The sequence below is a fragment of the Streptomyces malaysiense genome, from assembly GCF_000980885.2.
Classification (GTDB): domain Bacteria; phylum Actinomycetota; class Actinomycetes; order Streptomycetales; family Streptomycetaceae; genus Streptomyces; species Streptomyces malaysiense.
The window spans coordinates 1-57,671 of sequence record NZ_LBDA02000004.1 but is presented as its reverse complement, the minus strand read 5'-3'; the positions used below and the strand labels follow the sequence as shown (position 1 = coordinate 57,671).

The following is a 57,671-nucleotide window of genomic DNA, read 5'->3' as shown; positions in this document are numbered from 1 at the left end:
TGGAGGTCTCGCCGTTCGGCTCATGGATTGCCTCGTTCGCGCGTCGTGCTCACGCGGCGCACCCGACGAGGCCGTCGTCACGGAGCCGGCCGGCCAGGCGGTGCAGGCCGCGGCGGGCGTGGCTCTTGACCGTGCCCAGGGGCCAGCCGGTGAGTTCGGCGATCTGGGTCTGGGTGAGGTCGTCGTAGAAGGCGAGGTTGAGCACCCGGCGCTGGGGTGCCGGGAGCTGCGACATCTCGTCGGCGAGCAGGACGCGGTCGATCGCGGACTCCGGAAGGACGGCCTCGTCGGTGGCCCTCAGCAGCAGTTGGGCGCCGGCGGCGGCGACCAGTTCGGTGCGCCGGGTGCGGGCCGCGAGCGCGTCCGCGATCTTGCGGCGGGCGATGCCCGTGAGCCAGCCGGGCAGGGTGCCGCGGTCCGGGGCGAACCCGGCGCGGCCGCGCCACGCGGCGAGGAAGACCAACTGGGTGATGTCCTCGGCCTCCCTCGCGTCCCCCAGCGAACGCCTGGCGAGGGTGTACACGAGCGGGCCCCAGCGCCGGTGGACGGCCGCGAGGCAGCTCTCGTCACCGCTGAGGAATCCTTCCACGAGCACGCTCTCGTCGATGTCGGTGCCGGTTTGCCGTGCGGTCGTCATGGTTACTCCTCCGCTGTGCCCCGCGGTCGCCGGGAGCGACCGTGCACCTCCACCGTGCGAATCCGACGCAGGACGGACAACTCGCATCGTCTCTGCATCGAATTGCCGGACAGGGTCGCGGCGACCGGGGCGCACCAGGTCCCACCAGGTCCTCGGGCAGGGCGGAGGAGGAGATCGACGGTTCCGGGTGCCGAGCGGCGCGAGCGGCCACGGCGGCGGGACGCGCGGGGAGCGGGACGCGGCAGCGCGCCGGACGGAATGCGCGCCTCCCCCGCACTTTCCGCCCCGCACCGCATCCGTCCCCGCACTCCGCGACGAAGCGCTCACGACGACGCAAGCTCTGATCACGAGGATCTCGATGAGGCGAACCGGCATGGGCTCCACCGTGACGAAGGATCACCGCGCGGACCGGCGTCCGCGCGAGCATCCGGCCGCCGAGGGCGCCTCCGCTCCGGCGCCCCGGCCCGCCGGAGGACAGGACGGCGGCCGGGGCGGGCATCCGTGCGACGCACCGCCGCCGGCGCTCACGGCGTACGGCGACGACCCGGGTGCCGTGGACGCGGACGTGACCGGAGCCGTGCGCGCGGTGCTCGGCGAGCTGCTGGCCCGCGACATGGCCGCGGCCAGGGCCGTGGACCCGCTGTTCGCCGAGGACGTGGCGGCGCGCGTCGCCCGGTTCACGCAGGGCGGCGGCAAGTTCGGCCGCTCCCGCCTCCTGTGGTGGGCGCTGCGCGCCTGCGGGGGCGGCGAGCCCTGGCGGACCGGGGCGGCACTGCGGCTCGGCGCCGCCCTGGAGCTGATCCAGACCTGTGCTCTGGTCCACGACGACGTGATGGACGGCGCGCGGCTGCGCCGGGGCCGGCCGGCACTGCACGTCGAGGTGGCCGGGCAGTACGCCGGCGCGGGCGACCCGGAGCGGGGCGCGCGGCTCGGGGAGGCCTCGGCGATCCTCGCCGGCGACCTGGCCCTGGCCTGGGCGGACGACATGGTGGCGGACACCGAGCTGCCCCGGGACACCGCACGGCGGGTGCGGGGCCTGTGGCGGGCCATGCGGACGGAGATGGTGGCCGGGCAGTACCTGGACGTGCGGGGCGAGGCCCTCTCGGCGCGTTCCCCGGCCCAGGCGATCCGCGCCGCCTGCCTCAAGAGCGCGCTGTACTCCGTGGAACGCCCGCTCGCGCTGGGGGCGGCCCTGGGGGACGCCGGTCCCGCCGTCACCCGGGCGCTGTGCTCGGCGGGCCGCTGCGTCGGCCTGGCCTTCCAGCTGCGCGACGACCTCCTCGACGCCTTCGGCGACCCGCGCGAGACCGGCAAGCCCGTCGGCGGTGACATCCGCAGCGGCAAGTCCACCTACCTCGCCGCCGTCGCCCAGGCGCGGGCCGAGTCCGCGGGCGACCGCCGGGCCGTTGGCGTGCTGCGCGGCACGCTGGGCCGCGACGACGCCTCGGACGCGGAACTGGACGACGTGCGGGCCGTGTTCGTGGCCACCGGCGCCCGCGACGCCGTGGCGGAGAAGATCCGCGGGCTGACCGCCCAGGGGCTGCGTCACCTGGACACCGCCCCGCTGGAACCGCTCGCGGCGGCGCGGCTGCGGACGCTGCTGCGCCGCGCGGCCGGCGCCCCCGACGGCGCGGCCGGCGAGGCGGTCCCGCTCTCCCTGATCCCGGCGACGAAGGACGAGGGGGCCGGCCGATGACCCGCACCGTGTCCGGGCGCACCGACCATGTCGTGGTCGTCGGCGCCGGGCTGTCCGGCCTGGCGGCCGCCCTGCACCTGCTGGGCGCGGGACGCCGGGTGACCGTGGTCGAGCGCGACACCTCCCCCGGCGGCCGGGCCGGCCGCGTGGAGCGCAACGGCTACCTGATCGACACCGGCCCCACCGTCCTGACGATGCCTCATCTCGCGGACGAGGCGTTCGCCGCCGTGGGCGACAGTCTGCGCGCACGCGTCGACCTCGTACCGCTGCACCCCGCCTACCGGGCCGGGTTCGCCGACGGCAGCACCCTGGACGTCCACACCGGGGCCGAGGCGATGGAGGCGGAGATCGAGCGCTTCGCCGGGGCGCGCGAGGCCGCCGGGTACCGGCGGCTGCGGGCCTGGCTGGAGAGGCTCTACCGGGTGCAGATGCGGCGGTTCATCGACGCCGACTTCGACTCGCCGCTGCAACTCCTGCACCCCGACCTGGCGCGGCTCGCCGCCCTCGGTGGCTTCGGGCGCCTCGACGCGCGCATCGGACGGTTCCTGCACGACGAGCGGCTGCGACGGGTCTTCTCCTTCCAGTCCCTGTACGCGGGCGTGGCGCCGGAACGCGCCCTGGCCGCGTACGGCGTCATCGCGTACATGGACACGGTCGCGGGCGTCTACTTCCCGCGCGGTGGCATGCACGCCCTGCCCCGGGCGATGGCGGACGCCGCCGGGGACGCGGGGGCCGAACTGCGGTTCGGGGAGACGGTGACCCGGCTGGAACGCTCCGGGGAGCGGATCACGGGCGTCGTCACGGACGCCGGCCGGATCGCCTGCGACGCCGTCGTCCTCACCCCCGACCTGCCCGTCACGTACCGGCTGCTGGGCCGCGCCCCCAGACGCGCGATGGGCCTGCGGTTCTCGCCGTCCGCCGTGATCCTGCACGCCGGCACCGACCGCACCTGGCCGGCGCTGGCCCACCACACCATCTCCTTCGGCGCGGCCTGGAAGCGGACCTTCACCGAACTCACCGAGACCGGCGACCTGATGAGCGATCCGTCCCTGCTCATCACCCGCCCGACCGCCACCGACCCCGGTCTCGCCCCGCCCGGACGGCACCTGCACTACATCCTCGCCCCCTGCCCGAACACCGCCATCGGGCCCGGCGCGGCCGACTGGCACGACCTGGCGCCGCGCTACCGCGACCGCCTGCTCGGCGAGCTGGAGCGGCGCGGCCTGGACGGCATCGCCTCCGCCGTCGAGGAGGAGTGCCTGGTCACTCCGGCCGACTGGCAGGCGCAGGGCCACGCGGCCGGCTCACCCTTCTCCGCCGCCCACACCTTCGCGCAGACCGGGCCGTTCCGGCCCCGGAACCTGGTGCGCGGGACGGCCAACGCGGTCCTCGCCGGCTGCGGCACCACCCCCGGCGTGGGGGTGCCGACGGTCCTGCTGTCGGGAAAACTCGCCGCCGCGCGGATCACCGGCGGTACCCGTCCCGCGAGCACCGCGGGCCGACGGCGCGCCGCGGCGCGCACATCCCGGGAACGGAGGCCGGTATGACGGACCGTGAACTCGACGCGGCCGGTGTCACCGATCCGGAGCTGCGGCAGGCGTACACCCACTGCAGACGGCTCAACGCCCGGCACGGCAAGACGTACTTCCTCGCCACCCGTCTGCTGCCGGTGGACCGCCGACCCGCCGTGCACGCGCTGTACGGGTTCGCGCGCTGGGCGGACGACATCGTCGACGCGCTCGACGCCACGACCACCACCGCCGAGCGCGCGCACCGGCTGACGCTGCTCCAGCACGAGCTGGAGAGGGGACTGCGCACGGGCGACAGCGACGAGCCGGTCGTGCGCGCGCTGGCGGACACCGCGCGGCGCCACGACATCGACCACCGGCACTTCGCCGACTTCATGACCGCGATGCGCGCCGACCTCGACATCACGGACTACGCCACGTACGCCGACCTGCGCACCTACACCTACGGATCGGCCGAGGTGATCGGTCTGCAGATGCTGCCGGTGCTCGGCACGGTCGTGCCGCGCGAGGAGGCGGCACCGCACGCGGCGGCCCTCGGCGTGGCGTTCCAGCTGACCAATTTCCTGCGGGACGTGGGCGAGGACCTCGACCGGGGCCGTGTCTACCTGCCCGCCGACCTGCTGGCCGCGCACGGTGTCGACCGGCGGCTGCTGCGCTGGAGCCGGGACACCGGGCGGCCGGACCGCCGCATCACCGCCGCCCTGCGGGAGTTCGAGCGGCTGACACGCGGGGTCTACGGCGAAGCCGCGCCCGGACTGGCCATGCTCGACCGGTCCTCCCGCCCGTGCATCCGCACCGCGTTCGTGCTGTACGGCGGCATCCTGGACGCGGTCGCCGCGGACGGCTACCGCTCGGTGCGGCACCGGGCCGTGGTGCCGAGGCGCCGGCGTGCCGTCGTGGCCCTCGACGGTCTGGTCCGGGTGGGCGCGGCGAGGCTGCGGCACCGGGCCGCCGTTCCCCGGGCGACCGCCCTGCCGCCCCCGGCCACGGACACTCCGCCCTCGCCCCGGACCCGGCCCGCGCGGAGGATCGCATGACGTCCCGGCATCCCGCGGGACGCGCCCGCCTGCCGCTGTCCCTGCGGCGCCGGCCGGTGCGGTGGGAGAGGCAGCGGCCGACCTGGCGGCAGGCCCGCCCCGGCCTGATCGCCGAGGCGCTGGAACGGGCCCAGGCCCGCCCGTCCGGCAACTGGTACGTGGTCGGCGCCGCCCGGGACGTACGCGGCACCCGGCCGCTGTCCGCGACGGTGGCCGGGCAGGAGATCGTGGTGTGGCGCACCGCCGGCGGACGGCTGGCGGCCGGTCCCGGCATCTGCCCGCATCTCGGAGCGCCGCTCGCCGACAGCCCGGTGCGCTGCGGGACCCTCGTCTGCCACTGGCACGGACTGGCCCTGGACGGCGGCCCGTTCGCCGGCTGGGAGCCACTGCCCGTGCACGACGACGGGGTGCTGGTGTGGGTGCGCCTGGACGCGGTGGGCGGCGAACCGCCGGCGCCGGCTCCCGTGGTCCCGCCGCGCCCGCAGCTGTCGCGCTCCGTCGCCGCCGTCTACCGCGGGGTGGGGGTCTGCGAGCCGGAGGACGTGGTGGCGAACCGGCTGGACCCCTGGCACGGGGCCTGGTTCCACCCGTACTCCTTCGTCGACCTGACCGTGGCCGGCACGCCCGGCTCCGAGGGGGCGGGCGAGGACGGGTTCACCGTGGACGTGTCCTTCAGGGTGGCCGGGCGGCTGGTCGTGCCGGTGCGGGCGGTCTTCACGACGCCCGAGCCGCGGACGGTCGTCATGCGCATCACGGAGGGCGAGGGCACCGGCTCGGTGGTCGAGACGCACGCCACCCCGCTCGGACCCGACGACCGGGGCCGGCCTCGCACCGTCGTCGTCGAGGCGGTCGTGGCGTCCTCCGGGCGTCCGGGCTTCGCCGCGGCCCGCTGGGCGGCACCTCTGCTGCGGCGGGTGATGACGGCGGGAGCGGGGCGGCTGTGGCGGGACGATCTGGCGTACGCCGAGCGTCGCTGGCTGTTGCGGTCGACGGGGCGTTTTCCCGGCTGACGCCGTTCGGCCGCCACCCGGCCGGGGGGGCGGCCGGAGATACGGCGGCGGTGCGGCGGCGGGTCAGGCGAAGGGCCTTCCGGAGGCGGCCAGGCGCATGGGCGGCCCGAAGCACACCGGGAGGCCCGGGGCGTACAGGACGCTGACGGGATCTCCCGCCGGCTTCGGCAGTCCGGCCGCCGGGATCAGACCGTCGTCCCAGCCCAGCAGGGTGCAGGTGCGGAAGGTCCAGGCGGGGTGGGCGTCGGGGAGGTAGTACGTCCGGCCGAGGATGCGCTCGTGCAGTCCCCACCGGCGGGTGAGGAACTCCTCCAGCGGGCCCTGGGGCGCGGGCGTGTCCTCCACCTCGATCCACGCCCGTGCCCCGGTGCGGACGCCGCCGCGCCGGGCGGTCGTGTACAGCAGGCGGTTGTCGAACCACCAGGTGCTGATGCGGGACCACTGGTAGGGCAGGGGCGGGGACCGGCCGAATGCCAGGTTCTCCATGCGGAAGAAGACCAGGCCCACGTAGGTGCGCCCCTTGCACAGGTCGGGGACCTCCCGTGGCGACGGTGACCGGTTGCCACGCCCCTGGTCCGGCGGACGGTCGCCCCTCGGACGCGGGGGGCGGGCAGGTCGGGGAGGGGGAGCCGCCGCGGCGGGGGCGGCGCGTGCCCCTGTCCGGTGCGGTGTGCGCCGCCGCGGCCCGGACATGGTTCCGCGCCCTCTCCATACTCGCTCGTACGCGGGCCCGGCTCACCCCGTGTGCGGCGTGTCGGTCACGGCGAGCGGCTGCCGGGGAGCCGGGCCACCGGCCGGGGACAGTTCCCCGCGGCGCTCCCGGCGACGGGCCGCGAGGGACTCCCGGGCCGCCTCACGGGCATGCCGGCGGCGCCAGTACGGGTTGTCGTGCGGCAGCTTGCCCGATACGCGTCCGTACATGCCGAAGGTGAGGACGACCAGCCCCATGACGAAGCTGAACATCACGTTCGCCATGCCGAATCCGAGGAAATTCGACGGCCGGTCGAGGATGAACACGTGCGCGAAACCGCTCAGCAGGAACAGGGTTCCCACCGTCATGTTGAGCGTCGAGGCGAAATTTCCCCCGACGACTCCTCCGGCGACGAGAGCCAGACCCACGAGGACCGAGACGAGGCTCAGTACGCCGTTGGTCGACATTCCCGCGATCCTCCCCCCGTCGGTGCTGAACGGGCTCAGTTCGTCGGCGAATCCGAGGGCACCGAAGACCAGGAGGGTCAGCCCGCAGAAAGCGGCGCCGAACCGGTAGACCGTGGCCAGTCCGTGGTCCACGGGGAGCACGTCGCTCGATCTCATGGCGAATCCTTTCCCGAAACGCGAACACGTCGCGGCAGTCCGCTCGGCGGCCCCGGACACCGGCCACTCACCACACCGTTCGCCGGAAGACCGCCGCACGGTTGCACCCGGGCCGGGAATTCACCCCCGCGCCGATGACGGGGGCTCGGTTCAGCAGCCAAAGTCGGCGAGGACGAAGTAGCCCGCGGAGGTCTCCTTCAGGGTGTGGGTGACGGCGACGTTGTACAGGCCCATGTTCTGGTCGGAGCCGTCGGCGTAGGTGTAGCCGCCGCTCTGGTGGGCGCGTCCGGCCTGTACCTGGTTGTAGTTGTTGTCGGTGTAGCACTTGGGCGCGGAGCCCGTCGTCGTCGCGGTGACCGAGGCGGAGGACGCGCCGGCCGCGCCCGAGGAGTCGACCGCGGCGACGGTGTAGCGGTAGGCGGTGGCGGCGGACAGGCCGGTGTCGGTGTACGCGGTACCCGTCGTGGTGCCGGCCTTCGTGCCGTCGCGGTAGACGTCGTACGACGCGGCGCCGCTGACGGGGTTCCAGGACAGCGAGGCGCCGGTGTCGGTGGTGCCGGTCACCGTCAGGCCGGTCGGCGCGGGCAGCGAACCGGTGCCGCCGCCCTGCCCGGCGCCGCCGTCCAGGCCCCAGAACCTGGCGGTGTAGTAGCTGGAGCAGATGTGGTCGAGGTAGTAGGACCCCGTGCTGCCGCACTGGTCGGCGCCGGAGCCGGGGTCCACGGCGAGGCCGTGGGTCATGCCGGAGACGGAGAACAGGACGACCGCGGGGTCACCGGAGCCGTCGTCGTAGAGGCTCTCGGTGGTGCCCCCGGGCAGGCTCTGGGTGCTGGAGGCGGTCTGGCCGATACCCCAGACGTCGGTCCACTGGTCGCGCAGCTCGGTACCGTTGACGGGGGTGACGGTGGTGTCGGAGGTCCCCTGCCAGACGGCGACCCGCGGCCAGGGCCCCGAGTAACCCGGGTAGGAGTCGCGGACCTTGTCACCCCACTGCTTCGGGGTGAGGTTCTGGCTCCCGTACTGGCAGCCGGAGGCGGCGGTCAGGGTGGTGGCGCACTGCGCGGGGAGGCCGGAGTCCACGGACCCGCCCGCGAACACGTCCGGGTAGTCGGCGAGCAGGTCCGCGGTCATGCCGCCGCCCGCGGACAGGCCGGTGACGAAGACGCGGCCGCGGTCCGAACCGTACTGTGCCGCGGCGGTGTCGACCATCTGGACGATCGAGGCCGCCTCGCCCTCGCCCCGGGTGTCCTTGGTCGAGTCGAACCAGTTGAAGCAGGACAGGCTGTTGTTGGCGGAGCTGGTCTGCGGGTAGACCACGGCGAACCCCCACTGGTCGGCGAACTTCTGCCAGCCGGAGTGCGTGTGGTAGTCGCTCGCCGACTGGCTGCACCCGTGCAGGGCCACGACCAGGGGCGCCCCCGCGGGCAGGTTGGCCGGCGCGTACTCGTACATCGCCAGGTTTCCGGGGTTCGAGCCGAAACCGGTGACCTGCTGGAGGGTGCCGGCAGCCGCCGCGCTCGTGGCGAGCGGGGCGACGGCGGTGAGGCCCGCGGCGAGCAGGCCCAGCACGGCGGCCTGTGCGGTGCGCCGGAGGAATCCGCGCAAGGTGGTGTGTGGCATGGTGCGACTCCGATGGGTGGTGGGGAGGGAAGCGGAGGCGCTGGACGCGGCGCGCCGCCCGGCGGTCCCACCTCGCCCGGCGTGCCCCGCGCCCGTGCCTTCGGCCGGCCGGGCGCGGGCCGGGCCCGCGTCCGGCGCTTCGTCGTACCGGACTGCTGGAAGCGGAACGTACGACCACCGCTCCCGCCGCGCCATGTGAGGGGCAGCCAGGACGGCGGCGCGCGGCGTGGTCGGCGCGCCCATGGTGCCGGCGCGGCCGCTGTGACATACGACGGGCCGCGCGGTCCCGGCGCGGCCGCGCCCGGGTGTGCCGGGCGGGGCCGCGGGCCGGCCGCCCTCGGCGTCGTGCGGCCGCCGTCCGGCCGTCGTCGCATGGTGGCGGCGCCCATCCCCTGGTGCGCAAATGTGTCGGTGATCCACGTGTCTCACCTGGGGCTTCCTACCTACGGTGTTCGACCATGGACAGTGCCAACACGCCCCAGCATCCCGGGACCGGTGCCGCCGCGGCCGGACCGGCCGCCACCCGGTTCCTCGCCGGCCGCAAGGCCCTGGTCACCGGTGCGGCCGGCGGGATCGGCCGGGCCTGCGCGGAGCGCTTCGCCGCGGCCGGTGCCGAGGTCTATGTGGTGGACCGGGCCGCCGAGGCCGCCAAGGAGGTGGCCGGGGCGATCGGCGGCATCGCCGTGGTGGCCGACCTCTCCGAGGCCGAGGCCGTCGACGCGTTGCCGGACGACGCGGACATCGTGGTCAACAACGCGGGTCTGCAACACGTCGCGCCGCTCCACGAGTTCCCCCCGGATCGCTTCACGCTGATCCAGCGGGTCATGGTGGAGGCGCCGTTCCGCATCCTGCGGCGCACCCTGCCCCACATGTACGCGGGGGCGTGGGGCCGGGTGGTCAACATCTCCTCGGTGCACGGCCTGCGGGCCAGCCCCTACAAGTCCGCGTACGTCGCGGCGAAGCACGCCCTGGAGGGGCTGAGCAAGGTGGTCGCCCTGGAGGGCGCCGAGCACGGTGTCACCAGCAACTGCCTCAACCCCGGCTACGTCCGTACCCCCCTGGTGGAGAAGCAGATCGCCGACCAGGCGCGCGCCCACGGCATCCCGGCGGCGGACGTGATGGACCAGGTGTTCCTGGAGCGCACCGCGATCAAGCGGCTGATCGAGCCGGTGGAGGTCGCCGAGGCCGCCCTGTGGCTGTGCACGCGGCACAGCGCCGGTCTGACCGGCAGCTCGATCCCCCTGGACGGCGGCTGGACCGCGCACTGACGCCCCGTCGACGGGGCGTGTCCGACGTCACCGGTTCGGGCCGTCGGCCGGTTCCGGCCGTGGGAAGCGGACTTGTGCGGGTATCCGAGGCCGGTGACCGGGACGCGGCGCCGCCGGCGTCCCGTCGGCGAGAGGAGAGACGGCGCATGGCGACCGACGCGCACTCCGCGAGGATCACGGGGAGGGTCCAGGGGCGGGACATCACCCTGGAAGGGGGCTTGTCGAAGGACGAGATCAGGAGCCGGGTGTGGTGGTGGCGGACGTCCCGCTCCGGGGCCGCCGGGGAACGGGGCGGCCGTGCCCACGAGTACGACGACTCCCACGCGGACGTGATCGCCACCCTGGGCGGCTACTACCGGGTCTGCGGCGATCCGCGTACGCACGAGGCCGAGGAACTGGTGGAGTTGGTGTACTGGGAGCTCAACCCGGCCGACTGACCCCGCCGACCGACCTGCCCGGTCACCGCCGGACGGCTCGGACGCATGGCCCGCGGCGGCGCGGGCAACCGGTGATCACGTCTCGACCAGCGAGAAGGAGATCACCGTGAGCAAGGGACAGTGGATCACAGGCGGCGCCCGCGAGGAACTGGCCGGGGAATTCGCCGGGGAGTACCGGGACGGGCGGTCGATCCGCGCCATAGCCGAGGCGCACGGCCGGTCGTACGGCTTCGTGCACCGCCTGCTCGGTGAGGCGGGCGTGCCGCTGCGGGCCCGGGGCGGCGACGTGCGCACGGGCGCCGGACGGGCGGCACGTTGACGTGCGGGAAGCCGCGGGAGCGGGGCATGTGGCGACACGGCCGGGGCAGACGGGATGGCGGGGGACGTCGTTCCCCCTTCCGGCCGTCATGTCAGGGAGGACTTCGCCGTGTTGCTGCCCGCCGAGAAGGAAGTGCGCGCGCTGCCGGCCCCGGTTCGCCGAGGCCCGCTTCCGCCATGACCTCCAGCCCACCGGCCGTTCGAGCCGTGAGCTGGAGGACACCTCCTGCACGCTGTGCGTGATGACCGGCACCCGGACGGTGGAGGAAGCACTCGCCGCGGCGGACGCGCTCCTGGAACAGCTCCGGGCGAACCGCCGTGCGGCCGCCGGGGCCACCCGGGTACTGGCCGCCTGAAAGAGCCCGGGAATCGCGGAGTTGCCGGCGATCTCGGGCATCCGTACGTCCTGGGTCCCCGTTCCCTGCCCGAAAGAGAGCCAGATGACCATACCGGTGCGCCCGCTGCGGCCTGTGCGCCGAGACCGGCGGTTCGATCTGCGGAAGACCACCTGGTTCTTCGTACTGCTCGCGATCGCCGTCTGCCTCCTGGCGACCGTGGTGCGCCTCGCGGCGGGCGTCGTCGAGCGTCGTCCGCTGTGGGCCGCCGTCCTGGCCGTGCTCGCCGTCGCCGGGGTGCTGCTCTGGCAGCCGGGACGGGGGAGGCTGTCCGCCAGGAGGTGTGCCCGGCGGGCCGCCCGCGCGTTGGAGGCGGGGGCCGAGGCGGCGTCGGACAGCCTGCAGCTCACGGCGGTGGGCCAGGCCGCCGTGCCGGACGCCGGACACGCCGAGGACCGCCTCCCCGCGCAGGTGCCGTCGGCCACGGTCGCCGCGTCCGGCGGCGGCGAGGAGCCCACGATCCTCCTCGACTCCCATGACCCCTACACCGAGTTGGACCCCGACGGATTCGAGCAGGCCATCGCCGAGTTGTGCGTCCGGGAGGGCTGCGGCGAGGTGGAGGTGGTGGGGGGCGCCGGCGATCTGGGGGCGGACGTCGTGGCGGTCACGGCGGAGGGACTGCGCGTGGTCATCCAGTGCAAGCAGTACGGCGACACCAACAAGGTGGGCTCGCAGGACATGCAGCGCTTCGGCGGCACCTGTTTCACCATCCACGAGGCCGACGTCGCGGCGCTCGTCACCACCAGCGAGTTCACCACGCCCGCGCTCGACTACGCGCGGCAGTGCGGCATCGTCTGCGTGGACCGGGACGGCCTGGAGGCGTGGCGCGAGGGGACGGGCCCGAGCCCCTGGGACCCGCGTTAGCCGGGCGGGAGTCACGGCCGGACGGGCTCCGACAGGTCAGCCGCTCAGGTGCCGTTGCAGCCAGTCCGCGGCGGCACGGCGGAACAGCCGGCGGTTGTCGGCGCGGAGGAAATCGTGCCCCTCCTCGCGCAGGGTGAGGAGCTCGGCGGGCACACCGCGCTCGCGGGCCGCCCGTACGAACTGCTCCGACTCCCCCGGCGGCACATTGGTGTCGTGCTCCCCGTGCACCGCGAACACCGGTGCCCGCAGCGCGTCGATGCGGGTCATCGGCGACAGTTCCCGCAGCAGTTCGCGGTCGTGCTCGGGATGGCCGTACTTGTGGGCCGCCGACTGGGCGATCCAGGGTTCGGTGCCCTCGAAGAACGTCGCGAGGTCCGACATCCCGCACACCGCGACGCCGGTGCGGAAGAGGTCCGGATGCCAGACCAGGGAGGCGAAGGTGAGGTAGCCGCCGTACGAACGGCCCATCACCGCGATCCGGGACGGGTCGGCCGGACCGGCCAGTACGGCGTGGGCGGTGCAGTCCGCCACGTCGTCGAGGGCGGCGAACCGGCCCCGCCCCAGGTCCGCGTCGACGAACGACCGGCCGTAGCCGGAGGAGCCGCGCACGTCGGGCGCGAAGATGTCCAGTCCCCGGCCGAGGATCTCGTGGTACAGCGGGTCGAGGACGGGGCGTTCCTGGTCCTCGGGACCGCCGTGCAGATGGATGACGCAGGGCGCCGGTTCGCCGGGCGCGCGCCCCGGCGCGCGGTAGTACCAGCCGTTCAGCGGCAGCCCGTCCCGGGCGGTGGGACGCAGCGGGACCGGTCGGACCGGCGGGCGGCCAGGGGGGACGGCGTCCTCGTCCCGGGAGGACCACGGGGTGCGGACGGGGGTCGCCCCGTCGGGCAGCCACCAGATGCCGGGGCGACGACGGGACCCCGAAAGGGCCAGCGCGAGGCGGGAGCCGGCGTCCGCGACGCGGGTGACGACCTCGTGGGGCAGGGAGACGTGCCGGGACAGGGAGACGTGCCGGGACGACGGACCGGTCCCCCCTTCCGGGCGGGCGTCCGCGTCCGTGCCCGATCCCGTGCCCGTGCCCGCGTCCGTGCCCGTGCCCGTGCCCGTGCCCGCGTCCAGGATCTCCACGTCGCTCATGCCCCGGACGTTCCAGGCGAGCACGGCGGTGGCGCCGTCGCGGGTGTACCGCAGCAGTTCCAGGTCGCTGCCCTCGCGTGCGGCGACCGTCGACCAGCCGAGCGGCCGGCCGTCCGGGTCGAGTTCGGCGGCGAGCAGGACCGCGAACTCCCGGTGGGCGTTGCTGCGCAGCCTGAGGGTGTCCGCTCGGGGGGAGAAGCTGCCGATCCAGGGGTCCCCGTCGGCCACCGGCATCACACAGGTCGTCACATGGTCGGCGGTGCGCAGCACGACCGCCTCGCGCCGGCCGCGCGGTCCCCGGCGCAGCAGCGCGAGCGTGCCGTCGCGGCTGAGGTCGCACACGCGCAGCGTCGCCGCGTCCTTCACGGCGGCGATCAGGACGGGGGCGGTGAGTGCGTCGGGGTCGACGAGGTACGCCGAGAGTCCGTCGCCGAAGCCGGTGGCCGGGAGGGTCCCGCCCGGAGGGCCGATCTGCGTCGTCCGCACCGTGACGGCGGGTGACGGCAGGGCCGGGCCGAGGTCCGTGTGGGGGGCCGGGCCGAGAAGTTCCGTCTCGCCCGCGCGGCCCTGCCAGTGGTCCGGCAGCCGCCCGTCGGAGAGGCCGAGGCCGGTGCCGGGGCCGGAGGGGCCCTCGCCGGCCGTGGCGTCCGAACCGGCGGACGAGGGCGCGGCGGGCGGGCCGGTGGGGACCGCGACGGTGACCGTGACCGCCGAACCGTCGTGCGCCCAGCAGCCCAGGTGGGCGGAGCTGCCCGGTTCGGCGCCGGCCAGGATCTGCCGGTCGCTGCCGTCGGGGCGGACGCACAGCACCCGGGTGTGCTCACCGCCGCCGGGCGCCGTGGTGTAGGCGATCCAGCGGCCGTCGGGCGACCAGGACACCTCCCGTACCGGGTCCGGGCCGTCGTCCAGGAGCCGTACCGGCTCGCCGTCGGCGGGGCCCGTCCAAAGCTGCGGTACGCCGCCCCGGTCGCAGATGAAGGCGAGTCGGGTGCCGGCCGGATCGGCCGAGGGGTACCAGCAGCCGTGCGCGATGAGCCGCGTCACCACGTCGCGGGGCCCGGAGGCGTCCGGCAGCGGGATGCGGGCGGGCGCGGCGAAGGCGGCGGTCAGGCCGTCGGAGGCCGCCGGGGGCGGGTCGGCGGTCCCGTCCGCGATCCCGTCCGTGCGCACGGCCGGGCTCAAGGTGGAGGGCCGTCCGGCACCGGCCGTGCCGGCGTCGGGCGGGCCGTCCGCGGCGGGCTCCGCGACCGGATTCCGGGCGGCCGTGTTCCCGGCGGTCAGATTCCGTGCGTCTGCAGCCATATCTCCAGCAAAGCCACCTGCCAGAGCGCGTTGGCTCCGCGCCTGGTGCGGTGTCGGTCGGGGGCCGCGAGGAGCGCGGCGACGTAGGAGTCCTGGAAGACGCCGCGCCGCTTCGCCTCGGGGGCGTTCAGCGCATCGCGCACCTTTTCCAGCACGGGTCCGGCCATGTGGGTGATGGCCGGGACGGGGAAGTAGCCCTTGGGACGGTCGACCACCTCGGGCGGCAGGAGTTTGCGGCCGGCCTCCTTCAGGACGCCCTTGCCGCCGTCGGCCAGCTTCAGCTCCGGCGGGCACGCGGCCGCGAGTTCCACCAGCTCGTGATCGAGGAACGGCACGCGGGCCTCCAGGCCCCAGTCCATGGTCATGTTGTCGACCCGCTTGACCGGGTCGTCCGCCAGCATGACGTGGGTGTCCAGGCGCAGGGCGGCGTCGAGCGCCGTCTCGGCCCCGGGCACGGCCATGTGCTCCCGCACGAACCGGCCGGAGACGTCTTCCCCGGGCAGCACGTCCGGGCGCAGGATGGCGGCGAGGTCCCCGTGCGGCCGGTCGAAGTAGGTCTCGGCGTACCTCTCCGGCTCCTGCTCGCGGGTGGCGTCGGCCAGGCGCGGGTACCAGTGGTAGCCGGCGAAGACCTCGTCGGCGCCCTGTCCGCTCTGGACGACCTTCACGTTCCGTGAGACCTGCTCGGACAGCAGATGGAAGGCGACCACGTCGTGGCTCATCATGGGCTCGCTCATGGCCGCGACCGCCCCGTCCAGGGCCGCCGGCACACTCCGCGAGGGGACCAGCAGCTGATGGTGATCGGTGGCGAACTCCCGGGCCACCAGGTCGGAGTACCAGAACTCGTCCCCTTCGTCACCGGCCTCCGCCTCGAACCCCACGCTGAACGTCGCCAGGTCCCGCTGCCCCTCCTCGGCCAGCATGGCCACGATCAGACTGGAGTCCAGTCCCCCGGACAGCAGGACCCCGACCGGGACGTCGGCGACCATGCGCCGCTGCACGGCGGTGCGCAGCGCGTCCAGCACCGCGTCCCGCCACTCGGCCGCGTTCATGCCGGTGTGCTCGGGGCGGCGCGTGTACGACGGCTGCCAGTAGCGGTGGTCCCGGTGGGTGCCGTCCGGCTCGACGACCCGCACGGTGGCCGGGGGAAGCTTGCGCACCCCCGCCAGCACGGTGCGGGGCGCGGCCACGGTCGCGTGCCAGCTGAGGTACTGGTGCAGGGCGGCCGGGTCCAGCGAGGTGTCGACGTCACCGGCCGCGAGCAGCGCGGGCAGCGAGGAGGCGAAGCGCAGCCGCCCGGGGGCCCGTGCCAGGTAGAGGGGCTTGATGCCGAGCCGGTCGCGGATCAGGACCAGCCGGCCGGTCCGGTGTTCGACGAGGGCGATCGCGAACATGCCGTGGAAGCGGTCGACACAGGAGGTGCCCCACTGCCGGTACGCCGCGAGCACGACCTCGGTGTCCGAGGTGGAGCGGAACCGGTGGCCGAGGGCGACCAGCTCCGCCCGCAGCTCCCGGTAGTTGTAGATGCAACCGTTGAAGACGCCGGTGACCTCTCCCGAGGTGTCCGTCAGGGGCTGGGCGCCGCGCTCCGAGAGGTCGATGATCTTCAGACGGCGGTGGCCAAGGGCCACGGCGTCCCGCGTCCAGATCCCCTGCCCGTCGGGGCCGCGGGAGGCGAGCCGGTCGCTCATCCGCTCGACGGCCGCCAGGTCGGGCCGCGTGCCGTCGAAGCGCATCTCCCCGCTCAGGCCGCACATCCGCGACCACCTCCCCGGTGCGCGTACGGGTCGCCCGGGGTGCACGGCGGGTGCGGCGGGTGCGGTGAGTGCGGCGGCGAGGTGCGCGGGAGGCCGCGCACCGGCATGTGGCCGGGACTGGTCGACACGGGGATGCCTCTCCTTCGCGACGAGGGGATGTCCGGGTGCTGGCGACGTTCCGCGGGTGCCCTCCGATGTCCTCCCTGTGCGCTTCGGTGGTCGGCGCCCGTGTGCGGGGCCGCCTGGACGGCCGCCGGCTAAGCGGCGGCCTGCCCCGGGGAGGCGACGCGGCGGGCGGGGGCGGTGCGCCGCGGGCGCGGGCGCTCCTCGCCCCGGGTCTCCGCGATCGCCAGATCGGTGCAGGCCAGCAGATCGTCGTGGTGGGCCGTGCGGCGGATGCGGTGGGCGGCGCTGCCGTCCGCGAGTGCGCGCTCGGCGAGGCCGCGGACCGTGGCCCAGTCCCCGGCGGCCTCCAGCGCCGGGCGCACCCGTCCCAGCAGTCCCCGGACGACCTGGTCCGCGGGTGCCTCGCGCCGGGTGGCGGGGTCGAGCAGGGCGCCCTCCAGGCCGGACCGCGCGGCCCGCCAGGCGGCGGCGCGCAGCCACTCGTGCCGGCCCGGACAGGCGGGCGGGTCCGCCGCCTCCAGCCGGGTACGGGCGTCGGTGACCAGGGCGCGGAAGAGGCCGGCGATCAGCACGACCGTCTCCGCGCGCGGGCAGGCGTCGCAGATGCGCAGTTCGAGGGTCTGCTGATGGGCGGAGGGCCGGATGTCGTAGTAGATCATCCCCACGTCGCTGATGACGCCGGAACGGACCAGGCCCCGCACCACCGCGTCGTACTCCGCGGCATCGGCGAAGCAGCCGGGCGGCCCCGCGGTGGGCCAGCGCTGCCAGACCATGGTCCGCCAGCTGGCGTATCCGGTGTCGGCGCTCGCCCAGAAGGGGGAGCTGGCGGACAGGGCCAGCAGCGTGTGCAGCCACGGGGACACCTCGCACATGACGCGTACGGCCAGGTCCCGGTCGGGGACGTCGACGTGGACGTGGGTCCCGCAGATCAGCTGCTCGTCGGCGATCATGCGGTAGTCGTCGACCATACGGCGGTACCGGCGCCCGGGGGTGGGACGGGTGTCGGCGGCGCGGGCCAGCGGCACGGTACCGGCGGCCACGACGGCCAGTCCGTGTGCGCTCGCCGCGGCATCGAGCCGGCGTCTGGCGCTGGTCACATCGTCGTACAGGTCGGCAAGAGACTCATGCACACCACTGTTCGTCTCCACGGCCGCCTGCTGCAACTCGGTCGTGAAGGCGTATCCGGGGAGACCCTCCAGCACGGCAGCGGCCCGAGGGGCGAGCCGGCCCGTCTCCACTTCGACGATGTGGAACTCCTCTTCCACTCCGATACGAACGGTCACGCGCACTCCTAGGTGACGGCCGAACGCCGACAACCGCGCCCGGAAACCGCCCCGCCCCACGGTCCCCCGGAGGCGAGTCGTGCCCCCCGACTTCCCACGAGGCCCATTGCTAAGCGTCGCCCCCGCCGCCGCGTGCCGCCGCGGTGCCGCCGGCACGGGCGCCCGCACGTCCCGCCCGGACGCCCGCACGTCCCGCCCGGACGCTCGTCCTGCCCGCTCGGGCCCCGGGCCGGGGACCCGGGCCTCACGTGGACTCGCCGGCCACCCTGGTCAGGTAGGTGCCGTCTGCTCGGCCTCGGCCTCGGCCTTGTGCCGCAGGACCCACTTCGCGCCGTCCGGTTCCGCCTTTTCGAGCAGGCCGGCCAACGGGACCTTTCGCCAACTCGCGTGTCTGCCGCGAGCTTTGAGGGGCATCCGGACTGCAGGAAGGAGGGGTGCCGGAATGTCGACCGACCTCAAGCGCCCGCCCAGACGCATGCCCGGCTGGGCGAAGGTGGTGGCCGCCTTCGCGCTGGTGCTCGCGCTGCTGTTCGCCGGGATCAGGCTGGCCGTGCTCCCGGGTGTCAAGGACCTGCTCGGCACGCGGTCGCACGACCGCTCGGGTCCCGCTCTCCTCAAGTCCATCAACGACATGAGCCGTTACGACGCGGCCTCGGGCGACTTCCAGGTGGTCGTGGACCTGGAGAAGGACGCCAAGTACCTGCCCTCCGCCATTCGCGGCACCCGCACGCTGTACGTGGGCGCCGGCACCGTGGAGGCGTACGTGGACCTCGGCAAGGTCGGCGACAAGGACGTGACGGTGAACAAGGACCGTACGTCGGCCACGTTGCGGCTCCCGCACGCGCGGCTGGGTGAGCCGGCCCTGGACGCCGACCACTCCTACGCCGTCTCCAAGCAGCGCGGACTGCTCGACCGCCTGGGCGACCTGTTCTCGGACAACCCCGACAGTGAGCACGCCGTGCAGAAGCTCGCCGTGTCCCACATCGGGGAGGCGGCGAAGGGCAGCGGACTGACCGAGCGGGCCGAGACCAACACCACGGACATGCTGGAGGGTCTGCTGCACTCCCTCGGCTTCGAGGACGTACACGTCTCCTACGGGTGACCACTTTCCATTTCAGGGTCGTAGACGACTGGAGGACCGAATGGCCCGCACCGCACTGTTCCCGCGCACAGCCTCTCCCGGCCGTGCGCCACGGACGAGTCGCCTTGCCTGGTTCGGCCGCCGGGGCCGGGACGCGACGGGGTCGCGGGACCGCGCCGCGAAGGCCGGGACGGACGGCGACCGCCTCGCGAAGACGCGGACTCGACGGGGTGGCGGCGTCTTCCGGCGTGTGCGGGCGGGCGGCGCCCGTGAGGCCACCGGGGCGGAGCGCGCCGAAGAGGCGACGCCGGTCCGCCGTCGGCACGTGCTTCCGCTGCCCGTCCGGATGCTGGCGATGCTGTGCGCCTTCGTCCTCATGGTCGCCTTCGCCGTCGTACTGGCCAAGATCACCCTGGAGCCGTCCCCCGCTTCGGTCTCCCTGGTGCACAGCAATCTGCACCCCGGCCGCTCCATCAAGGCCTACCTGGACCAGCCCCAAATGCGCGACACCGTCAAGCAGATCGGCGGCAACATCCTGCTGGGCGTGCCGTTCGGGGTGCTGGTGCCGGTGCTCGCGCCGGGGGCCAGGGGCATCTGGCGGGTGCTGCTGCTGACCGCGACCGTGATGCTGCTGGTGGAGATGGCCCAGGGCGCCCTGGTGACCGGGCGGGCCTTCGACGTGGACGACGTCATCCTCAACACGTCGGGCGCGTTGATCGGATATCTGCTGGTGGGCCGCAAGCTGGGGCGGGTGCACGCTCGGCGGAAGAGCGCCTGACCTGCCCGGAGCCCGTCGCCTGCCGTGCCGTGCGGCGGGAAGGCGCGCGAGCACCGGCGTGGAGCGCGCTCCGGTGCGGCACCGGGAGCAGCCCGGCGACGGCGAACCGCCGCGGGCCCACCGCGGTGCTCCAGGCGCGACCGCGGCGGGCCCCGGCTCCCGCAGGAGGAACCGGACCGGCTGAACCGAGCCCCCCATGACCCTCTATGCCTTGTGCTGCATGGCGCTCCGCGCCGGGTTGCCCTGTTCGGCGGCCTTGGGGTCCTTCTCGTCCGCCTTGGCCCGGACGCCGTCGGCGATGCGCTTGCCGACGGTCTCGTCGATGCTGGACCAGTAGGCGAAGGCCCGTTCGAGGACGGGCTCGGTCACCCCGTTGAGGAGGTGTCCGACCACGTTGTCGACCAGACGGTCCCGGGCGGCGTCGTCCATGACCTCCCGCACCAGGGTTCCGGGCTGCCCCCAGTCGTCGTCCTCGGGGTGGGAGACGTAGGCCGCGCGAGTGATCTCGCCGTCGGCCGTCCAGCTGGGCGGGGACCCGTAACGCTCGGTGTCCGCCGCGGGGCCGCCCTTGGAGTTCGGGGCGTAGACGGGGTCGGTCGTGTTCCGGTACGCCATCGCCCCGTCCTTGGAGTAGCTGTGGACGTCGACGACGGGCGCGTTCACCGGCAGTTGCTGGTAGTTGGCGCCGATGCGGTGGCGGTGGGCGTCCGCGTAGGAGAACAGCCGGGCCAGCAGCATACGGTCCGGGCTCGGTCCGATACCGGGGACGAAGTTGTTGGGCTGGAACGCGGCCTGCTCGATCTGGGCGTGGTTGTCCGTGGGGTTGCGGTCGAGCGTCATACGGCCGACACGGATCAGCGGGTAGTCGGCGTGCGGCCACACCTTGGTGAGGTCGAACGGGTTGAACCGGTAGCCTGCCGCTTCGTCGTACGGCATCACCTGCACGTACAGGGTCCAGCTCGGGTGGTCACCGTCCCGGATGTGCTCGAAGAGGTCCCGCGTGTGGTAGTCCGTGTCGGCCGCGGCCATCTGGTCGGCCTCGTGCTGGGTGAAGAACTCGATCCCCTGGTCGGTCTTGAAGTGGTACTTCACCCAGAACCGCTCGCCGGCGGCGTTGATCCACATGTAGGTGTGGGAGGTGTACCCGTTCATGTGCCGCCATGTCCGCGGGATGCCCCGGTCCCCCATCAGCCAGGTCACCTGGTGGGCCGACTCCGGGGAGAGCGTCCAGAAGTCCCACTGCATGTCGTGGTCGCGCAGGTTGTTGTCCGCGCGGCGCTTCTGGGACCGGATGAAGTGCTGGAACTTCATCGGGTCCTTCACGAAGAACACCGGCGTGTTGTTGCCGACCATGTCGTAGTTGCCCTCGCTGGTGTAGAACTTCACCGCGAAGCCGCGCGGGTCACGCCAGGTGTCCGGGCTGCCGCGCTCACCGGCGACGGTCGAGAAGCGGATGACCAGGTCGGTGCGGGTGCCGGGCTGGAACAGGGCGGCCTTCGTGTACGCGCTGACGTCGTCCGTCACCTCGAAGTGGCCGAAGGCGCCGCTCCCCTTGGCGTGCGGCTGCCGCTCGGGAATCCGCTCCCGGTTGAACTGTGCCATCTGCTCGATCAGATAGGCGTCCTGCAACAGGACCGGTCCTCCGGGGCCCACGGTGAGCGAGTGTTCGTCACTCTCCACCGGTGCGCCGGAATCACTCGTGGTGGCGGGTCGGATCTCCGTCATGGGTCTGCCTTTCGTGATGCGACACCGATGTCGTCGCGGCTGCTCGGACTGGACCTCCCGCCTCCCCCGCGCCACGCGGACACGGGGGAGGCGGAGGAGTTCATTCCGGCACCCTGTTCCCACCGGCCGCGTGTCCCGGAGAGGGCGTGATAAACACGTGTGTCCCGGTAAGTCGGCCATCGGGGTGCGAGCGGGCCGAGAGGAAGCGGTCGCCACGGCGAGCGAACGGCGCGCCCGGCCGGCGCGCGGACGGCCGCGCCTGTGCCGTGGTCGACGCCGGGATCTCCCCGGCGAGCCGCCCCGGAGCGGCGGAGCCGTCATGTCCGTCCGGGTGAGCGGGCGACGGCGTCGGAGGCCGCGGCGGTGGCCACATCGCGGGGATAGGTGCGCAGGGCCAGGACACCCAGCAGTCCCGCGGCGGTGAGCGGGGCCAGGAAGATCAGGAAGGTCCATCTCAGGCCGTGGCTGGAGAACAGGGCGGCCGACGTGTAGCCGAACAGCAGTGGCGCCGACAGCTCTCCCAGGGTGCGCACCGCGGTCCGCGCCGACTCGGACGTTCCCCACAGACCGGACGGGACGACGTCCAGGCGCGCGGCGTCGAGGGGCGGGTTGGTGGCCGTCACCGTGACGGCGCCCAGGAGCAGGAGAGGGGCGGCCACCAGGGGCGAGGTGGCGAGGATCGCCGGTGCGAGTGCCAACGGGGAGACGAGCAGCGACACCACGGGGACGATGACGCGGCCGTTCGGGTGACCGGCTCGGGTCAGCCGGTCGGCCGCGTGACCGCCGAGGTACAGCCCGGCGATGCCGCCCACTCCGACGACCATGGCCAGCGCGGTGGCCACCGACCGGCTGACGTCGTACTGCTGGGTCGCGAAGAGCACGCCGAAGGTGCGTACGCCGGCGAAGAAGAAGTAACCCAGCGACGACGCCGTGATCATGATCAGGACGGTGGGGATCCGCAGGACGTACAGGAACGCCCGTGGCACGGGCATACGGCGTGGATCCTCCCGCAGAACCGCGTCGCGGCGGGGAGCGATTCCCCTCTCGAGAGCCGCCCGTCCGGCCTCGTCGGGGGTGGCGTGCCCGTCGGTCGCGGAGGACGGTTCGCCCGTCCTGCCGTCCGCCTCCTCGTCCGTGACGTGCCGGCCGCCCCGCTGAGGCTCCCGGGTGTGCCACACGTACCACGCCAGCAGGAGCGCGGGGGCGGCGGGCCACGCGATCGACACCCGCCACGACGCGACGGAGGTGAGCGCGGTTGTCACGACGAGACCGACGCCTGTGCCCACGAACTCGCCCATCAGGACATAGGCGTAGAGCTGGGCCCGTCGGGAGACGGGGAAGAAGTCGCCGACGAGGGAGGCGATCGTCGGCCCGGTCGTCGCCGTCACCGCTCCGAGCGCGGCCCGGGTCACGACGAGCCAGACGAAGGAGGGCGCGGCCGCGGACAGCCCGGTCGCGACGGCCCACAGCAGAATGCTGCCGCCGAGGAGGCGGACGCGTACGACCCGGTCGGTCAGCACTCCGACGGGCAGCGTGCAGACCGCGCCGGACAGGGAGGTGACCGAGGCGAGCAGACCGAGGCTGGTGTGGCCGATCCCGAAGGCGTGTTCCAGGCTGCGCGCGTTGACCGCCAAGGTGCCCTTGTCGGCTCCGTCCAGGCTGACCACGGCCGCGAGCAGTGTGATGGGTGCCAGGTACCTCGTGCCTCCGACCCGGTTCCCGGCCCAGGCGGTCAGCCGGCCGGCGACGGACCGTCCGGTGCGGCCGGACCGTCGTCCGTGCGGCATGACGTCACCGTTCCTCGTCGCGGCGGGCGGTGTCGGATCCCTTCGCGTGCCTTCGCGTACCTTCGCGGCCCATCGCGGCCCATCGCGCGTTCGATGTCCCGCCGGGTCTGTCCGATCACGATTCTGCGCCGCGCGGCACCGTCCGGCAGATCGACCCGCCCGCCCGCGGGCCCGGGGGTGCCCCCTCGGACGAACGCCGCGGCGCTGCCTGTCCTCGCGTTCAGCCCTCGCTGTCGACCCCGGAGGGGCCGTGGAGGGTCTTGGCCAGAACAGGGGCGAGGACCAGGACGAGGGCCAGGTCGGTCAGCATGCCGTACAGCGGTGGACCGGGACGGGTGATTCCGGAGGTGATCAGCAGTGCGGTGGCGGCGGCCGGCGGATGATGCGCGTCGACCAGATGGAGGAAGAAGACGGTCAGCCCCACCGCCAGGGCCTGGGCGACGCTCTGCCGGGCGGTGTCGCCGTGCCGGCTCACGACCGACGGGTGATCCCACAGTCCGAAGGCCGCCAGGCAGGCGAGGCCGCTCGCCACCGCCGACGCATGGCCCGTCAGGCGTTGCGCAGACGGGCGCTGATGTGGTCGGAGTGGAGGAGCAGGTACGCCGTCGGGCCCAGGGTCGTGGTCAGCGTCACCCAGCCGATGAGCGGGCCGGTCGCGCCGACACCGCACAGCGGCACGGCGGACCGGAGGAACGGGCGGCAGCCCGCGGCGCACCTGCCGCGCATCCCGCCGCCCCGGCCGGTCCGTGGTGCCTCGGGCGCTCCGCGCCAGGTCACGCGGGCGCGCCCGGTGCGGCGACCGGTGCGTACGTGGTGCCGGCCGTCACAGCGGCGTTCCTTCGGGCATGACGTCCAGGCATTTCCCGCCCGGGGACGCGCCGATCCACACGTGCCCCGAACCGCTTCCGGACAGCAACCGGCGCCGTCATGGCTTCGCGTCGGCCACGGGCATCCCTCCCGTCACGGCCGGGCCGTGACGACGACCGCGTAGCCGCCGACCCCGAGGAGTTCGCCGCCGGGAATCCGCTGCTCGGTGGTCAGCAGGTGGACGACGCGGCCGGATCGTGCGTCGAATTCCACGTCGACGACGGTGCCCTTGCAAAGACCCGTCTCGGTCAGCACCGGCTTTCCCAGGGGGTCGTGCGCCGCGTGCGCGGGATCCCCGGGACCGATGTCCTTCTCGTCCCTGATCCGGCCCGCCTCTTCGACGGCGACGGCGTCCGGGCCGAACGACCGGACGTCCTTCCAGTCGAGGGTGTGGTGTCCGCGGCCCCGGGTCCTCAGCCGCAGCCCGGCGACACGGGCGGGCGTCGGCGTGACGGTGCACGCGGAGACCGTCCCGATCGTCTCCGCTGTCGTGAGGTCCATGACCGCCGTGCCCTGGGCGCTGCTGAACAACATCGCTCACCCCTCCTTCGGAGCACGGCGAAGGCTGCCGCGCAGGTTCTCGGCGGCCTCCTCGAACGTTCCCAGGTCAGCCGCTTCGTACCGTGCGGTCTCGTCCGGGACGAGCACCCTCTCGTCGGAGACGGTGACGGGACCGGCCACCGGCAGCAGCACGCGGCGCTGCTCGGCCGTGGAGATCTCGTAACCCGCCACCACCGGCGCCCGGCCCATCGCGACGACCGCGTCCGTGATGTCGCCCAGGCGCCGGCCGCCGCAGGTCGTCAGCGCGACACCCAGCACATCGCCCCCGGTCCGGTCGCCGTCGCCCGGCCGGGCGGCCGTGTCGTCCTCCTCCAGCGCGCTGTCCGCGCGCACCATGACGGCGTCCGGCCCCAGACCGTGCACGTTGTCCCACAGCAGCGCACGGTGGAGCGGGCCCGCGAGGAGCCCGCGCCCGGCCAGGGTGAAGCATCGGATACTGCCCGTCGAGGAGTCGAACACCAGGTCCTTCACCTGACCGATGGCCTCCCCAGCCAGAGTGACCACGGGTTTCTTGATGATCTCACTGGCCCGCATGTACACGGTCACGAGTGCCGTCCTCCTCCGGCCCGCGGCCCGGGGCCCTGGGCGATGACTCCGCCGGAGCGGCGCCGTGCCTGGACGGAGAGGAGGCAGACGGCCAGGGCCGCGGCCGCCGCGAGAGCGATGACGAGCCAGATCCACCATTCCATCTCCGCACCCCTTCTTGCCGTTGTTCCCTCCATGTACCCCCGGGCCGGGTATGCATCCCGGGCGCCTCGCCGTACCCTTCGCCCCGCTGGCTGGGCGCCCCGGGGGCCGCCCACCAGGGCGCCGGATCCGCCTCGGGCCCCGGCGGTCGCCCGCGGCGCCGTCACCGGGGCGGTGCTCAGGAGGCGGCGCCGCCGACGACCGCGGCCAGTTCGTCGGCCGACTCGGTGGTCAGGCGGTAGAAGCCCTGGAGGCTGACCGCGCGTTCGAGACGGCCGTCGACCACGTACTTCAGACCGCGGGTCCGGCCCCGGCGGTTACGCCAGGTCAGCCTCTCCAGCAGTACGCCGGGGACCGGTACGTCGAAACGTACGGGTGTGGCGTCCACGTGCACCGGCATGGCACCGCAGCCGCCGGCGCCGAGCATCGACCAGTCGCCGTGCCCGGGAAGCGCCTGCCCCTCCCCCGTTCCGGGCCCCGTGCCGCAGCACTCGCGCCGCCCCATGTCGATCACCCGCATCCGGCTCACCACGAACACCTCACGCCGGTTGACGTGCAGCGCGTACACATCGTCCCCGCCGCGCGCGCCCGTCCACGCGGGCAGGGAGGAGTGAACACCGCTGAAGGCGACCGGCGGGCGCTCGCCCACACGGCCCGCTCTGCGCAGGTCGCGGCACGTGTCATGGGTCCACAGGACGGTGAAGGCATCAGACATGCGGTGATCCTACGAACGGGCACTGACAGTCTTCCGCCGAGGACCGCGCTCCTGCCGCCGTTCGCGCGTCCGAGGTCCCCGACGGCCCGCGGCCGGGCGGCACCTGCCGACGGGTCAGATCCATGGCGGCAGCACCGGCAGGCCGTCGGGCGCGTCGAGGCGGGCGCCGTCGTCGCGGCCGCTGAGCCAGGCGAGCAGTTCCGTCCGCGCTCCGCGGACCACGGGCCCGCCGCCGCCGAACCGGGCGAACTCCACGCCCTCGGCGTCGGTCAGGGTGCAGGCGGGCATCTTCTCGGCCTCGGCGTGAGAACCGACGGCATCGTCCAGGACGATGCCGACCGCGGCCGCCGGGATGTCGGCGACCTCGTGACCGACGTCCAGGTCGACCAGGTGCAGGACGGGTTCGCGCAGCCGGATGACGAGGATGCGGCGCGGGGTGCAGGTCCCTGGGCGCTGGGCGCGGGTCCAGCCGGGCAGCCGGGACGGGGCGGCTACGGCTGCGTCGCTCAGCGTGGCGGCCGCGGTGAGTAACCGCTCGGCGGCACGGCCGAGTTCGCGGAAGACCGCGGGAGTGGGATCGATCTCCTTCAACGGGCCCCTCCCAGGGGGCGTACCGGCGTGGTGACCCGGACAACGCCGTTCAGGTGGCCCGAGGGGGACCGGATACAGTGCGCGGGACGCAGCCTGGCCAGGGAGGGGAAGCGTGACCGACACCAGCGACATCCGGCCCGCCGAGAGTGCGGCGGTGCAGCAGCCGCCGCGGCGGCTGCTGCACCGCCTGATGCGCCGCATACCCCTGATCGCCCCCGTGCTGTTGTGGGCCGTGCCCTGCTGGGTGCTCCTGTACACCGGCCAGCACTGGCCACCGCCCGTCGCGCCGGCCGGCACCGCCCTGTTCGTCCTCGGCCTCGTCGGGATGCCGCTCGCGATGACGCACGGCCACGGCCGGCGCCGGCGGGACCGGGCCGCGATCGTCGGTGACACCCTGCTGGGCACCAGCTGGGTCCTGTTCGCCTGGTCCGTTCTGCTGGGCGTCGTGCTGCGGCTCGCCCTGACCGTCGCCGGCGTCGGTGAGAGCGAGGACCGGGCCCGAATCGTCACCTGGGCCGTCCTAGGCGTGAGCGCCGTACTGCTCGGCTGGGGATACGCCGAGGCCCGCCGTGTGCCACGGGTGCGCCGGCTCGACGTGCGACTCCCGCGGCTGGGCACCGGGTTGGACGGCCTCCGCGTCGCCCTCATCACCGATACCCACTACGGCCCCCTCGACCGCGCCCGCTGGTCGGCACGGGTGTGCGAGACCGTGAACACCCTGGAAGCCGACCTGGTCTGCCACACCGGCGACATCGCGGACGGTACGGCCGAACGCCGCCGCGCCCAGGCCGCACCGCTCGGTACCGTGCGGGCCACCCGGGCCCGGGTGTACGTCACCGGCAACCACGAGTACTACAGCGAGGCCCAGGGCTGGGTCGACCTGATGGACGAGCTGGGCTGGGAGCCGCTGCGCAACCGCCACCTGCTGCTCGAACGCGGCGGCGACACCCTCGTGGTCGCCGGCGTGGACGACGTCACCGCCGAGTCCTCCGGTCTGGCGGGCCACCGCGCCCATCTCGCCGGAGCGTTGGACGGCGCCGACCCCGACCTGCCCGTCCTGCTCCTGGCGCACCAGCCGAAGTTCGTCGACCGGGCGGCAGCCGCCGGCATCGACCTCCAGCTCTCCGGCCACACTCACGGCGGCCAGATCTGGCCCTTCCACCACCTGGTCCGCATCGACCAGCCGGCCCTCGCCGGCCTCAGCCGCCACGGCGCCCGCACCCTCCTCTACACCAGCCGCGGCACCGGTTTCTGGGGCCCGCCGTTCCGTGTCTTCGCGCCCAGCGAGATCACCCTGCTCGTGTTGCGCTCCCCGCACCCGCCCACCTCGCCGTAGCACCAGGCGGACGGCGCCCGCCCTCGGCCCCCCGTCGGCACACGCCGGGCGTGCGGTCTCCTGCCGCGTGCCGCGCCCGGACACGCCGTCGGCCCGCCGCGGCACGGCTCAGCCGGCCGCGTAGACGTCCTGGACGTAGCGTCCGCCGGCGATCAGCGAGTCGAGCCACGCGGCGGCGTCGGCGGCGTCGGCACCGGGCGTGCGTTCCGTGTAGATGGCGCGGAAGGCGTCGCACACGCCCGGGGCCATCCGGCTGCCGTCACCGCAGACGTAGACCTTGGCCCCGGCGCCGAGCAGCTGCCACACCTCGTCGGCCTCGGCCGCGATGCGGTGCTGGACGAACATCCGGCCGTCGACGGGCGCCTCGCTGAAGGCCGGACGCATCCGCACCACGCCGGCGAGTTCGGCGGAGCGCAGCTCCTCGCCGTGCAGGTAGTCGGCGTCGGGGGCATCGCAGCCGAAGTAGCAGAGCGCCGGGGCGAGTTCGCCGCCCTGCGCCGCGTGGGCGAGCCGGTCGGCGATGGCGCCCCGGAAGGGGGCGAGACCGGTGCCGGCCGCGATCATGATCACCGGGGTCGCGGCGTCGGGGTCGATCCGGAAGGCCTCCCGGCACGGCTGGATCCGGGCGTACACGGTGTCTCCGGGGCGCACGGCGTTCAGGTATCCCGAACCGGTGCCGCGGAAGGTGCCGCGACCCGAGCGCGCGGGGGCCTGGAGGAGGGACACCATCAGGTCGACGTGGTGCGGGTCGCCGGCGGGCGAGGAGGACACCGAGTAGTGGCGCGGGCGGACCGGCGGCAGCAGGTCCAACAGCACCGGCCAGGTCAGGGACTCGCCGAGGGCGGGGTGATCCTCGATGACGTCGAGGAGGCCGCGGTGGTCGGCGGCGAGGGCCTCGGCGTCGTCGGCCAGGGCCCGCAGGGCCTTACGCTCGGGCGGGCAGGGGTTGAGCTCGGCCAGGACGGTCAGCTGGGCGGCGGTCGGGCGGTCCTGCAGTTCGACGTACCGGGTGAGCAGTTCGCGCACGGTGACCGGGCGGTCGACGGCGATGCCGTCGCGGCGCGGGCGGCGCGCGGCGATGTTGAGGACGGTGTCCGGGTTCACCCGCAGGACACGGACGGCACGTTCGACGAGGGCCGGGGCGTTGGCCGGGAGCACGGTGAAGTGGTCCGCGGTGCGATAGGTCGCCCCCTGGGGCAGGGCCAGGCGCACGAAGCGCTTGGCGCGCGGGTGGCCGGGCCGGGTGAGGCTGCCGGTCTCGGTGACGGTCATGGCCGTCATGCCGTGCCGCGTGGCGAGCGCGTCCAGAGCGTCCCCGGTGACCTCGGTGACGGTGTACCCCGGTGCCTCGGAGGCCGCCTCGGCAGCGGCACCGACGGTGGCCGGGTCGCCGTACTCTTCGAGGAGAGCGGTGCGCAGGGTGCCGGTGAACGTCCTGACCGCGCCGGCCAGGTCACCGGCGGCGTCGCCTTCGGCGCGCTCGGTCAGCCGGGTGCCGCCGAGGGCTGCGAGCCGGTCGTCGACGAGGGTGGGGACGCGCTGGTAGGTGGCCGACCAGTTGCGGTCGCCGACGCCGAGGACGGCGTAGGTGACGCCGTCGGCGGCACCGGGTCCGGCGCTCTCCAGCCACTGGACGAAGGCGGCCGCGTCGTCGGTGGGCTGCCCGTTGTACGAGGCGGCGACGATGACGACGGGCCGGTCGGTGGGCAGGGCGCCGGCGTGGGCGTCGAGCGGGGCCACGACGGTGTCGCAGCCGATCTCGGCGGCGGTGTCGGCCAGTTGGTTCGAGAAGTCGCGGCAGGTGCCGTAGTTGGAGCCGTGCAGCAGCAGGAGTCCGGTGCCCTGCCGGACCCGGGTGGGCAGACCGCCGCTGTCCGCCGGCGTCTCGTCGGCGGACGCGGCGGAGAACGCGGGCAGGGCCGCGCGGGCGGCGTCGCGGTCGGCCGCGGTGCGCGGGGCGAGGGTAAGGGTGAAGCCCTCGGGCTTGATGGTGAGGGCCTGCTTGAGGTTCAGGCTGTAGTCGGCGTGGTCGAGCAGCCGGTAGCGGTGGACCAGCAGGGCGAGCAGCAGGGTGGCCTCGTGCAGGGCGAACTGCCGTCCGATGCAGGCGCGTTCGCCGGTGCCGAACGGCTTGAAGGCGTGCGGGGAGCGGGCCGCCTCCGCTTCGGGGGTGAAGCGGGCGGGGTCGAACAGTTCGGGGTTGTCGCCCCAGGCCGGGTCCCGGTGCAGCATGGGCGTCACCACGGCCGCCCACTGCCCTGCCCGCATCGGGATGCCGCCCAGGTGGGTGTCGTGGCGCGCCCGTCGCGCGAACTGGGGAGCCGGCGGGAACATGCGGAGCGTCTCGTTGAGCACCTGGCGGGTGTACCGCAGGCGGCCGATGTCCTCGAAGGCCGGCTCGGGGTCCTTCTCGTCGCCCCACAGTCCGTCCACCTCACGCTGCACCATGCGCAGCACGGCCGGGTGCTTGACCAGGTTGTACAGCGCGAAGGACATCGTGCCGGAGGTGGTCTCGTGGCCGGCGATCAGGAAGGTGATGACCTGGTCGCGGATGTTCTCCAGGTCGAGGGTGGTGCCGTCGCAGGGGTGGGTGGCGTTCAGCATGAGGCCCAGGAGGTCTTCGTCCTCGGGGGCCGCCGCGCCCGGAGCGGTGCGCGCCGCGATCACGTCGTCCACGACGGAGGCCAGGAAGTCCGCGTCGGCGCGGAACGCCTCGTCGGCCTCCGTGTGGTCGGCGCCCGGTTCGCGGCTGAGCTTGGTCATCGACCAGCGCAGGGCGCGCACCAGGGCCTCGACGAAGGGGTGCGGCTCAGCGCGGTCGAAGGACTCGAAGTCGAATCCGAAGCCGGCCAGTCCGATGGTGTCCAGGGTCATCCGGGTCATGTCGTCGGACACGTCGACCGGCGTACCGGCAGCGGACCGGGCGTCCCAGGATGCGATCAGCCGCCGTGCCGCCTTCAGCATCACCGGGTGGTAGGCACGCATCGAGCCGAGCGCGAAGGCGGGCATCAGGATGTCGTGCGCCTTGGCCCAGTTGGGTTCGTCGTCGTACGCGGTGAACAGGCCGTCATGGGTGAACTCGCGCACGTTCTCCAGCGCGGGCCCGATAGCCTTCCCGAACCGTCGCTCGTCGGAGAGTTCGGTGACCAGTTCCAGGCTGCTGACGAGGAGGGTGTCCTGACCGTGCAGGCGCTGGACGAGGACGGGACCGTGCCGCCGGACCAGGTCCATGGTCCTCAGGATCGGTGTGCCGGTCGGAGCGTCCGAGACGTCGACGACCGGAGTTCCGTCGTGGCTGTCGGGCTGCGGCGCGAGCAGGGTCGCGGACATGGAGCGAACCGCCTTCCGTACATCGGGAGATACCGGAACGGCCCACGAGAGGCGATCCCATCGGTCACCTCCACAGTGACCCCCGGAGCGGGACGGACCCCGGCCCGATGCTAAACATTTGTGTAGTACGACGTGCCGTGTCAGGCTTGCAATGCGGGCCAGGGTGCGCAGTGCCCCGACGGCGTACGACGGAGGAGCGTCGCATGGACCTCCGGGCGAGCGGGCCGCCGAGCGATTCGCCGGCCGCGGAAGCCTGGCGACGGCAGGCGATCACCTGGCGTAATCGCCTCCTTCTCCTGCTCGACCATCTGCCCTTGCCGGTCGCGCTCTGCGACGCCGATGGCGTCATCTTCCTGGCGAATCCGGCGATGGCCGCGGAGTGGGGGATGCTGTCGGGGCAGTTGGTGGGCCGTAACGCCCTGGACTTCTTCCACCCCCGCGCCGGCACCCGGCTCCGGCCGATCTCGGAGGCCGTACGACTGCGCCGCCGGGCCCGGTACCCCGTCGAGGTGACCTGGTTCGCCTCCGGTGGTGTCGAGCGGTACGGCGAGATGGACATCGACCCGGTCAGTGACACCCCGGACGCGCCGCCGGCGCTGATGCTGCTGCTGAGGGTCGGGGGCGAACGGGTCGCATCACCCACCGTGGAGGGGGCGGAACGGACGCGGGTGAGCGAGGTCGAAGCGCGGATCCTCGCGCTGACGGCGGCCGGCGACACGACCGCGCGGATCGCCAAGGCGGTCGGCCTGACCGTGGACGGGATCAACTACCACCTGACGCGGCTGTCCCGGCGTTGGGGCGTACGCGGGAAGACCGCGCTGGTCGCCCGCGCCTATGCGCTGGGGGTCCTCGACCCCGCGGCCTGGCCTCCGGCCCCGGCCGGGCCCTGAGGATCAGGCCCGGCACCCGGCCGGCCGCCCTCTGGGACACTGGACCTCACTTACGGAGAGGAACCACCGCGCGTGGACGAGGACTGGTTGTCACCGAAGGCCCGGCTCGCCGAGGCCTCCGTGCCGGGCGGGTTCGACCTGTCGGTCTGTGTGCGCGAGCGGATCCACCTGCTCGGCGGAGTCCAGTCCTACGGGACGTTGCTGGCCGTCGACCCGGACACCGGGCTCGTCGACACGGCCGCCGAGAACGCCGCCGCGCTGCTGGGTGTGCCCGCCCGGGACCTGGTGGGCGGCCCGGTCACCCGTGTGCTCGCCGCGGCCGACTGGCAGGCGGCACTGGAGACGGCGGGCACGGACGGCGCGTCCGCCGTCGGCTTCCCCGTCCCCGCGGGGCCGGACGGTCACCGCTCGCTCTTCGACGTCTCCGTGCACCGTCGCGACACCCTGGTCCTGGTGGAGTTCGAGCCGCACGACCCGGAGCGGGCGGCGCGCTCGGGCGGCTTCTACGAACGGGCCCGGCGCGCCCTGAACCGGCTGCGCTCCGCCACCACCGTGGCGGACTGCTGCCAGGCGGCCGTCGCCGAGGTGCGCGCCCTGACCGGCTTCGAACGCGTCGTCGCCTACCGCTTCGACGGGTTCGACGGCCCCGGCGAGGTGCTCGCCGAGTCCGTGGCGGACGGCTGGGAGCCCTGGCTCGGCCTGTGGTTCCCCGCCACCGACATCCCCCCGCAGGCCCGCCGCCTGTACGAGGAGAACTGGATCCGCGCCATCGCCGACGTGGACGACGCCACGGCGCGCCTGGTCCCGCCGGTGCGCGAGGCGACGGACACCCCGCTGGACCTCTCCGGTGCCGCGCTGCGCACCGTCTCGGAGTTCCACCTGGAGTACCTGCGCAACATCGGCGTGCGCTCCTCCATGTCCGTGTCGCTGCTCAAGGACGGGCGGCTGTGGGGCCTGATCGCCTGCCACGGCGCCGCTCCCGCCCCGGTCGCGCCGGCCGTGCGCTCGGCCTGCGAACTGTTCGGCGCCGCGTTCTCCATGCAACTGGCCGCCATCGAGGAACGCGAACGCGCCGACGCCCTGGAGCGGGCCGGCCGGGACGCCGCCGGGCTCGCCGCGCTGCTGGACGTCGACGTCGACGCCTCCTTGCTGCGGCACGAGGGTCTGGTCCGGCGCCTGGTGGACGCCGACGGGGTGCTGCTGGTGCGCGGCGACCGGGTGTCGGCGGCGGGTCTGCCCGTGCCGCCGGGGCTGATCCGTGCGCTCGCCGGGCGCGCGGCCGCCTCGTCGGCGGGCGTCTGGTCCACGGACCGGATGCCGGAGCTGCTCTCGGAGGAGGGCGCCGATCGCGCGGCGGCCGGCCGGGTGGCCGGGGTACTGCTGGTACCGCTCGGCGACGAGGGGGACTTCCTGGCCTGGGTCCGCGCGGAACGCGCCCTGCCCCGGGAGTGGGCGGCGGACCCGTCCCGGCCGGTGATGGTCGGCCCGCGGGGCGAACGGCTCACGCCGAGAGGCTCCGGCGCGGTCTTCCGGTCCGTCGTACGCGGCCGCAGCCGTCCCTGGGGCCGGCGGACCGAGGCGGCCGCGGCCGAGATGCGCCGGCTCCTGACCGCACTGGTGCTCCGGCACGCGGAGGAACTGGGCGCGCTCAACGCCGAACTGCGCCTGACCAACCTGGACCTCGACTCCTTCGCCCACGTCACGGCGCACGACCTCAAGGAACCGCTGCGGGGCATCGCCAACGCCGCCACGTTCACGCTGGAGGACGCGGGCGACCGGCTCGACGCCACCAGCGTGCGCCGGCTGCGGACCATGCGCCGGCTCGCCGCCCGCATGGACGACCTGCTCAACTCCCTCCTCCACTATGCCCGGATGGGCCGGGGCGGCCTGCGGCGCGCGGAGGTCCCGCTGGACGAGGTGGTCGACTCGGCACTGGAGGTGGCCGGACCCCGGCTGGCCGAGGAGAACGTACGGGTGCTGCGCCCCCGGTGCCTGCCCGCGGTCGACGCCGACCCGGACCGGGTCTACGAGATCCTGGTGAACCTCCTGGTAAACGCGGCCAAATACGCCTCCGACCGGCCGGACCGCACCGTGCAGATCGCCGTGGAGCGGCACACGCCCCCGGGGGCGTCGGAAGCGGTGGCGGCCGTCGTGGTCCGGGACAACGGGATCGGCATCCCGGCCGACCGCCAGCAGGAGGTGTTCGACCTCTTCCGGCGCCTGCACGGCCCCGGTGAGCGCGGCGGCGGCACCGGTGTGGGCCTCGCCGTCGTCCAGCGCATCGTGGACCGGCACGGCGGCCGCCTGTGGCTCACCAGCGCCCCGGGCGAGGGCACCGCCTTCTACTTCACGCTCGGCGGGACCGACCCCTCGCCGGAGGGCGGCTGACGCCTGGTCTGCTGCCAGTAGTCGACGGCGCCCTTCAGGACGGTCCGGAACAGCTCGAAGTTGAGCGGCTTGTAGATGTAGCTGTCCGCGCCGGCCGCGTAGCAGGCGTCGACCTCGGCGGGCGCCGTGGACGAGGTGAACACCACGACGGCCACCTCCGCCAGCTCGGGCCGGGACCGGATCGTCTGCAGCAGGCTGTGCCCGCCGAGGCCGGGCATGTTGAGGTCCAGGAGGATGATGCCGGGCACCTCGTCGGCGGCCAGCAGCCGGTCCACCAGGCCCTTTCCGTCCGCGACGATCTCCAGGCGCAGGAGGGGATGGGTCCGGGAGAGCGCCCGCTCGATCGCCTCCGCGTCCTCCTCGGAGTCCTCGACAACCAGCAGCCGGCCCATGTCGAGCCGCCTTCCGGGCACGTGGTCCCGCGTCACATCGATCCCTTCACCCTCGCGATCAGCACGGCGGTGTCGTCGTCGCCCCGTGCGCGGAACTCCGCGACCGCCGCGACCAGTTCCGCCGCAGCGGCCTCTCCGGAGGCGGCGAACTTCCCGACCGCGGCGGGCGCCTGCTCCTCGAACTGCGTCCCGTCCTGGGACCGCGCCTCGGTCAGCCCGTCCGTGAAGAGCACCAGCGCGTCGCCCTCCGCCAGCCGGAACCGGGCCGCTTCGTAATGGGCCTCCGGGACGACGCCCAGCAGCAGTCCCCGCGCGGGCATCTCCGCCACCTGTCCGCCCGCGCGCCGTACGAGGGGCCACGGATGCCCGGCCCCGGCGATCTCGGCGTCCCAGCCGTCGTCCGCCGGAACCAGCCGTACCACCAGCGCGGTGACGAACCGCGAGGCGCCCTCGCCGGTCAGCGCCCGGTTGAGACGGGTCAGGGCGGCCGCGGGCGCCACCCCGTCCTCCAGCAGGGTGCGCAGCGTGTGCCTGGCCAGAGCGGTGAAGGCGGCGGCCTCCGCCCCGCGCCCGCACACGTCACCGATCACCAGGGCCACCGTGTCCCCCGAGACCACCACGTCGTAGAAGTCCCCGCCGACGTCCAGGCTGGTGTCGCCGACGTGGTAGGCGGCGCTCAGGTCCACTCCGGCGACCTTCGGCAGGGCGCGCGGCAGCAGGTGCCGCTGGAGCATCTGCACGTGCCGGCGGCGCTGTTCGTACAGCGTGGTCGTGTCGATGGCGAGGGCGGCGCGGCCCGCGAGGTCGTCGAGCATCCGCAGGTCCCCGATGCTGGTGTCGGTCCCCTCGTAGAGGAACGTCAGGGTGCCCAGGACGCGGCCCCGCGCGCGCAGCGGGCTGATGCTGAGGGCCCGCACCGTGCCACCGGGTCCGGCCGCGGCCGGACCGAAGGGGCCGCCGGCCAGGTCCTCGCCCCGCAGCACGTATCCCTCACGGCCCTCCGCCGCACTCGTCAGCACCGACTTCATCCACGCGTCGCCCTGGGCCGTCCGCGTCAGCCATGCCTGCGCCGGCGCCGCGACGTGTGCCGTCGCGACCGGTACCAGCCGCCCGTCGTCACCGAACAGGTGGACCACGCAGCCCTCGGCGACGGCGGGGACGGCCAGCCGCGCCACGCGGTGCAGGGTCTCGCGCGCATCGAGGCTGGCGTCCATCTGGAGCGAAGCCTCGGCCAGGAACGCGTCACGTACCCGGCTCCGCTCGTGCGCCCGGATCTCCAGGATGCGCTCGTTGCCCGCCAGCAGGATCTCCGCGACCTGGGTCAGCCGCTCCCCCAGGATCTCGGCCTCCTCGGCGGCGGGCCGCCGGGCCAGCCCCAGCCACAGGGCGGCGTTGTCGCCGACGGCGAGCGGGAACACGCACTCCACGGCCCACCGCGCGCCGGCGTCGCCCAGCGGCCGGCCCGCGAGGGCCGGGTAACCGGTACCCGCCGCGCCGAGGTCGAGCAGCCGGACGCGGGGCGCGGCGTCCGCGGCGACGGTGTCCGGGCACGCGGAGCCGCCGGGCCACCGCTCGCCGGACGGCAGCCAGGTCGCGACCCCGCCGCCGCCACGGAGCCCCCGCCGCAGGTAGAGGGGGCCCCGGTCGTCCCACCGGGCGCCCACGACGGCCTCCACGCCGGGCAGCGCCAGCAGGGAGCCGTAGACCTGGTCCGCGATCCCCGTGACGTCCCGGACCTCTGCCGTGGCCGCGCGCCACAGCAGATGGAGCGTCCGCGGCCAGTCCACCGGCGGACCGGCGGTCCCGCCCTCGTCCCTACTCACCACTCACCCGGAATCCCCATGGGGGAAATGGTAAGAGGGGTGGCAAGACACCGGTCGCCGCAGGTCACCCCCGGTTGCGACCGGTCGCTCCGCGGCGGCCCGCGGCGTCGGGACCGGCCGGCACCTGCCGCAGCCCCGGTCGCTCGGCCGCATGGAGGATCACCACGTCCGGCCGCCGGATCCGTGTGCTCGGCCGGCCGGCGGTCTCGGTAGCCTGACCAGTCGCCGCATGGAGTGCCCATGCGTCCGGCCGGTCCGTGTGACGGCCGCCGGCGGAAGGTGATGAGGCTGCGATGAGTGAACTGACGAAGCCGGAGGTCGACGTTCCGGAGGGTGACGCTCCTGCCGAGCTGACCATCCGGGACCTGGTGGTCGGGGAGGGACCCGAGGTGAAGCCGGGCATGGTGGTCAGGGTCCACTATGTCGGTGTGACCTTCGAGTCCGGGAAGGAGTTCGATGCCTCCTGGGACCGGGGCCTGCCGTTCAAGTTCGCCCTTGGCGGCGGCAAGGCCATCAAGGGCTGGGACCGGGGGGTGAGGGGGATGAGGGTCGGCGGTCGGCGCGAGATCATCGTTCCCCCGCGTCTCGGCTACGGCAATCAGTCGCCTTCGCCGTTGATCCCGGCGGGCTCGACCCTGGTCTTCGTGGTGGACCTGCTGGCCGCGTATTCCAGCACGACCGGGTGGAGCGACGCCTGAGGGCCTGCCCCCTCTCCGGCCACCCGCGCCCGCCGGCCGACGGGACCGGCACGGCTTGCGAAGGCCACCCTCCCGGCTCCCCGGCAGGGCGATCAGGAACCGGAGCGGGCGGCCACCTGACCGCGGAACCGAGACGAGGTACCGGCCGCCCGTCGCCCCGACCACGTCTTCCGGCGGGTCGTCGCCGACTGCTCCGATGGTCGGAGTCTGACGGTGTCGCCCTTTGGGGGCGGACAGACTGTCCATGACGGCGTAGATCGGGGCGTCGACCGGGCGGCCCACGCGGATCGACCTGTGGGACTACGATGCGGCTCTACACGTACGGGACGGGCGGGAGTGGCATGTCTTTTCCCATGACTCTGGGCCTTGTTCTCATACTGTTCGGATTCTTTGCCCTGTTGGCCCAGTCGGGCAATCTCGTGGAGTACCGCCTCATGCGGAACCTCAAGCACCACGGCGTCGACGGGCAAGCGGTCTACAAGTTCTACGAATACGTGACCAATTCACATCGTGCCTTCTTCGACGTCTGCCTGCCGCAGGGGGAGCCGCCGGCCCGATTCCATGAGTACATGCAGGCGTTGCCCGGTCCCGAGGACACGGTCGTGCCGGTCGTGTACGACAGCACGAAGCCTCAGCGCGCGAGGTTGGGAACCCGCGAGGACCTCGATTTCGGCAAGGAGCGCCCTGTCGTGCTCCTCATGGGAGGCACCGGCCTCGTACTGCTCGGCGTCGGGACAACGCTCTGCCTCGTCGGCGCGGTGACGTGACACACCGGACTCGCCGACCGTCACCCGGCCTCCGAGGGTGAACATCGTCGCCGGAAGGCACTCGTCCCGCTCGCGCCGAGCCCCCGAACCGCTCTTCGCCGGGTCGGCATGGTGGCCACACGCATAGTCGGCCCCCGAACTATGTCGCCCCACCACATGTGCCCCTGACCTGCATCTTCCTACCGTGTGCCGACACGTACCCGTCCCCACCGCACACGAGGAAGTGGCGCACATGGCCGCAGCAAACACCGCTCCCCCGCCCTCCACCGGGCTCGGCAGGATCGTCGCCGCCAGCCTGATCGGCACCACCGTCGAGTGGTACGACTACTTTCTCTACGGTTCGGCCGCCGCCCTCGTGTTCGGGCGGGTGTTCTTCCCGGACTCGGATCCGCTCACCGGGACGCTGCTGTCCTTCCTCACGTACGCGATCGGATTCGTGGCCCGTCCCGTCGGTGCCGTGGTCTTCGGGCATTACGGCGACCGGCTCGGGCGCAAGCGGCTCCTGGTGATCAGCCTGCTGATGATGGGGCTGTCCACCGCGCTGATCGGCTGTGTGCCCGGGTATCGCACGATCGGTGTCGCGGCTCCCCTCCTGCTGACCACCCTGCGGCTGATCCAGGGCTTCGCGCTCGGGGGTGAGTGGGGCGGTGCGGTGCTGCTGGTGTCCGAGCACGGGGACGCCAGGCGCCGCGGGTTCTGGGCGTCCTGGCCGCAGGGCGGCGCGCCGGCCGGCAACCTGGTCGCCGTCGGCGTGCTGTCCCTGATGACCACCGTGCTGAGCGACGACGCCTTCGATTCCTGGGGCTGGCGGGTGCCGTTCCTGCTCTCTGCCGTACTGGTCATGATCGGCCTGTGGATCCGGCTGTCCGTCGACGAATCCCCGCTGTTCAAGGAGGCGTTGGCCGCGGCCGAGCGGCGCGAGGCGCGGGAGCGGGCCGAACGGCCGCCGCTCGTCGCGGTGGTACGCGACCACTGGCGGGACATCCTGGTCGCGATGGGTGCCCGGATGGCCGAGAACATCTCCTACTACGTCATCACCGCCTTCGTGCTCACGTACTGCGTCGAGCACCTCAAGATAGACAAGCAGACGTCCCTGAACGCGGTGCTGATCGGTTCCGCCGTGCAGTTCTGCCTGATCCCGCTGTTCGGCGCCCTCTCCGACCGGATCGGGCGCAAGCCCGTCTACCTGGTGGGCGCGGTCGGTGTCGGGCTGTGGTCGTGGGCCTTCTTCGCGCTGCTGGACACCAGGTCGTTCCCCGCGCTGGTGCTGGCCGTCACCGTCGGGTTGGTCTTCCACAGTGCCATGTACGCACCCCAGGCGGCGTTCTTCTCGGAGCTGTTCGCCACCCGGATGCGTTACACCGGCGCGTCCATCGGGGCCCAGCTCTCCTCGGTGGCGGCCGGTGCCCCCGCCCCGCTGATCGCCACCGCGCTGCTCGGCTCCTACGGGAACTCCACTCCGATCTCGGTGTACGTCGGCCTGGCCGCGCTGATCACCGTCGTCGCCGTCCTCGCCGCCCGCGAGACGCGCGGGAGGGATCTGGCCACGATCGAGCCGGGCGACGGGTCCGCGGCACCGGCCGGCGCGGACCGGCGGACGGCCGCGTCCACCTGAGCGCCGCCCGTCCGCACACGAACACCGCCCGTCCGTCCACCCGGCGGTAGCGTCAGACCGAGAACGGCCCGGTCCCGCTCCCGGGCCGTTCTCCCGTCAAGTGCCCCCGACTCCAAAACGGTTGCCCATGTCGCACAGACCCACCTCCGCCGCCCCGCACCTGCGCCGGCTCTTCGAGCTCCTCGCCGCGGGCGCCCCGGCCGAAGAACTGGGCGCCGTCGTCGCCGACGCGCGCCGCGACGGTGTCGACGCCCCGGACCTCGCCGAGGTGGAACGAGCCACCGAGGCGGCGTCGCGGGTGCGGAACACGCTGCGGCAGCACCGGCGCCGGGAGACGGAGCTGACCGCGCTCTTCGACACCGCCGGCGACCTGGCGGCGCTGCGCGACCTCGACGCCGTACTGCGTTCCATCGTGCGGCGGGCCAGGATGCTCCTGGGCACCGACACGGCGTACCTCACGCTGGCCGACGAGGAGGCCGGGGACACCTATATGCGGGTCACCGACGGCTCGGTGTCGGAGCTGTTCCAGAACCTGCGCCTCCAGTTGGGCGAGGGGCTCGGCGGGCTGGTCGCGCAGACCGCCCGGCCCTACGCCTCCCCGGACTACCGCACCGACGGCCGTTTCCTGCACACCGGCAGCATCGACGCCGGGGTCCTCGACGAGGGGCTGGTCGCGATACTCGGGGTGCCGCTGCTGCTGGGTTCGGGAAGCGGCGGTCAGGTCATCGGGGCGCTCTTCGCCGCGGACCGCACGCCCCGCACCTTCGCCCCGGAGGAGGTCGCCCTGCTGTGCTCGCTGGCCGACCACGCGGCCATCGCCATCGACACCGCCCGGACGATGGCCGACGCGCGGCTCGCGCTGGCCGAACTGGCCGAGGCCAACGCCGTGATCCGGGAGCACTCGGCGGCCATGCAGCGGGCCGCCGAGTCCCATGACCGGCTCACCGATCTGGTGCTGCGCGGCGGGGACGTGTCGGATGTGGCCGCGGCCGTGGCCGGTCTGCTGAAGGGCGATGTCGCGGTGCACGACGGCTCCGGGTGGCCGCTCACCGAGGCCGGCGGACCCGGCGGCGCGTCCGCCGGCGGCAGGGAGGATCCCGCCGGTGCCGAGCAGGCGGCCGCGCTGGTCGCGGCGGCGGAGAGTTCGCGCGCGACCGCCCACGCGGTCTTCCGGGACGGGCGCTGGGTCTGCGCCGTGCTGGCCGGACAGGAACTGCTGGGCTGTCTCGTCCTGTACGGGCGGCCGGAGCTCGACGACCCCGACCGGCGGCTGTTCGAGCGGAGCAGCGTCGTCACCTCACTGCTGCTCCTGCTGCGGCGTTCGGTCGCGGAGACCGAGAACCGGGTCCGCGGCGACCTGGTCACCGATCTACTCACCGCGCCCGACCGCGACCCGGCCGGCCTGGTGGCGCGCGGCCGCCGTCTCGGCATCGACCTCGACCGTCCCCACTTCCTGCTGGTCGCCCGCACCGGCGAAACGGCCCGGGAGCGCCTCGCCGACGCCACGGTGCAATACCTGTTCGGGTGCGGCGGAGTCAGCGCGGTGCACGAGGGCGCCGTCGTGCTGCTGCTCCCCTCAGACGGCGCCGGGCCGGGTGCGGCGGCCCGTGCCGCCGCGGGCCAGCTCGGGCGGCTGGCCGGCGCGCCGGTCACGGTCGCCGGTGCCGGGCCGGCGGCCGGGCCGCGGGCGATCGCCGACGCGCATGCCGAGGGCGTGCGCTGTCTGCGGGCCATGCATGTGCTCGGCCGGGACGGGGGCGGGGCGTGTGCCGCCGAACTCGGTTTCGTGGGCGTGCTGCTGGGTGACCAGCACGACGTGGACGGCTTCGTCGCCGCGACCCTGGGACCGCTGCTGGAGTACGACGCCCAGCGCGGTACCCAGCTGGTCCGCACCCTGCGTGCCTACTTCGGCTGCGGCGCGAGCCTCACCCGGGCCAAGGAGGAACTGCATGTCCACGTGAACACGGTCGTGCAGCGGCTGGACCGCGTCCACGCCCTGCTCGGCCCCGGCTGGAACACCCCCGAGCAGACACTGGAACTCCAGCTCGCCCTGCGTCTGCACCTGTTGTCGGGTGGCTGACCGCCGCCCGGGGCGGCACGGACCGCTTCCCGCCGCGCCCCGGGAGGCCGAAGTCACCGAGTGGCGGGGGATCTTGACCGCAGCCGGGCGGGCAGCCGCGCCACTCCGCCGGGCAGCAGGTAGATCACCGCGACGAAGAGCGCCCCGAGCAGGAACAGCGGCTGGGAGAGCGGCACCCGGATCACCGGGGGCAGGGCGGCCACCGCACCCGAGCCGGCCAGGTCGCCGAGGCGCTGGTCGGCCCAGGTGTAGAGGATTCCGCCGATCATGGGGCCCCAGCGGGTGCCCGACCCGCCGAGGACCACCATCACCAGCAGGGACAGCGTGAAGTCCGAGGTGGTGGTCCGCGGGGTGGCGCCGCCGGTCAGCAGCAGGTACACGATGCCGCCGAGCGCGGCCAGGGTGCCGGCCAGCACGAAGGCGACCAGCTTGAAGCCGTAGGGGCGCAGGCCCAGCACCTCCACCCGGCGCTCGTTCTCCTTGATGCCCGCCCAGACCCGGCCGGTGGGCGAGCGCACTGCCCACCCCACGACGGCCAGGGTCACCACGAGGTAGGCCAGCGCGATCCAGTACAGGTCGGCGGTGTGCTCGATGCCGACCAGTGAGGCGGGCAGCCGGCCGGCCGGGGCGGCTCGGCCCTCCTCGCCGCCCGTGACGCCTCCGGGGTCGCGCTGCACGAGGAGCGAGGCAGCCTGCGCGAAGGCCAGGGTGACCATGGAGAACCCGATGCCGCCGACCCGCAGGCTCACCGCGCCCAGGAGGGCGGACAGCGCCACTCCGGCGAGCAGGCCGAGGAGCGCGGACGCGGTGAAGGACAGGCCCGCCTCCAGCATCAGGATGTCGGTGACGTAGGTGCCCGCGGCGAAGTAGAGCGCATGCCCGAAGGAGAGCAGGCCGGTGCGGCCGAGGAGCAGGTCGTAGCCGGTGGCCAGGCCGCCGGACAGGAGGCACAGGGCGAGGAGCTGGAGGTTGCCGGGGCCGCCGATCGGCCCGTCGAGCAGGCCCGGCAGCGGCAGCGCGCTGTAGGGCACGGCGAACAGCGCGAGCAGCACGGGGGCCGGCCACCAGCGGGTGGCGCGCCGCAGCCGCTCGGAGCGGGTCGCGGGGCACGGGTGCGTGGTGCGGGCCCGGTCGTGCGGCTGGGTGGCGAGGGTCATGCGAGCCTCCCGGTGAGCCCTCGCGGCCGGATGAGCAGCAGGGCGGCGAGCAGGACGACGACGGCGACGTCGCCGAGTCCCGCGGTGGTGTAGTAGTTGGCGAACTGCTGGACGAGGCCCACGGCCACGGAGGCCAGCGCGGCGCCGGTGAGCGAGCCCATGCCGCCCGTGACGACGACCACGAAGGCGAAGATCAGAAGAGAGGTGCCCTGCCCGGGGTCGACGGAGCCGAAGTAGAGGCCGCCGAGGGCGCCGCCCAGGGCCGCCGCCGCGCCCCCGATGGCGAAGACCAGGGTGAACGCCTTGCGCACGTCGATGCCGAGCGCGGTGACCATCGCCCGGTCCTCCACGCCCGCGCGGACGACGAGTCCGTGCCGGGTGCGGCCGAGGAACGCCTTCAGCGCGGCCAGCACCAGCACGGCGGCCGCGATCAGCACCGGGCGGTTCAGCGGCACTTCGGCGCCCAGCAGGCCGAAGGTGCCGGACAGGGCCTTCGGTCCGGCGAGGGGCCGGGGGTCGGCGCCCCAGATCGCGGAGAGCAGGGCCGGTACGGCCAGGCCCACACCGACGGTGGCGAGGATCTGCTCGCGGGGGCGGGTGTAGAGCGGGCGGATGACGGCGACTTCGAGCAGTACGGCGGCGACGGTGCCCACCGCGGTACCGAACACGGCGGCGAGCACGAACCCGGCCCCGCCGGGCCCGGCGCCGGGGAGGCGGCCGGAGGCGGCCCACCAGGTGCCGTAGGCGCCGACGGACAGCAGCGCGCCGTGGGCGAAGTTGAGGACGTCCATCAGGCCGAAGATCAGCGACAGGCCGGAGGCGATGAGGAAGTACAGGGCGCCCAGGCCGAGTCCGGTGAAGGTGAGCAGTACGACGGTGGCCATCAGGTGTCCGCCTCCGTGGTCGGGTCGGCGGGGCGCGCCGCGGTGGGAACGGGCGGGCCGGTCCTCGCGGGGTCCCGCCGGCCGACGCCGAGCAGCCGGCGGGCCGCCTCGGCGTCGGCGAGCAGGTCGAGGGCGGGTCCCTGGTGCGCGGTGCGGCCGTCGGCGAGCACGACGCAGTGGCGGGCGAGGCGTCGTACGACGGCGAGGTTCTGCTCCACCAGCAGGACCGGCACGGCCTCGGCGGCGCGCTCCAGCGCTCTGGCGACCTCGGTGACCACCTTGGGCGCCAGGCCCTTGGTGGGTTCGTCGGCGATGATCAGCCGGTTGCCGTTGAGCAGGGTCCGGGCGATGGCGAGCATCTGCTGCTGGCCGCCGGACAGGGTGCCGGCGGCCTGCCGGGCGCGCCGTCGCAGCTCCGGGAAGAGCTCGTGCACCAGGTCGTAGGCCGGTTCCCCCGCCTCGGAGCGCTCGGCGAGGCGCAGGTTCTCGGCCACGGTGAGGGCGGCGAAGACGCCGCGGTCCTCGGGGGCGTAGCCGATGCCGCGGCGCACCAGGGCGTGGGTGGCCAGCCGCACCGTCTCCTCGCCCGCCAGCAGGACGCTGCCGGTGCGCGGGACCAGGCCGAGGACGCCGCGCACGGTGGTGGTCTTGCCGGCTCCGTTGCGGCCCAGCAGGGCGGTGGTGCCACGGGCGGCCACCTCCAGGTCGACGCCGTGCAGGATGTGCCGGCCCCCGATCACGACCCGCAGGTCGCGCACGGCCAGCAGGGGTGCCGGGGCGGGGCTCACAGCTCCTCCCCGAGGTAGGCCTGCTGGACGGTGGGATCGGCCATGACGGCTTTCGGGGTGTCCAGCGCCAGCAGGGTGCCGTGGTGCATCACGGCGAGGCGGTCGGCCAGGTCCAGCAGTATGTCCATGTGGTGCTCGACCATGAGCACGGTGCGCCCCTCCTCCCTGTGCAGGGAGCGGATGAGCTCGGTCAGGGCGGGCACCTCTTCGGCGCTCACGCCCGCCATCGGTTCGTCCAGCAGCATCAGCCGGGGCTCGCCGACGAGCAGGACGGCGAGTTCCAGCTTGCGTTTCTCGCCGTGCGAGAGGACGTCGGCGCGGGTACCGGCGCGGTGCGTGAGCTGGGTGCGGTCCAGTACGCGTTCGACGCGCTCGGGGTAGGTGTCGGCGCGGCGCCAGACCCGGTACGAACCGCCGTCGGCGGCCTGGGCTGCGAGCCCCACGTGGTCGGCGACCGTCATGCCGGGCCAGAGGCTGGAGGTCTGGAAGGTACGCCCCAGGCCGCGCCGGGCGCGGGCGTGGGCGGCCTGTGCGGTGATGTCCCGGCCGTCCAGTTCGACGGTGCCCCTGGTCGCCGGGTTGAGGCCGCTGATCAGGTTGAACAGTGAGGTCTTGCCCGCGCCGTTGGGGCCGATGAACGCCAGGAACTCGCCTTCCCGGACGTCGAGGGAGACGGCGTCGACGATGGTCGCGCCGCCGATCGTCCAGCCGAGGTCGCGCAGCCGGAGCACAGGTGCCGGGCGGGCGGCGGCCGTTCCGGTGCCGCCCGCCTCCCCGGCGCCCGGCGACGTCGTGTTCGTGGGGGACATGTGCTCAGCCCGCCGTCGGCGCGACCGGGGGCGCGGCCGCCGTCATCGGCACGGTGGCGATCAGCTCGGGCCGGGCGGCGCTGCCGGTGCCCTTGAGGCGGGCCGTGAACATCGGCTGGAGCAGGGCGTGGTCGCGGGCGCGGATCCGTTCCTCGCCCTTCGGCCCGTCGAAGCTCCATCCCTCCAGTGCCCTGGCCATGGCGGTGGTGTCGGTGGCGCTGCCGGACTCGATCGCGTGCACGATCATCTGGGCGGCGGTGAAGCCGTCCGGGCTGAACAGGTCGGGGGTTCCGCCGGCCTTCTCGATGCCGTCCAGCATGGCCTTCTCCACCGGGTTCCCGCCCCCGGCGCCCGGGAAGTAGTGCGCGAGGAAGGCGATCTTGTTTCCGGCCGGGCCGAAGACCGGGTAGGAGGCGGTGCCCGCGAGTCCGGTGACGACCTTGCTCGCGTCGAGCACGCCCTGCTGGTCGAGCGCGGTCCACAGGGCGGGGGCGTTGCCGCCCGCCCAGGCGACGAACACCAGGTCCGGTCCGCCTGCCCTGGTCTGGCGGGCGAAGGGGGTGAGGTCGGTGGCGCTCGGCGGGGCCAGCACGGAGCCGACGTGCGCGCCCTTCTTGCCGAGGACCGCCTTCACCGCGGCCACGTTGGCCTGCCCGAACGCGGAGTTCTGGGCGAGCACGGTGACCTTCTTGCCCTCGGGGTCGCCGAGGAGGGTGCCGGCGGCGAGGATGTCCTGGTAGGACTGCCGTCCCGAACGGAAGGTGTAGGCGTTGACGCCGGTGACCGCGTCGGTGGCGGCGGGACCGCTGACGTAGAGCACCTTGTTCTGCGCGGCCAGCGGGGCCATCTGGAGTGCCACGCCGGAGTCGGTGGTGCCCGCGAGGATCCTGCAGCCCGTGCCGATGAGGGACTTGGCCGCGGCGACCGCCTTGGCCGCATCGCCCGTGTCGTCCCGTTCGGTGACCTCGATCCGGTGGCCGCCGGCCTTGTCCGTGCCGTGCGTCACATAGGCGAGGCCCGCCTTGAAGCCCTGCTCGTACTGCTTGCCGTAGGCGGCGAGGGGTCCGCTGCGGGAGTAGACGAGGCCCACCTCGACCGGGGCGGACCCGCTGTCCGCGCCGGCGGACGTGGTGCCGGCGGTGCCGGCCGAGGAGCAGCCCGCGATCAGGGCGCCGACGGCGGCGGCGAGGGCGAGCGCGCGAACGGATCCGCCGCGGAAGGTCTCGGTGACGCTGGAAGGCATGATGGGGCCGCTCCTGACGGGGTGTCGCCCGTCCCTCGCGCGGGTCCCGCCGCGCCTGTCCGGGGCGGCGGCCGCGTACGCGGGGACGGGAGCGCGGTGCGTGGTTGCCGGAACCCTAGGAGCGCCCGGCGACGGACGGCATGGCGCCGGACACCGCTCTTGCGGGCGCGGTCATGGCGGCGGCGCACATGGCCGGTCCGTCCCGCCGGGCGAGCCCGCGCGGGGGGACCGTCCCGCCGGGCGAGCCCGCGCGGGGGGACCGTCGCGCGGGCGTCCGGATGCGTGTGCATACAGTGTGGGCAGGTGCTTCGGACGGCAGGCATCACACGGTGTTGTCACTCGTTCGGGGCGCGAAGGTCTCGCGCGGGTGTTGTCGGACCAAGGAGGCCAATCGGTGACCGCGTATCAGGAGACGCCCGCGAAACGCGGGGCGACCGCTTCGGAAGGGGAGGCCGGGAGCCGCCCGGACGCCCCCGAAGACCCGTACGCCCACCACGACCCGCGCGAGCCGGAGGACGCGTGCGCGGTCGAGGAGCGCAACCAGCGGCTGGCGCACGCCGGCATCGCGCGCGCCGAGGATCTCCTCGTCGCCCGCTACCGGCTCTCGTCCCGGCAGGAGGCGTTCGACCTGCTGCGCCGCACCTCCCAGCGGTTCAACATCAAGCTGCACACGCTCGCCGACGTCGCGGCGCAGGCGCCCGCCCCGGCACCGGACGCCCGTAGCTGGATGCCGGGCCGTCCACGCGGCACGGCGCCCGCCCTGCCCGCCCTCAGCGGCGAGGGGCAGCCGGCCGGCCACGGCGCGGTCCTGATGGGCGCGCTGCACCGCGCCCTGCACGTCACCGGCGCCCGGATGGGCAATGTGCAGCTGGTGGAGAACGGGATGCTGCGGTTGGAGAAGCACACCGGCCTCAACAAGCGTTTCACCGACTACTTCGCCTTCGTCGAGGCTTCGACGACAGCGTGCGCGCGGGCCGCCCGGGAGGCGCGCCAGCTGACCGTCAAGGACATAGCCGCCTCCGACACCTTCGACGAGGGCTCCCGGCAGGCGATCCTCCAGACCGGCAGCCGCGCCTGCCACAGCGTCCCGCTGGTCAGCCCCAACGGCGCGGTGGTCGGCATGATCTCCTCCCACCATGAGAGCACCCTCGGCGACCTCACCGAGACCCAGCTGAACGCCCTGCACGACCTCGGCGGACAGGTCGCCCGCTGGCTGATCTGGCACCGGGGTACCGTCTCCGGCGCCCTCAACCACCTCCACGCCCTCGCCACCAGCCGCCGCTGAGGAAGCCGCCGCGCGCTTCGTCCGCGGCGGACGGCGGACGGCACGCACGGCCGCCGAGGTGTCGGACGGGGTCCCCGGGGCACCGGCGGAGTATGAATGCACTGTCATGGGCACGGTCATGGGCACCGAGAGGGCGCGGCGAGGCACGCCGGGCGGCGGACGGTAGGGCGATGTCCGTGGCGGCCCGGTCCGGATTCGCCGCCCGCGGACTGATCCACTTCCTGATGGGCGTCATCGCGTTGCGGATCGCATTCGGCGGCGGCGGACAGCAGGCCGACCGGGGCGGCGCGCTGGAGGAACTGGCCGGCCGGCCCTTCGGGGTGGCGTTGCTCTGGATCGTCGGCGTGGCCCTCGCCGGCATGGCGCTGTGGCGGCTGTCGGGGGCGGTGTTCGCCAAGGAGGGACAACGGGCGGGCAAGCCGTCGAAGCGGCTGGGGGCCGCGGCGCAGTGCGTCTTCTACGCCTTCCTGTCCTTCTCGGTGCTTGCCTACGCGGTCGGCAGCCGGGGCAGCGGCAGCGGGTCCTCGGACCGGAACACCCAGGACGTCACGGCCACGGCCCTGGGATGGCCGGGCGGGCAGTGGCTCGTGGGCGTCGGCGGCGCCGCCGTGGTGGGCATCGGTGTGTGGATGTCGGTCCGGGCCCTGCGCAAGGAGTTCCGGAAGGACCTGCGGACCGAGGCCATGTCGCCCACGGCCAGGCGGGTCACGGACTTCTTCGGTGTGGTCGGCGGCACCGCGCGCGGTGTCGTCTTCGCGGTGGCGGGCGGGTTCGCCGTCGTCGCGGCCGCCCGGCACCGGCCCGGCGAGGCGAAGGGCGTGGACGACACGCTGCGCTCCTTCCGCGATCTGCCGGCCGGCCCCTGGCTCCTGGCCCTCGTCGCGCTGGGCCTGGCGGCGTTCGGGGTCTTCTCGTGGTGCCGCGCGCGGTGGCAGCGGTTGTGACCGGGCGGCCGGGCCGTCCTTCGGTGACGGCTCAGCCGGCCATCACGGAAGCGCCGGGCGTCTCCGGGTGGCCGTCGGCGCGCTGCCGGGGCGCCGGGTCCGCACGCACGGCCGGCCCGCTCCCGGTCCGGCGTCCCCGGGGTCCGCGAGGGGGAACCGGGCGATGATCCTCTTGCCCGACGGCTCGGGCCGCGTCTCGAACGACTCGGCGACGGCCAGGACGATCTCCAGCCCGTGCTGCCCCACCCGGCGGGGTTCAGCGGCCCGGACCACCGGCGGCACGGGGGTGGAGTCCCACACCGAGATCTCGATCCGGGGGCGCTCGGTCCCGGAACCGGTGATCCGCAGTTCCATGCGGATCGGACCGGGGGCGTACTTGCACGCGTTGGTGACCATCTCGCTGACGACGAGCGGAGTGAGGTCGAGGGCGCGCGCGCAGACCGCGACTCCGTGTTCGGCCTGTGCGCGGTTCAGGAACCGTACCGCCCGGTGCCGTGCCGCGGCGATGCATCCGAAGTCTCCGTCGAACTCCGCGACGGAGACCATCGGTTCGGGGGACACGGGCCGCCGGCCACCGGTACGCGGACCGGGCGCCGTGCGGATCGTTGACGCTGCGTTCACCTGGCCGCCCATACCCCCGGCCGCGGACTCCATGCCAAGAAGTTCCTGCGGCGTTTCTCACACGGCGGCCGCAGCACCAGCCGCGGGTCCCTTGTCCGGCGGGGCGAGCCGGCTGCGCCGCGGACGTCCCGGCAGGGGACCCGGCACGGCAGCGCGGCTGGGCGCCCGCTCGGAGCAGCTGCGCCCTCCGGTCGACGACCGGGTCCGGCTCGGCACGGCGCGCGGCCGTGTCCGGGGGCGGCTGTTACGGTCGGGCTGCTCTTTACGGTTCCGTGGGCCGACGCGCCCTGGAGGGTGGGCCGCACCGCGCCCGCATGGTTCAGGGAGGCGGAGTATGCGGGTCGGTCTCCATGCTCTGGGCATCGGGAACGGTGCTCGTCCGGAGGTGATCCGGGCGGTCGCCCAGGCGGCCGAGACCCATGGACTCAGCCGGCTCTGGGCGGGCGAGCACGTCGTCCTGGTCGATGCGCCGCTCTCGCGGTACCCCTACTCGGACGACGGCAGGATCGCCGTCCCGGCCGACGCCGACTGGCTCGATCCGCTGCTGGCGCTGAGTTTCGCGGCGGCCGTGACGAAGGAGATCGGGCTCGCCACCGGAGTGCTGCTGCTGCCGGAGCACAATCCAGTGGTGGTCGCCAAACAGACGGCGACCCTGGACGTCCTGTCGGCCGGGCGGCTCACCCTGGGCATCGGCATCGGCTGGTCCGAGGACGAATTCGACGCCCTCGGAGTCCCGTTCACCGCGCGCGGGCGTCGGACGGAGGAGTACCTCGCCGCCATGCGGACCCTGTGGCGCGACGACGTGGCCACGTTCGAGGGGGAATTCACGCGCTTCCACGGCGTACGCGTCAACCCCAGACCGGTGCGCGGGCGCGGGATTCCGGTCGTCATGGGCGGCAACGGCACGAGGGCGCTGCGCAGGGCGGCGACGATCGCGGACGGGTGGTACGGGTTCAACCTCTCGGTCGCCGAGGCCATGGAGCGTGTGCCCCTCCTGGCCGAGCACGGCCCCGGGCCGAACGGCTCCGTGCGCAGGCCGATCGTGGCGGTGGCGCTGACCGACGCGACCCCGGCGGAGCTGCCCGAACTGGCCCGTGCCGGGGTGACCGAGGTCGTCATCGCCGGGGCACCGCCCTCGACACCGGACGAAGCCGGGAAGTGGGTGGCGGATATCGCCGAACGCTGGGTGAGGCCGGCCGCCGCCCAAAGGCCGTGACAGAGGTCGCTGTCAGCTGAGCGGGCCCCGCCCCCGCGCCACCGGCCGCGGCGGCCGTTCGCCGGACGCGGCTACGGCTGCGGCAGGTGGCGCCGGCTCCGCCGCGCCCGTGGCCTCGCGGCGAAGGCCGCCCGCGAAGGCACCGCCCACGGTCCCGGCCGGGAGCCGGTCCGGCGAGGCGGCACACCTCTAGTTCCGGCGTCGGGCCAGCGCGATGCCGCCGGCGCCGATCGCGCAGGCGATGCCCGCCACGAGATACGCCAAGTGGTAGCCGCCGAGCCGGTCGTCGGTGGTCGCCGCGAGAAGGACCAGGGCGGCGACGCCCGCGCTGGAGCCGATCTGCTGGGCGACGACGTTGACCGCGCCGGCGACGGCGTGCCGGTCCGGGGGGACGTCGGAGAGGCCGGAGGTGGTCATGGCGGGGAAGTTCAGACCCTGGCCGAAGCCGCTGACCACCAGGCCGGGCAGCACGTGCAGCAGGTAGTCGCCGTGCGGCGGGGTGGTCGTCCACAGGACCGTTCCCGCGCCGATCAGGAGCAGGCCGGTGACCATCAGGACGCGCGGGCCGTACCTGGCCAGCAGCCGTCCGGTGGCGAAGTTGGCGGTGAGGAAGACCGTCAGGGACATCGGGACCAGGGAGAGGCCGGATTCGACCGGTGAGTAGCCCAGCATGCCCTGGAGGTACAGCGGCGCGAAGAACACGATCGCGACGGACGCCGTGTACTGGAGGAACGCCGCCGCGGTGGCGAGCCGTACGGAGGAGATCCGGAACAGGCCCAGCGGCAACAGCGGTCCGGGGGTGCGGTGTTCGTGTACGGCGAAGCCCACCAGGAAGACCACCGCCGCGGCGATGAGCACCCAGGCCCACGCCCCGCCGAGGCTCACGCCGATGACGAGCAGCGCCAGCCCGAGGGTGCCGGACATGGCACCGGCCATGTCCAACGGGACCCTGGTGCCCGCCCCGTCGGGCAGCCCGGACCGGGTGACGGCGAGCACGACCGCGCCGAGCAGCACCGAGAACCACAGCACCGACCGCCAGCCGAGGAACTCGGTCAGGACGCCGCCCAGCAGCATCCCGCCGCTGAAGCTGGCCGCGCCGACCGCCGCGTAGACGCCCAGCGCGCGGCCCCTGCTCGGGCCCTCGGGGAACACCTCGGTCAGCAGGGCCAGTGCCGCCGGGCCGGACAGGGCCGCGCCGATCCCCTGGGCCGCCCGCGCGCCGAGCAGCACCGCGCCGTCCGGCGCCAGCGCTCCGGCCAGCGCGGCCACGGTGAACAGCGCGACCCCGGCCTCGAAGATCCGGCGCCGGCCGAACACATCGGCCAGTCGGCCGCCCACCAGCAGGAATCCGGCGAAGGTGACGGAGTAGGCGGTCATGACCCACTGGAGCGTGGTGTCACGCAGGTCGAAGCGTGCCCCGACGGACGGCAGGGCCGCGTTCAGGACGGCCATGCCGCTGAGATCCAGCGCGAGCGCCCCGGCCAGCACCCCGAGCGCCAGGCCCGGCCGGTGCGACAAGGCCCGTCCCTGTGCTGATGTGTCGAGCATCGCGGTGCCGCTTCCTCTCCCCGGGACACGAACCCCCTAAGACGATCACCATGCCCCACCCAGGTCAATCTCTCGTATTCCAAGTGGCTTGAAACAAGGCTCAGTTCATACGGCGAGGGAATCGCGCAAGCCGGCGAACCAGCCACCAGGGAGTCAATTCTTGCCAGTGCGGGTTCCGGCCAGCAGGCACTCTTGCCCCACCAATCACCGGATGGCAGGCTGACATATGCCGATCGGGGCGAGCACCCCGTCATGCGATCCGTCCGGGGTAAAACGGACCGTGACTCCCGTCGGCGGTGGCCAGCCTGGGCGAGGGGTTTCGCGTGCGCGTCTCCATGGTCCGGGCAACTGACCGTGAGCTGATTCTGTCGGGATGACTCAACGAGGGCGGTTCAGTGCAGTCATTGGGTATTCGGCAGCTCCGCCTTCTCGCACGGGGCCGCACGATCCGTCGAGCGTGAGCCGATAACCGTCCGCTGACCAGGGACGTTCGGTCGCTCGGACATTCCTCCAACTCCTTCTTCATCAGCACCTCTTGGCTGAATTCGCGTGTGTGGTGACGCGCCGGAGTGCTTCGGCGCGGCTGAACGAACCTCCGTGTCCGTGAACCATCTCCCGCTTTCGGGCCGGCCGGCCCATTCCATCCGCCTTGCCGAGGAGGCGAAATGCCCCAAGAGCGCGGGGCGCGCGATGTGCGCGCCGTCACAGATTTTCTACTTTCTCGCTTCGTGGAACTGCTGGACGTTTCCAGGGACGCGGTGGATCGCTGGACACCGATGCATCAGTACGGTCTGGATTCCGCCAAGGCGGCCACGCTTGCCGCCGCGTTGTCCGAATTCCTCGGCGGGCCGGTTCCGGTCACCTGGATGTGGCAATATCCGACCGTCGACGAGCTGTCCCGGGCCTTGGCCGAGGGCCCGCCCGCAGCGCCGGAGGCCGCCGCCCCCGGACGTGATCGGCGTGGGCCCTCGTACGAGCCCGTCGCGATCGTGGGCATCGGCTGCCGGTTCCCCGGCGGTCCCGATCCCTCCTCGTTCTGGCGGCTGCTGGCCGAGGGGCGCGATGCCGTGGGGCCGGTGCCGGCCGCGCGGCGCGAACTGCTGGGCGACTCGGCGCGCTGGGGCGGGTTCATCGACGGCATCGACCGGTTCGACCCGCTGTTCTTCGGCATCTCACCCCGGGAAGCCGTCCAGATGGACCCGCAGCAGCGCCTGATCCTGGAGCTGGCCTGGGAAGCACTGGAGGACGCGGGTGTCCCGCCGCTCGGCCTCATCGGCAGCGACACCGGCGTGTTCATGGCCTCCTGCTGGGGCGACTACGCGGCGCTCGCGCACTACCGGGGCCCCGGCAGCCAGATCACCCCGCACACCGCCACCGGCATGCACGACGGGATCATCGCCAACCGCGTCTCCTACGTCCTCGGCCTCCAGGGCCCGAGCATGGCCATCGACGCCGCCTGCGCCGGATCGCTGGTCTCGGTGCACCTGGGCTGCCAGTCGATCTGGATGGGCGAGAGCGAGCTGGTGCTGGCCGGCGGGGTGAACCTGAGCTTCGTCTCCGACTACTACACGGCCATGGACCAGATGGGCGCGCTCGCCCCGGACGGCCGCTGCAAGACGTTCGACGCGCGCGCCGACGGCTACGTCCGCGGCGAGGGCGCCGGGGTCGTCGTCCTCGCCCCGCTCAGTGTGGCGCTGGAACGCGAGCTGCCGGTGTACTGCCTGATCAAGGGCAGTTCGGCCAACAACGACGGACTGAGCAACGGCATGACCGCGCCCAGTCCACAGGCGCAGGAGCTGATGCTGCGCACCGCGTACCGGCGGGCCGGGATCGCGCCGTCCCTGGTGGACTACATCGAGTGCCACGGCTCCGCGACGCCGCTCGGCGACCCGATCGAGGCCAACGCCATCGGCGCGGTCCTCGGCGGCGACCGCCCGTCGCCGCTGCGGCTGGGGTCCGTCAAGTCCAACGTCGGGCATCTGGAGGCGGCGGCCGGCATCGTCGGCCTGGTCAAACTGGCGCTGTCCATCCGCAACGGGGTGCTGCCGGCGAGCCTGCACTACACCGCCCCGAACCCGCGGATCCTGTTCGACGAGTACGGGCTCGCCGTGCAGGACCGGCTGACCTCGTGGCCGCGCCGGTCGGACGCGCGCCGCGGCGGCGTCAGCTCGTTCGGGTTCGGCGGCGCGATCTGCCACGTCGCCGTGGAGGAACTGCCCCGCGCCGAGGGCAGACTCCTGCTGCTGGCCGAGGACTCCCCCGAGGCACTGGCCGACCGGGCCCGGGGACTGCGGGACGAGCGCGATCTGCGGGAGGTCTGCGGGCGCGCGCCGGGCGAGGGAGGGTTCCGGCTCGCGGCGGCCGCGCGCGACATGGGTGAACTCCGTGCCCAGCTGGACGCGTTCGCCGCCGGTACGACGGCCCCGGGGCTCAGCACCGGCGAGGCGGGCGGGCGCAGGCCGCGGGTGGCATTCCTGTTCTCGGGCAACGGCTCCCAATGGGTGGGCATGGGGCGGCAGCTGCTCGCCGGCATGCCCGTGTTCCGGCGGTCCATGATGCGCTCGGACCGGCGGATGCGGGAGCTGCTGGGCTTCTCCCTGGTGGACCGGCTCCTCGCCGCCGACGGGCGCTTGGACGACATGGACGTCTTCCAGCCGCTGCTGTTCTGCATGCAGGTCGCACTGGCCGACGCCTGGCGCTCGCTGGGGGTGGAGCCGGATGCCGTCGTGGGCCAGAGCGTCGGTGAGTTCGCCGCCTCGCACATCGCCGGGGCGCTCGACTTCGAGGACGCCGCGCGGCTGGCCGCCTGCCACGGCAGGCTCCTCCAGCAGCTGGCCGTCGGCCGCGGCGAGGGCATCGTGGTCACGACCGACGCGGCCGCCGTGCGACCGTACCTGACCGGGCAGCTCACCGTGTCCGGCCACAACGGCCCGGACTCCACGCTGGTCACCGGCACCCCTCCGGAGATCGACGCGCTCGTCCAGCGGCTGACCGAGGAGGGGGTCACGACCCATCGGGTACGGATGGGCCACGCGCCCCACTCACCGCTGGTCGATCACGTCCTCGCCCCGCTGCGGGCCGAACTCGCCGGCATCACGCCCCGAACGGCCCGGGTCCCGATGATCTCGACGGTCACCGGCGAACGTGTCGACGGCGCCGAACTCGGTCCCGACTACTGGGCGGACAACCTGCGCCGGGAGATCCAGGTGGTGGGCGCCCTGAACGCACTGCGCGCCTACGACATCGACGCCGTCGTCGAGCTCTCCCCCCATCCGCTCCTGCTCAAGTCCGCGTCACAGCTCCTCGACGCGACCACCCTGCCCTCGCTGCGGCGCGGCGCCGACGAGGCCCAGACCCTGCTGGGTTCCCTCGGCGCGCTGTACACCGCCGGTCACCCCGTCACGGCGGGCCCGTTCCTCACGGGTGACCGGGGACGCCATGTCGCGCCGGCCCAGGGTGCCCCGGCGGGTGACGAGGCCCTGCGCCTCGTGCCGGTGTCCGCGCACTCCGCGGCCGCGCTCGCCGACACCTGCCGTGCCCTGTCCAACCATGTCGAACGCGACGCGGGCCTGCGGGTTTCCGATCTCGCCTACACCCTCGCGACCCGGCGCACCCACCAGAACCACCGGGTGGCGCTGCTCGCCGGCAGCCGTCAGGACGTGCTGGACGGGCTCGCCCGGGTCGCCGCGGGGCGGCCGCACCCCGATGTCCTCACCGGCACGGTGTCCGGCGGCGCCGACCGGCGCGTGGCGCTGGTGTTCTCCGGCGGCGGGACGCAGTGGGTCGGCATGGGACGTGAGTTGATGCGCACGCACGCCGGGTTCCGCACCTGGATGGGGGCCTGCGACACCGCCGTGCGCGCGGCCGGCGGCTGCTCGGTGCTCGAACAGCTGGACGCCCCCGAGGCCGAGTCCCGGTTCGAGGAGATGGACTTCCAGCAGCCGGTCCTGTTCGCCCTCCAGGTCTCGCTGGCGCGGGTCTGGCTGGGGCTCGGCGTCCGGCCGGACGCCGTCGTCGGGCACAGTCTGGGCGAGGTCGCCGCGGCCTGCGTCGCGGGAGCGCTGTCGCTGGAGGACGCCGCGCGGGTCGTCGTGGCCCGGTCGCATCTGCTCGAACGCGAGGCGGCCCCCGGTGCCATGATCTCGGTCGACCTGCCGGAGGAGGAGCTGCTGCCGTGGCTCGTGCCGTACGCCGAGCACGCGGCCGTCGCCGTCGTCAACAGCCCGACCAGCGCGGCGGTCTCGGGCTCGCCGGAGGCGGTCCGGGCCCTGGAGGCGGACCTGCGGGCGGCCGGCGTCTCGACCAGGAACATCCGGGTGGAACGGCCGGTGCACAGCCCCGGCATGGACCCGCTGACCGGGCCGCTGCGTGAACTCATCGACGGCATCAGCCCATTGGCGGGGAGCATCGACCTCCACTCCACGGCACTGGCCGGGGCCGTGAACCCGGTCGTGGACGTCGACTACTGGGTGCACAACCTGCGCGACCAGGTCCGGTTCGCCGAGACGGTCGGCGCGCTGGTGGCGGACGGCATCGGCACCTTCGTGGAGATCGGCCCGCACGAGACGCTGCGCGGCGCGGTCGAGGAGATCGCGCTGACCCGGGGTGCCCGGGTGCACGCGGTCAACTCCCTGCGGCGCGGCGAGAGCGACCTGCGCTGTCTGCTGGAGGCGGCCGCCTCGCTGCACGTCAGGGGCGTGCCGCTGACCTTCGACCCGCTGTTCGCCGACGACGTCGAGGTCGTGGAAACCCCGCTCGTGCAGTGGCAGAAGGAGCGCTACTGGCTGGACGCGGCGCCTCGCGTCGACGGCTCCGTGGCCGCTGCGGTCGTACCGGCCGTGCCGGCCGCCCCGGCTGCGGCGTCCGCGGCGGCGGTGCCGTCCGTCGCGGCGGTGGAGGCCGCGGCCGAACCGGTGGGTACGACCGTGCCGGGCAGGTCGGTGGAGGAGCTGGTCCTCGGTGAGATCGCCGATGTGCTGGGCGTGCCGGAGGACCGGTTCGACGCGGGGTCGAGCCTGCGCGACTTCGGGCTCGACTCGATGCTGGCGATCCGCCTGGTCAACCGGGTGCAGTCGCTGTTCGGGCAGCGGGTGTCGCCGGTGGTCTTCCTGGACGGGCGGCCCGTCTCCGAGATCGTCGGCCATCTCGGTGAGGTGGTCGGCGGGGGGAGCGCGGGCGCTGCGGCCGGGCCCGCACCGGTCCCGAAGGCGCCGCCCGCACGGGCCCCGCACGCGTCGCCCCCGCCCGTGCCGGCCGCCCCCGTCCCGGCCCCGTCCGCGGCACCACCGGCCCCGCCCACCCCCGGTCCCTCCCCCGCTCCCCCCGCTCCTCTCGG

General features: G+C 73.8%; 47 protein-coding genes and 1 pseudogene. 22 read left to right on the top strand and 26 right to left on the bottom strand.

Annotated features, from left to right (window positions below; all coding sequences use genetic code 11):
- Window positions 1-49: 49 nt before the first annotated feature.
- Window positions 50-637: an RNA polymerase sigma factor gene (locus VT52_RS01995; protein WP_046416889.1), complete on the bottom strand. Its 588-nt coding sequence runs from the start codon at window positions 635-637 to the stop codon at window positions 50-52.
- Window positions 638-995: 358 nt separating this feature from the next.
- Here VT52_RS01995 and VT52_RS01990 point away from each other — a divergent pair, with 358 nt between their 5' ends.
- The 4 genes from VT52_RS01990 to VT52_RS01975 are packed head-to-tail and all read left to right on the top strand — an operon-like array spanning window position 996 to window position 5,909.
- Complete coding sequence (locus tag VT52_RS01990) at window positions 996-2,333, top strand: polyprenyl synthetase family protein (protein WP_240509624.1); 1,338 nt, start codon at window positions 996-998, stop codon at window positions 2,331-2,333.
- The gene (crtI, locus tag VT52_RS01985) at window positions 2,330-3,880 is read left to right on the top strand and encodes a phytoene desaturase family protein (protein WP_046416886.1); all 1,551 of its coding nucleotides are present in this window, start codon (window positions 2,330-2,332) and stop codon (window positions 3,878-3,880) included. Before VT52_RS01990 ends, crtI begins: the two co-directional genes overlap by 4 nt.
- Complete coding sequence (locus VT52_RS01980) at window positions 3,877-4,899, top strand: phytoene/squalene synthase family protein (RefSeq protein WP_046416885.1); 1,023 nt, start codon at window positions 3,877-3,879, stop codon at window positions 4,897-4,899. Before crtI ends, VT52_RS01980 begins: the two co-directional genes overlap by 4 nt.
- A complete protein-coding gene (locus VT52_RS01975; RefSeq protein ID WP_046416884.1) occupies window positions 4,896-5,909 on the top strand; it encodes a Rieske (2Fe-2S) protein in 1,014 nt (337 codons plus the stop codon). The genes VT52_RS01980 and VT52_RS01975 overlap by 4 nt, the downstream gene beginning before the upstream one ends.
- A 63-nt stretch (window positions 5,910-5,972) precedes the next feature.
- On the opposite strand, the gene VT52_RS01970 is transcribed toward VT52_RS01975, so the two are convergent.
- The 3 genes from VT52_RS01970 to VT52_RS01960 form a co-directional block, all read right to left on the bottom strand.
- Window positions 5,973-6,416: a DUF2071 domain-containing protein gene (locus VT52_RS01970; RefSeq protein ID WP_053055408.1), complete on the bottom strand. Its 444-nt coding sequence runs from the start codon at window positions 6,414-6,416 to the stop codon at window positions 5,973-5,975.
- 228 nt (window positions 6,417-6,644) lie between these two features.
- Window positions 6,645-7,223, bottom strand: coding sequence for a DUF4383 domain-containing protein (locus VT52_RS01965; RefSeq protein ID WP_046416882.1), 579 nt, complete (start codon window positions 7,221-7,223; stop codon window positions 6,645-6,647).
- A 150-nt stretch (window positions 7,224-7,373) separates the two neighbouring features.
- Window positions 7,374-8,843, bottom strand: a complete 1,470-nt coding sequence (locus VT52_RS01960; RefSeq protein WP_046416880.1) for an extracellular catalytic domain type 1 short-chain-length polyhydroxyalkanoate depolymerase — start codon at window positions 8,841-8,843, stop codon at window positions 7,374-7,376.
- 458 nt (window positions 8,844-9,301) lie between these two features.
- Here VT52_RS01960 and VT52_RS01955 point away from each other — a divergent pair, with 458 nt between their 5' ends.
- The 5 genes and pseudogenes from VT52_RS01955 to VT52_RS01935 all read left to right on the top strand — a co-directional run bounded on the left by VT52_RS01955 (window position 9,302) and on the right by VT52_RS01935 (window position 12,125).
- On the top strand, window positions 9,302-10,111 hold the full coding sequence (locus tag VT52_RS01955) for a 3-hydroxybutyrate dehydrogenase (RefSeq protein ID WP_046416879.1): 810 nt from the start codon (window positions 9,302-9,304) through the stop codon (window positions 10,109-10,111).
- A 146-nt stretch (window positions 10,112-10,257) separates the two neighbouring features.
- Window positions 10,258-10,548, top strand: a complete 291-nt coding sequence (locus VT52_RS01950) for a hypothetical protein (RefSeq protein WP_046416878.1) — start codon at window positions 10,258-10,260, stop codon at window positions 10,546-10,548.
- Window positions 10,549-10,654: 106 nt separating this feature from the next.
- Window positions 10,655-10,867 carry a helix-turn-helix domain-containing protein gene (locus VT52_RS01945; protein WP_046416876.1) on the top strand — a complete coding sequence of 71 codons (213 nt, stop codon included), beginning with the start codon at window positions 10,655-10,657 and terminating at the stop codon, window positions 10,865-10,867.
- 88 nt (window positions 10,868-10,955) lie between these two features.
- Window positions 10,956-11,105 (top strand): annotated as a pseudogene (locus tag VT52_RS39645) (hypothetical protein); the annotation flags it as partial.
- A 201-nt stretch (window positions 11,106-11,306) separates the two neighbouring features.
- Window positions 11,307-12,125: a restriction endonuclease gene (locus VT52_RS01935; RefSeq protein WP_206306417.1), complete on the top strand. Its 819-nt coding sequence runs from the start codon at window positions 11,307-11,309 to the stop codon at window positions 12,123-12,125.
- A gap of 36 nt (window positions 12,126-12,161) precedes the next feature.
- Here the strand turns inward: VT52_RS01935 and VT52_RS01930 are convergent, their stop codons facing one another.
- From VT52_RS01930 to VT52_RS01920, 3 genes are all read right to left on the bottom strand, one after another.
- A complete protein-coding gene (locus VT52_RS01930) occupies window positions 12,162-14,564 on the bottom strand; it encodes a prolyl oligopeptidase family serine peptidase (RefSeq protein WP_079174784.1) in 2,403 nt (800 codons plus the stop codon).
- Window positions 14,540-16,321 carry an N-acetylglutaminylglutamine amidotransferase gene (locus VT52_RS01925; protein ID WP_046416875.1) on the bottom strand — a complete coding sequence of 594 codons (1,782 nt, stop codon included), beginning with the start codon at window positions 16,319-16,321 and terminating at the stop codon, window positions 14,540-14,542. The genes VT52_RS01930 and VT52_RS01925 overlap by 25 nt, the downstream gene beginning before the upstream one ends.
- A gap of 257 nt (window positions 16,322-16,578) precedes the next feature.
- Window positions 16,579-17,730, bottom strand: a complete 1,152-nt coding sequence (locus VT52_RS01920) for a carboxylate-amine ligase (protein WP_046416873.1) — start codon at window positions 17,728-17,730, stop codon at window positions 16,579-16,581.
- A gap of 442 nt (window positions 17,731-18,172) precedes the next feature.
- On the opposite strand from VT52_RS01920, the gene VT52_RS01915 reads away from it, so the two are divergent.
- Together VT52_RS01915 and VT52_RS01910 are read left to right on the top strand one after the other, a co-directional pair.
- Complete coding sequence (locus VT52_RS01915) at window positions 18,173-18,832, top strand: DUF4230 domain-containing protein (RefSeq protein WP_046416872.1); 660 nt, start codon at window positions 18,173-18,175, stop codon at window positions 18,830-18,832.
- A gap of 304 nt (window positions 18,833-19,136) precedes the next feature.
- On the top strand, window positions 19,137-19,589 hold the full coding sequence (locus VT52_RS01910; protein ID WP_046416934.1) for a VanZ family protein: 453 nt from the start codon (window positions 19,137-19,139) through the stop codon (window positions 19,587-19,589).
- 204 nt (window positions 19,590-19,793) lie between these two features.
- Here VT52_RS01910 and VT52_RS01905 read toward each other — a convergent pair whose 3' ends face one another.
- From VT52_RS01905 to VT52_RS01875, 9 genes are all read right to left on the bottom strand, one after another.
- Complete coding sequence (locus VT52_RS01905; protein ID WP_046416871.1) at window positions 19,794-21,314, bottom strand: catalase; 1,521 nt, start codon at window positions 21,312-21,314, stop codon at window positions 19,794-19,796.
- Between the two features lie 317 nt (window positions 21,315-21,631).
- The gene (locus tag VT52_RS01900; protein WP_046416870.1) at window positions 21,632-23,101 is read right to left on the bottom strand and encodes an MFS transporter; all 1,470 of its coding nucleotides are present in this window, start codon (window positions 23,099-23,101) and stop codon (window positions 21,632-21,634) included.
- 220 nt (window positions 23,102-23,321) lie between these two features.
- On the bottom strand, window positions 23,322-23,633 hold the full coding sequence (locus VT52_RS38395) for an HPP family protein (RefSeq protein ID WP_053055406.1): 312 nt from the start codon (window positions 23,631-23,633) through the stop codon (window positions 23,322-23,324).
- 17 nt (window positions 23,634-23,650) lie between these two features.
- Window positions 23,651-23,878 carry a hypothetical protein gene (locus VT52_RS38390; protein ID WP_206306416.1) on the bottom strand — a complete coding sequence of 76 codons (228 nt, stop codon included), beginning with the start codon at window positions 23,876-23,878 and terminating at the stop codon, window positions 23,651-23,653.
- A gap of 183 nt (window positions 23,879-24,061) precedes the next feature.
- Entirely contained in the window at window positions 24,062-24,502 is a 441-nt protein-coding gene (locus VT52_RS01890) for a PRC-barrel domain-containing protein (protein ID WP_046416867.1), read from the bottom strand.
- A gap of 3 nt (window positions 24,503-24,505) precedes the next feature.
- Window positions 24,506-25,075 carry a PRC-barrel domain-containing protein gene (locus VT52_RS01885; RefSeq protein ID WP_046416865.1) on the bottom strand — a complete coding sequence of 190 codons (570 nt, stop codon included), beginning with the start codon at window positions 25,073-25,075 and terminating at the stop codon, window positions 24,506-24,508.
- Window positions 25,072-25,218 (bottom strand): hypothetical protein, encoded by a 147-nt coding sequence (locus VT52_RS37750; protein ID WP_167377647.1) that lies wholly within the window; start codon window positions 25,216-25,218, stop codon window positions 25,072-25,074. The genes VT52_RS01885 and VT52_RS37750 overlap by 4 nt, the downstream gene beginning before the upstream one ends.
- A gap of 176 nt (window positions 25,219-25,394) precedes the next feature.
- Complete coding sequence (locus VT52_RS01880) at window positions 25,395-25,931, bottom strand: hypothetical protein (protein WP_046416863.1); 537 nt, start codon at window positions 25,929-25,931, stop codon at window positions 25,395-25,397.
- 114 nt (window positions 25,932-26,045) lie between these two features.
- Window positions 26,046-26,522, bottom strand: coding sequence for a DinB family protein (locus VT52_RS01875; protein ID WP_046416861.1), 477 nt, complete (start codon window positions 26,520-26,522; stop codon window positions 26,046-26,048).
- A gap of 112 nt (window positions 26,523-26,634) precedes the next feature.
- Here VT52_RS01875 and VT52_RS01870 point away from each other — a divergent pair, with 112 nt between their 5' ends.
- Window positions 26,635-27,858 (top strand): metallophosphoesterase, encoded by a 1,224-nt coding sequence (locus tag VT52_RS01870; protein WP_046416859.1) that lies wholly within the window; start codon window positions 26,635-26,637, stop codon window positions 27,856-27,858.
- A gap of 108 nt (window positions 27,859-27,966) precedes the next feature.
- Here the strand turns inward: VT52_RS01870 and VT52_RS01865 are convergent, their stop codons facing one another.
- Window positions 27,967-31,188 (bottom strand): bifunctional cytochrome P450/NADPH--P450 reductase, encoded by a 3,222-nt coding sequence (locus tag VT52_RS01865; RefSeq protein ID WP_046416858.1) that lies wholly within the window; start codon window positions 31,186-31,188, stop codon window positions 27,967-27,969.
- A gap of 203 nt (window positions 31,189-31,391) precedes the next feature.
- Between VT52_RS01865 and VT52_RS01860 the strand changes: the two genes are divergently transcribed.
- Together VT52_RS01860 and VT52_RS01855 are read left to right on the top strand one after the other, a co-directional pair.
- Window positions 31,392-32,078, top strand: coding sequence for a PAS domain-containing protein (locus VT52_RS01860; RefSeq protein ID WP_079174782.1), 687 nt, complete (start codon window positions 31,392-31,394; stop codon window positions 32,076-32,078).
- Window positions 32,079-32,150: 72 nt separating this feature from the next.
- The gene (locus VT52_RS01855) at window positions 32,151-34,466 is read left to right on the top strand and encodes an ATP-binding protein (RefSeq protein ID WP_046416857.1); all 2,316 of its coding nucleotides are present in this window, start codon (window positions 32,151-32,153) and stop codon (window positions 34,464-34,466) included.
- Here the strand turns inward: VT52_RS01855 and VT52_RS01850 are convergent.
- Both VT52_RS01850 and VT52_RS01845 read right to left on the bottom strand, forming a co-directional pair.
- A complete protein-coding gene (locus VT52_RS01850; protein ID WP_046416856.1) occupies window positions 34,421-34,858 on the bottom strand; it encodes a response regulator in 438 nt (145 codons plus the stop codon). The genes VT52_RS01855 and VT52_RS01850 overlap by 46 nt on opposite strands.
- A 32-nt stretch (window positions 34,859-34,890) precedes the next feature.
- A complete protein-coding gene (locus VT52_RS01845; RefSeq protein ID WP_046416932.1) occupies window positions 34,891-36,681 on the bottom strand; it encodes a PP2C family protein-serine/threonine phosphatase in 1,791 nt (596 codons plus the stop codon).
- A gap of 293 nt (window positions 36,682-36,974) precedes the next feature.
- On the opposite strand from VT52_RS01845, the gene VT52_RS01840 reads away from it, so the two are divergent.
- From VT52_RS01840 to VT52_RS01825, 4 genes are all read left to right on the top strand, one after another.
- Window positions 36,975-37,379 (top strand): FKBP-type peptidyl-prolyl cis-trans isomerase, encoded by a 405-nt coding sequence (locus tag VT52_RS01840; RefSeq protein WP_046416854.1) that lies wholly within the window; start codon window positions 36,975-36,977, stop codon window positions 37,377-37,379.
- A gap of 353 nt (window positions 37,380-37,732) precedes the next feature.
- Entirely contained in the window at window positions 37,733-38,146 is a 414-nt protein-coding gene (locus VT52_RS01835) for a hypothetical protein (protein ID WP_143070824.1), read from the top strand.
- Between the two features lie 232 nt (window positions 38,147-38,378).
- The gene (locus VT52_RS01830) at window positions 38,379-39,761 is read left to right on the top strand and encodes an MFS transporter (RefSeq protein WP_046416851.1); all 1,383 of its coding nucleotides are present in this window, start codon (window positions 38,379-38,381) and stop codon (window positions 39,759-39,761) included.
- A 127-nt stretch (window positions 39,762-39,888) separates the two neighbouring features.
- Entirely contained in the window at window positions 39,889-41,841 is a 1,953-nt protein-coding gene (locus tag VT52_RS01825) for a helix-turn-helix domain-containing protein (protein WP_046416850.1), read from the top strand.
- A 53-nt stretch (window positions 41,842-41,894) separates the two neighbouring features.
- Here VT52_RS01825 and VT52_RS01820 read toward each other — a convergent pair whose 3' ends face one another.
- From VT52_RS01820 to VT52_RS01800, 5 genes are read right to left on the bottom strand one after another with little or no spacing between them, the layout of a single operon-like run.
- Window positions 41,895-42,998: a branched-chain amino acid ABC transporter permease gene (locus VT52_RS01820; protein ID WP_046416849.1), complete on the bottom strand. Its 1,104-nt coding sequence runs from the start codon at window positions 42,996-42,998 to the stop codon at window positions 41,895-41,897.
- Complete coding sequence (locus tag VT52_RS01815; RefSeq protein ID WP_046416848.1) at window positions 42,995-43,882, bottom strand: branched-chain amino acid ABC transporter permease; 888 nt, start codon at window positions 43,880-43,882, stop codon at window positions 42,995-42,997. Before VT52_RS01815 ends, VT52_RS01820 begins: the two co-directional genes overlap by 4 nt.
- Window positions 43,882-44,670: an ABC transporter ATP-binding protein gene (locus tag VT52_RS01810; protein WP_046416847.1), complete on the bottom strand. Its 789-nt coding sequence runs from the start codon at window positions 44,668-44,670 to the stop codon at window positions 43,882-43,884. Before VT52_RS01810 ends, VT52_RS01815 begins: the two co-directional genes overlap by 1 nt.
- Window positions 44,667-45,479 (bottom strand): ABC transporter ATP-binding protein, encoded by an 813-nt coding sequence (locus VT52_RS01805; RefSeq protein ID WP_046416845.1) that lies wholly within the window; start codon window positions 45,477-45,479, stop codon window positions 44,667-44,669. Before VT52_RS01805 ends, VT52_RS01810 begins: the two co-directional genes overlap by 4 nt.
- A 4-nt stretch (window positions 45,480-45,483) precedes the next feature.
- Window positions 45,484-46,722: a substrate-binding domain-containing protein gene (locus tag VT52_RS01800; protein ID WP_046416843.1), complete on the bottom strand. Its 1,239-nt coding sequence runs from the start codon at window positions 46,720-46,722 to the stop codon at window positions 45,484-45,486.
- Between the two features lie 394 nt (window positions 46,723-47,116).
- On the opposite strand from VT52_RS01800, the gene VT52_RS35180 reads away from it, so the two are divergent.
- Together VT52_RS35180 and VT52_RS01790 are read left to right on the top strand one after the other, a co-directional pair.
- Window positions 47,117-48,007, top strand: a complete 891-nt coding sequence (locus tag VT52_RS35180; protein ID WP_240509623.1) for an ANTAR domain-containing protein — start codon at window positions 47,117-47,119, stop codon at window positions 48,005-48,007.
- 170 nt (window positions 48,008-48,177) lie between these two features.
- Entirely contained in the window at window positions 48,178-48,951 is a 774-nt protein-coding gene (locus VT52_RS01790; RefSeq protein ID WP_046416841.1) for a DUF1206 domain-containing protein, read from the top strand.
- A gap of 42 nt (window positions 48,952-48,993) precedes the next feature.
- Here the strand turns inward: VT52_RS01790 and VT52_RS01785 are convergent, their stop codons facing one another.
- Entirely contained in the window at window positions 48,994-49,512 is a 519-nt protein-coding gene (locus VT52_RS01785; protein WP_420856252.1) for an ATP-binding protein, read from the bottom strand.
- Window positions 49,513-49,906: 394 nt separating this feature from the next.
- On the opposite strand from VT52_RS01785, the gene VT52_RS01780 reads away from it, so the two are divergent.
- Entirely contained in the window at window positions 49,907-50,788 is an 882-nt protein-coding gene (locus VT52_RS01780) for an LLM class F420-dependent oxidoreductase (RefSeq protein ID WP_046416840.1), read from the top strand.
- Between the two features lie 189 nt (window positions 50,789-50,977).
- On the opposite strand, the gene VT52_RS01775 is transcribed toward VT52_RS01780, so the two are convergent.
- A complete protein-coding gene (locus VT52_RS01775) occupies window positions 50,978-52,336 on the bottom strand; it encodes an MFS transporter (RefSeq protein ID WP_046416838.1) in 1,359 nt (452 codons plus the stop codon).
- Between the two features lie 728 nt (window positions 52,337-53,064).
- Between VT52_RS01775 and VT52_RS01770 the strand changes: the two genes are divergently transcribed.
- Window positions 53,065-57,671, top strand: a 4,607-nt coding sequence (locus VT52_RS01770; RefSeq protein WP_240509622.1) for a type I polyketide synthase, incomplete at its 3' end; no start/stop codon positions are given.

Coding starts and splice junctions, on each gene's coding strand:
- VT52_RS01995 (WP_046416889.1), bottom strand. CDS start 637: ATGACGACCGCACGGCAAACCGGCACCGACATCGACGAGAGCGTGCTC.
- VT52_RS01990 (WP_240509624.1), top strand. CDS start 996: ATGAGGCGAACCGGCATGGGCTCCACCGTGACGAAGGATCACCGCGCG.
- crtI (WP_046416886.1), top strand. CDS start 2,330: ATGACCCGCACCGTGTCCGGGCGCACCGACCATGTCGTGGTCGTCGGC.
- VT52_RS01980 (WP_046416885.1), top strand. CDS start 3,877: ATGACGGACCGTGAACTCGACGCGGCCGGTGTCACCGATCCGGAGCTG.
- VT52_RS01975 (WP_046416884.1), top strand. CDS start 4,896: ATGACGTCCCGGCATCCCGCGGGACGCGCCCGCCTGCCGCTGTCCCTG.
- VT52_RS01965 (WP_046416882.1), bottom strand. CDS start 7,223: ATGAGATCGAGCGACGTGCTCCCCGTGGACCACGGACTGGCCACGGTC.
- VT52_RS01960 (WP_046416880.1), bottom strand. CDS start 8,843: ATGCCACACACCACCTTGCGCGGATTCCTCCGGCGCACCGCACAGGCC.
- VT52_RS01955 (WP_046416879.1), top strand. CDS start 9,302: ATGGACAGTGCCAACACGCCCCAGCATCCCGGGACCGGTGCCGCCGCG.
- VT52_RS01950 (WP_046416878.1), top strand. CDS start 10,258: ATGGCGACCGACGCGCACTCCGCGAGGATCACGGGGAGGGTCCAGGGG.
- VT52_RS01935 (WP_206306417.1), top strand. CDS start 11,307: ATGACCATACCGGTGCGCCCGCTGCGGCCTGTGCGCCGAGACCGGCGG.
- VT52_RS01930 (WP_079174784.1), bottom strand. CDS start 14,564: ATGGCTGCAGACGCACGGAATCTGACCGCCGGGAACACGGCCGCCCGG.
- VT52_RS01925 (WP_046416875.1), bottom strand. CDS start 16,321: ATGTGCGGCCTGAGCGGGGAGATGCGCTTCGACGGCACGCGGCCCGAC.
- VT52_RS01915 (WP_046416872.1), top strand. CDS start 18,173: ATGTCGACCGACCTCAAGCGCCCGCCCAGACGCATGCCCGGCTGGGCG.
- VT52_RS01905 (WP_046416871.1), bottom strand. CDS start 21,314: ATGACGGAGATCCGACCCGCCACCACGAGTGATTCCGGCGCACCGGTG.
- VT52_RS01900 (WP_046416870.1), bottom strand. CDS start 23,101: ATGCCGCACGGACGACGGTCCGGCCGCACCGGACGGTCCGTCGCCGGC.
- VT52_RS01890 (WP_046416867.1), bottom strand. CDS start 24,502: ATGTTGTTCAGCAGCGCCCAGGGCACGGCGGTCATGGACCTCACGACA.
- VT52_RS37750 (WP_167377647.1), bottom strand. CDS start 25,218: ATGGAATGGTGGATCTGGCTCGTCATCGCTCTCGCGGCGGCCGCGGCC.
- VT52_RS01880 (WP_046416863.1), bottom strand. CDS start 25,931: ATGTCTGATGCCTTCACCGTCCTGTGGACCCATGACACGTGCCGCGAC.
- VT52_RS01865 (WP_046416858.1), bottom strand. CDS start 31,188: ATGTCCGCGACCCTGCTCGCGCCGCAGCCCGACAGCCACGACGGAACT.
- VT52_RS01860 (WP_079174782.1), top strand. CDS start 31,392: ATGGACCTCCGGGCGAGCGGGCCGCCGAGCGATTCGCCGGCCGCGGAA.
- VT52_RS01850 (WP_046416856.1), bottom strand. CDS start 34,858: ATGGGCCGGCTGCTGGTTGTCGAGGACTCCGAGGAGGACGCGGAGGCG.
- VT52_RS01840 (WP_046416854.1), top strand. CDS start 36,975: ATGAGTGAACTGACGAAGCCGGAGGTCGACGTTCCGGAGGGTGACGCT.
- VT52_RS01835 (WP_143070824.1), top strand. CDS start 37,733: ATGACTCTGGGCCTTGTTCTCATACTGTTCGGATTCTTTGCCCTGTTG.
- VT52_RS01830 (WP_046416851.1), top strand. CDS start 38,379: ATGGCCGCAGCAAACACCGCTCCCCCGCCCTCCACCGGGCTCGGCAGG.
- VT52_RS01825 (WP_046416850.1), top strand. CDS start 39,889: ATGTCGCACAGACCCACCTCCGCCGCCCCGCACCTGCGCCGGCTCTTC.
- VT52_RS01820 (WP_046416849.1), bottom strand. CDS start 42,998: ATGACCCTCGCCACCCAGCCGCACGACCGGGCCCGCACCACGCACCCG.
- VT52_RS01815 (WP_046416848.1), bottom strand. CDS start 43,882: ATGGCCACCGTCGTACTGCTCACCTTCACCGGACTCGGCCTGGGCGCC.
- VT52_RS01805 (WP_046416845.1), bottom strand. CDS start 45,479: ATGTCCCCCACGAACACGACGTCGCCGGGCGCCGGGGAGGCGGGCGGC.
- VT52_RS01800 (WP_046416843.1), bottom strand. CDS start 46,722: ATGCCTTCCAGCGTCACCGAGACCTTCCGCGGCGGATCCGTTCGCGCG.
- VT52_RS01790 (WP_046416841.1), top strand. CDS start 48,178: ATGTCCGTGGCGGCCCGGTCCGGATTCGCCGCCCGCGGACTGATCCAC.
- VT52_RS01780 (WP_046416840.1), top strand. CDS start 49,907: ATGCGGGTCGGTCTCCATGCTCTGGGCATCGGGAACGGTGCTCGTCCG.
- VT52_RS01775 (WP_046416838.1), bottom strand. CDS start 52,336: ATGCTCGACACATCAGCACAGGGACGGGCCTTGTCGCACCGGCCGGGC.